The organism is Kamptonema sp. UHCC 0994, from assembly GCF_029167235.1.
In the GTDB taxonomy this organism is placed as follows: Bacteria; Cyanobacteriota; Cyanobacteriia; order Cyanobacteriales; family Microcoleaceae; genus Kamptonema.
This window is the reverse complement of record NZ_JARFTR010000016.1, coordinates 1-57,545: the sequence shown is the minus strand read 5'-3', so window position 1 is coordinate 57,545 and position 57,545 is coordinate 1. Positions and strand designations below refer to the sequence as shown.

The 57,545-nt window shown below is 43.5% G+C and carries 57 protein-coding genes (1 of these 57 running past the window's edge); 27 read left to right on the top strand and 30 right to left on the bottom strand.

Translation table 11 applies throughout. The features are described from left to right. The 6 genes from pth to PY364_RS01480 form a co-directional block, all read left to right on the top strand. Positions 1-603, top strand: the 3' portion of a protein-coding gene (pth, locus tag PY364_RS01505; protein WP_275519835.1) for an aminoacyl-tRNA hydrolase. Its footprint begins 33 nt before the window's first position; only the last 603 of its 636 coding nucleotides appear in the window; the start codon falls outside the window, past its left edge; the stop codon is at positions 601-603. Next, on the top strand, positions 600-863 hold the full coding sequence (locus PY364_RS01500) for a DUF3146 family protein (RefSeq protein WP_275519833.1): 264 nt from the start codon (positions 600-602) through the stop codon (positions 861-863). Before pth ends, PY364_RS01500 begins: the two co-directional genes overlap by 4 nt. A 120-nt stretch (positions 864-983) precedes the next feature. Beyond that, positions 984-2,351, top strand: coding sequence for an HNH endonuclease (locus PY364_RS01495; protein WP_275519831.1), 1,368 nt, complete (start codon positions 984-986; stop codon positions 2,349-2,351). Between the two features lie 49 nt (positions 2,352-2,400). Further along, positions 2,401-3,339 carry a rhodanese-related sulfurtransferase gene (locus PY364_RS01490; protein WP_275519829.1) on the top strand — a complete coding sequence of 313 codons (939 nt, stop codon included), beginning with the start codon at positions 2,401-2,403 and terminating at the stop codon, positions 3,337-3,339. 115 nt (positions 3,340-3,454) lie between these two features. After that, entirely contained in the window at positions 3,455-4,108 is a 654-nt protein-coding gene (locus PY364_RS01485) for a glutathione S-transferase (protein ID WP_275519827.1), read from the top strand. 54 nt (positions 4,109-4,162) lie between these two features. After that, complete coding sequence (locus PY364_RS01480; RefSeq protein ID WP_275519825.1) at positions 4,163-4,807, top strand: GIY-YIG nuclease family protein; 645 nt, start codon at positions 4,163-4,165, stop codon at positions 4,805-4,807. Between the two features lie 113 nt (positions 4,808-4,920). Here the strand turns inward: PY364_RS01480 and PY364_RS01475 are convergent, their stop codons facing one another. Both PY364_RS01475 and clpS read right to left on the bottom strand, forming a co-directional pair. After that, the gene (locus tag PY364_RS01475; protein WP_275519823.1) at positions 4,921-5,748 is read right to left on the bottom strand and encodes a type II CAAX endopeptidase family protein; all 828 of its coding nucleotides are present in this window, start codon (positions 5,746-5,748) and stop codon (positions 4,921-4,923) included. A gap of 110 nt (positions 5,749-5,858) precedes the next feature. Then, on the bottom strand, positions 5,859-6,140 hold the full coding sequence (gene clpS / locus PY364_RS01470; RefSeq protein ID WP_275519821.1) for an ATP-dependent Clp protease adapter ClpS: 282 nt from the start codon (positions 6,138-6,140) through the stop codon (positions 5,859-5,861). A gap of 285 nt (positions 6,141-6,425) precedes the next feature. On the opposite strand from clpS, the gene PY364_RS01465 reads away from it, so the two are divergent. Further along, entirely contained in the window at positions 6,426-7,025 is a 600-nt protein-coding gene (locus PY364_RS01465; protein WP_275519819.1) for a DUF3172 domain-containing protein, read from the top strand. A 149-nt stretch (positions 7,026-7,174) separates the two neighbouring features. On the opposite strand, the gene PY364_RS01460 is transcribed toward PY364_RS01465, so the two are convergent. Then, positions 7,175-8,080, bottom strand: a complete 906-nt coding sequence (locus PY364_RS01460) for a CoB--CoM heterodisulfide reductase iron-sulfur subunit B family protein (protein WP_275519871.1) — start codon at positions 8,078-8,080, stop codon at positions 7,175-7,177. A gap of 283 nt (positions 8,081-8,363) precedes the next feature. Between PY364_RS01460 and acpP the strand changes: the two genes are divergently transcribed. Together acpP and fabF are read left to right on the top strand one after the other, a co-directional pair. Then, positions 8,364-8,618 (top strand): acyl carrier protein, encoded by a 255-nt coding sequence (gene acpP, locus PY364_RS01455; protein WP_275519816.1) that lies wholly within the window; start codon positions 8,364-8,366, stop codon positions 8,616-8,618. A 100-nt stretch (positions 8,619-8,718) separates the two neighbouring features. Continuing rightward, on the top strand, positions 8,719-9,972 hold the full coding sequence (fabF, locus tag PY364_RS01450; protein WP_275519814.1) for a beta-ketoacyl-ACP synthase II: 1,254 nt from the start codon (positions 8,719-8,721) through the stop codon (positions 9,970-9,972). A 78-nt stretch (positions 9,973-10,050) separates the two neighbouring features. Here fabF and PY364_RS01445 read toward each other — a convergent pair whose 3' ends face one another. From PY364_RS01445 to PY364_RS01410, 8 genes are all read right to left on the bottom strand, one after another. Then, positions 10,051-13,635: a PatA/PatG family cyanobactin maturation protease gene (locus PY364_RS01445; RefSeq protein ID WP_275519813.1), complete on the bottom strand. Its 3,585-nt coding sequence runs from the start codon at positions 13,633-13,635 to the stop codon at positions 10,051-10,053. A 72-nt stretch (positions 13,636-13,707) separates the two neighbouring features. Continuing rightward, the gene (locus PY364_RS01440) at positions 13,708-16,074 is read right to left on the bottom strand and encodes a TOMM precursor leader peptide-binding protein (protein ID WP_275519811.1); all 2,367 of its coding nucleotides are present in this window, start codon (positions 16,072-16,074) and stop codon (positions 13,708-13,710) included. Between the two features lie 66 nt (positions 16,075-16,140). After that, positions 16,141-16,344: a hypothetical protein gene (locus PY364_RS01435; protein ID WP_275519809.1), complete on the bottom strand. Its 204-nt coding sequence runs from the start codon at positions 16,342-16,344 to the stop codon at positions 16,141-16,143. 37 nt (positions 16,345-16,381) lie between these two features. Continuing rightward, the gene (locus tag PY364_RS01430) at positions 16,382-16,600 is read right to left on the bottom strand and encodes a DUF5837 family cyanobactin class RiPP (protein ID WP_275519807.1); all 219 of its coding nucleotides are present in this window, start codon (positions 16,598-16,600) and stop codon (positions 16,382-16,384) included. Positions 16,601-16,699: 99 nt separating this feature from the next. Further along, positions 16,700-16,831 (bottom strand): hypothetical protein, encoded by a 132-nt coding sequence (locus tag PY364_RS01425; RefSeq protein WP_275519805.1) that lies wholly within the window; start codon positions 16,829-16,831, stop codon positions 16,700-16,702. A 38-nt stretch (positions 16,832-16,869) separates the two neighbouring features. Then, positions 16,870-17,100 carry a DUF5837 family cyanobactin class RiPP gene (locus tag PY364_RS01420; protein ID WP_275519803.1) on the bottom strand — a complete coding sequence of 77 codons (231 nt, stop codon included), beginning with the start codon at positions 17,098-17,100 and terminating at the stop codon, positions 16,870-16,872. Positions 17,101-17,251: 151 nt separating this feature from the next. Beyond that, the gene (locus PY364_RS01415; protein ID WP_275519801.1) at positions 17,252-18,181 is read right to left on the bottom strand and encodes a DUF5838 family protein; all 930 of its coding nucleotides are present in this window, start codon (positions 18,179-18,181) and stop codon (positions 17,252-17,254) included. A gap of 23 nt (positions 18,182-18,204) precedes the next feature. Beyond that, positions 18,205-18,300, bottom strand: coding sequence for a DUF5837 family cyanobactin class RiPP (locus tag PY364_RS01410; RefSeq protein WP_343277545.1), 96 nt, complete (start codon positions 18,298-18,300; stop codon positions 18,205-18,207). Between the two features lie 408 nt (positions 18,301-18,708). Between PY364_RS01410 and PY364_RS01405 the strand changes: the two genes are divergently transcribed. The 5 genes from PY364_RS01405 to PY364_RS01385 all read left to right on the top strand — a co-directional run bounded on the left by PY364_RS01405 (position 18,709) and on the right by PY364_RS01385 (position 24,652). After that, on the top strand, positions 18,709-20,685 hold the full coding sequence (locus PY364_RS01405; protein ID WP_275519799.1) for a PatA/PatG family cyanobactin maturation protease: 1,977 nt from the start codon (positions 18,709-18,711) through the stop codon (positions 20,683-20,685). A 178-nt stretch (positions 20,686-20,863) separates the two neighbouring features. Continuing rightward, the gene (locus tag PY364_RS01400) at positions 20,864-21,070 is read left to right on the top strand and encodes a cyanobactin biosynthesis system PatB/AcyB/McaB family protein (RefSeq protein ID WP_275519796.1); all 207 of its coding nucleotides are present in this window, start codon (positions 20,864-20,866) and stop codon (positions 21,068-21,070) included. Between the two features lie 49 nt (positions 21,071-21,119). Continuing rightward, the gene (locus tag PY364_RS01395) at positions 21,120-21,347 is read left to right on the top strand and encodes a cyanobactin biosynthesis PatC/TenC/TruC family protein (RefSeq protein WP_275519793.1); all 228 of its coding nucleotides are present in this window, start codon (positions 21,120-21,122) and stop codon (positions 21,345-21,347) included. Positions 21,348-21,405: 58 nt separating this feature from the next. After that, complete coding sequence (locus PY364_RS01390; protein WP_275519791.1) at positions 21,406-23,052, top strand: hypothetical protein; 1,647 nt, start codon at positions 21,406-21,408, stop codon at positions 23,050-23,052. Positions 23,053-23,449: 397 nt separating this feature from the next. Beyond that, positions 23,450-24,652, top strand: coding sequence for an FAD-dependent monooxygenase (locus PY364_RS01385; RefSeq protein WP_275519789.1), 1,203 nt, complete (start codon positions 23,450-23,452; stop codon positions 24,650-24,652). Positions 24,653-24,865: 213 nt separating this feature from the next. Here the strand turns inward: PY364_RS01385 and PY364_RS01380 are convergent, their stop codons facing one another. Beyond that, entirely contained in the window at positions 24,866-25,393 is a 528-nt protein-coding gene (locus tag PY364_RS01380; protein WP_275519787.1) for a hypothetical protein, read from the bottom strand. A 150-nt stretch (positions 25,394-25,543) separates the two neighbouring features. Here PY364_RS01380 and PY364_RS01375 point away from each other — a divergent pair, with 150 nt between their 5' ends. The 5 genes from PY364_RS01375 (at position 25,544) to PY364_RS01355 (ending at position 30,683) form a co-directional block, all read left to right on the top strand. Next, complete coding sequence (locus PY364_RS01375) at positions 25,544-25,891, top strand: hypothetical protein (protein WP_275519785.1); 348 nt, start codon at positions 25,544-25,546, stop codon at positions 25,889-25,891. A gap of 108 nt (positions 25,892-25,999) precedes the next feature. Next, the gene (locus tag PY364_RS01370) at positions 26,000-27,520 is read left to right on the top strand and encodes an AAA family ATPase (protein WP_275519783.1); all 1,521 of its coding nucleotides are present in this window, start codon (positions 26,000-26,002) and stop codon (positions 27,518-27,520) included. A gap of 136 nt (positions 27,521-27,656) precedes the next feature. Continuing rightward, positions 27,657-28,010, top strand: a complete 354-nt coding sequence (locus PY364_RS01365) for a DUF1257 domain-containing protein (protein WP_007356762.1) — start codon at positions 27,657-27,659, stop codon at positions 28,008-28,010. 139 nt (positions 28,011-28,149) lie between these two features. Further along, positions 28,150-29,448, top strand: a complete 1,299-nt coding sequence (locus tag PY364_RS01360) for a ribonuclease D (RefSeq protein WP_275519780.1) — start codon at positions 28,150-28,152, stop codon at positions 29,446-29,448. A gap of 71 nt (positions 29,449-29,519) precedes the next feature. Continuing rightward, the gene (locus PY364_RS01355; protein WP_275519778.1) at positions 29,520-30,683 is read left to right on the top strand and encodes a hypothetical protein; all 1,164 of its coding nucleotides are present in this window, start codon (positions 29,520-29,522) and stop codon (positions 30,681-30,683) included. 61 nt (positions 30,684-30,744) lie between these two features. On the opposite strand, the gene PY364_RS01350 is transcribed toward PY364_RS01355, so the two are convergent. From PY364_RS01350 to PY364_RS01315, 8 genes are all read right to left on the bottom strand, one after another. Then, positions 30,745-31,206, bottom strand: a complete 462-nt coding sequence (locus tag PY364_RS01350) for a hypothetical protein (protein ID WP_275519776.1) — start codon at positions 31,204-31,206, stop codon at positions 30,745-30,747. A 266-nt stretch (positions 31,207-31,472) separates the two neighbouring features. Beyond that, positions 31,473-34,010, bottom strand: a complete 2,538-nt coding sequence (locus tag PY364_RS01345; RefSeq protein ID WP_275519774.1) for a VWA domain-containing protein — start codon at positions 34,008-34,010, stop codon at positions 31,473-31,475. A 238-nt stretch (positions 34,011-34,248) separates the two neighbouring features. After that, on the bottom strand, positions 34,249-34,626 hold the full coding sequence (locus tag PY364_RS01340; protein ID WP_275519773.1) for a response regulator: 378 nt from the start codon (positions 34,624-34,626) through the stop codon (positions 34,249-34,251). 150 nt (positions 34,627-34,776) lie between these two features. Continuing rightward, on the bottom strand, positions 34,777-36,189 hold the full coding sequence (locus tag PY364_RS01335; RefSeq protein WP_275519771.1) for an adenylate/guanylate cyclase domain-containing protein: 1,413 nt from the start codon (positions 36,187-36,189) through the stop codon (positions 34,777-34,779). After that, positions 36,176-39,199 carry an ATP-binding protein gene (locus tag PY364_RS01330; protein WP_275519769.1) on the bottom strand — a complete coding sequence of 1,008 codons (3,024 nt, stop codon included), beginning with the start codon at positions 39,197-39,199 and terminating at the stop codon, positions 36,176-36,178. The genes PY364_RS01335 and PY364_RS01330 overlap by 14 nt, the downstream gene beginning before the upstream one ends. Positions 39,200-39,256: 57 nt before the next feature. Continuing rightward, positions 39,257-40,666, bottom strand: coding sequence for an ABC transporter substrate-binding protein (locus tag PY364_RS01325; RefSeq protein WP_275519767.1), 1,410 nt, complete (start codon positions 40,664-40,666; stop codon positions 39,257-39,259). Further along, positions 40,659-41,597: a glycosyltransferase gene (locus PY364_RS01320; RefSeq protein WP_275519765.1), complete on the bottom strand. Its 939-nt coding sequence runs from the start codon at positions 41,595-41,597 to the stop codon at positions 40,659-40,661. The genes PY364_RS01325 and PY364_RS01320 overlap by 8 nt, the downstream gene beginning before the upstream one ends. Before the next feature lie 48 nt (positions 41,598-41,645). After that, positions 41,646-42,848: a Gfo/Idh/MocA family oxidoreductase gene (locus PY364_RS01315; protein ID WP_275519763.1), complete on the bottom strand. Its 1,203-nt coding sequence runs from the start codon at positions 42,846-42,848 to the stop codon at positions 41,646-41,648. Between the two features lie 121 nt (positions 42,849-42,969). Here PY364_RS01315 and PY364_RS01310 point away from each other — a divergent pair, with 121 nt between their 5' ends. The 4 genes from PY364_RS01310 (at position 42,970) to PY364_RS01295 (ending at position 45,742) form a co-directional block, all read left to right on the top strand. After that, positions 42,970-43,992, top strand: a complete 1,023-nt coding sequence (locus tag PY364_RS01310) for an AEC family transporter (RefSeq protein WP_275519761.1) — start codon at positions 42,970-42,972, stop codon at positions 43,990-43,992. A gap of 238 nt (positions 43,993-44,230) precedes the next feature. After that, positions 44,231-44,536 (top strand): hypothetical protein, encoded by a 306-nt coding sequence (locus PY364_RS01305; RefSeq protein WP_275519759.1) that lies wholly within the window; start codon positions 44,231-44,233, stop codon positions 44,534-44,536. A gap of 177 nt (positions 44,537-44,713) precedes the next feature. Further along, entirely contained in the window at positions 44,714-45,076 is a 363-nt protein-coding gene (locus tag PY364_RS01300; RefSeq protein WP_275519757.1) for a YtxH domain-containing protein, read from the top strand. A gap of 72 nt (positions 45,077-45,148) precedes the next feature. Continuing rightward, complete coding sequence (locus PY364_RS01295; RefSeq protein ID WP_275519755.1) at positions 45,149-45,742, top strand: DUF948 domain-containing protein; 594 nt, start codon at positions 45,149-45,151, stop codon at positions 45,740-45,742. A 60-nt stretch (positions 45,743-45,802) separates the two neighbouring features. Here PY364_RS01295 and argB read toward each other — a convergent pair whose 3' ends face one another. Then, positions 45,803-46,699: an acetylglutamate kinase gene (gene argB / locus PY364_RS01290; protein ID WP_275519753.1), complete on the bottom strand. Its 897-nt coding sequence runs from the start codon at positions 46,697-46,699 to the stop codon at positions 45,803-45,805. A gap of 145 nt (positions 46,700-46,844) precedes the next feature. On the opposite strand from argB, the gene PY364_RS01285 reads away from it, so the two are divergent. Next, complete coding sequence (locus PY364_RS01285; RefSeq protein ID WP_275519751.1) at positions 46,845-47,624, top strand: HAD family hydrolase; 780 nt, start codon at positions 46,845-46,847, stop codon at positions 47,622-47,624. A 267-nt stretch (positions 47,625-47,891) separates the two neighbouring features. On the opposite strand, the gene mreD is transcribed toward PY364_RS01285, so the two are convergent. The 5 genes from mreD to PY364_RS01260 all read right to left on the bottom strand — a co-directional run bounded on the left by mreD (position 47,892) and on the right by PY364_RS01260 (position 51,017). Beyond that, entirely contained in the window at positions 47,892-48,458 is a 567-nt protein-coding gene (gene mreD / locus PY364_RS01280; RefSeq protein ID WP_275519749.1) for a rod shape-determining protein MreD, read from the bottom strand. Then, positions 48,458-49,300 (bottom strand): rod shape-determining protein MreC, encoded by an 843-nt coding sequence (mreC, locus tag PY364_RS01275; protein WP_275519747.1) that lies wholly within the window; start codon positions 49,298-49,300, stop codon positions 48,458-48,460. Before mreC ends, mreD begins: the two co-directional genes overlap by 1 nt. A gap of 97 nt (positions 49,301-49,397) precedes the next feature. Next, positions 49,398-50,405: a rod shape-determining protein gene (locus tag PY364_RS01270; protein WP_275519869.1), complete on the bottom strand. Its 1,008-nt coding sequence runs from the start codon at positions 50,403-50,405 to the stop codon at positions 49,398-49,400. Between the two features lie 56 nt (positions 50,406-50,461). Beyond that, positions 50,462-50,755: a hypothetical protein gene (locus tag PY364_RS01265; RefSeq protein WP_275519745.1), complete on the bottom strand. Its 294-nt coding sequence runs from the start codon at positions 50,753-50,755 to the stop codon at positions 50,462-50,464. A 127-nt stretch (positions 50,756-50,882) separates the two neighbouring features. Continuing rightward, on the bottom strand, positions 50,883-51,017 hold the full coding sequence (locus PY364_RS01260) for a hypothetical protein (protein WP_275519743.1): 135 nt from the start codon (positions 51,015-51,017) through the stop codon (positions 50,883-50,885). 119 nt (positions 51,018-51,136) lie between these two features. Here PY364_RS01260 and PY364_RS01255 point away from each other — a divergent pair, with 119 nt between their 5' ends. Together PY364_RS01255 and PY364_RS01250 are read left to right on the top strand one after the other, a co-directional pair. Beyond that, positions 51,137-51,496, top strand: coding sequence for a single-stranded DNA-binding protein (locus PY364_RS01255; protein WP_275519741.1), 360 nt, complete (start codon positions 51,137-51,139; stop codon positions 51,494-51,496). 49 nt (positions 51,497-51,545) lie between these two features. Then, entirely contained in the window at positions 51,546-52,067 is a 522-nt protein-coding gene (locus PY364_RS01250; protein ID WP_275519739.1) for a tetratricopeptide repeat protein, read from the top strand. 146 nt (positions 52,068-52,213) lie between these two features. Here the strand turns inward: PY364_RS01250 and PY364_RS01245 are convergent, their stop codons facing one another. Beyond that, positions 52,214-53,191, bottom strand: a complete 978-nt coding sequence (locus tag PY364_RS01245; RefSeq protein WP_275519737.1) for an SPFH domain-containing protein — start codon at positions 53,189-53,191, stop codon at positions 52,214-52,216. Positions 53,192-53,374: 183 nt separating this feature from the next. Beyond that, on the bottom strand, positions 53,375-53,806 hold the full coding sequence (locus tag PY364_RS01240) for an NfeD family protein (protein WP_275519867.1): 432 nt from the start codon (positions 53,804-53,806) through the stop codon (positions 53,375-53,377). Positions 53,807-54,051: 245 nt separating this feature from the next. Between PY364_RS01240 and PY364_RS01235 the strand changes: the two genes are divergently transcribed. Beyond that, positions 54,052-55,983, top strand: a complete 1,932-nt coding sequence (locus PY364_RS01235; RefSeq protein ID WP_275519735.1) for a protein phosphatase 2C domain-containing protein — start codon at positions 54,052-54,054, stop codon at positions 55,981-55,983. Here the strand turns inward: PY364_RS01235 and PY364_RS01230 are convergent. Together PY364_RS01230 and PY364_RS01225 are read right to left on the bottom strand one after the other, a co-directional pair. After that, positions 55,976-56,677, bottom strand: a complete 702-nt coding sequence (locus PY364_RS01230; RefSeq protein WP_275519733.1) for a cytochrome c biogenesis protein CcdA — start codon at positions 56,675-56,677, stop codon at positions 55,976-55,978. The genes PY364_RS01235 and PY364_RS01230 overlap by 8 nt on opposite strands. A 4-nt stretch (positions 56,678-56,681) precedes the next feature. Next, on the bottom strand, positions 56,682-57,314 hold the full coding sequence (locus PY364_RS01225; protein WP_275519731.1) for a thioredoxin family protein: 633 nt from the start codon (positions 57,312-57,314) through the stop codon (positions 56,682-56,684). Positions 57,315-57,545: the final 231 nt, after the last annotated feature.

The following is a 57,545-nucleotide window of genomic DNA, read 5'->3' as shown; positions in this document are numbered from 1 at the left end:
ATTCCCCAGTTAATCGTTGGTTTGGGGAATCCAGAACCTAAATATAACCACACCCGGCACAATATCGGTTTTGCCGCCGTTGATGCTTTAGCAAATTCTTGGCAAATATCCCTTTCAGCAAATCGCAAGTTTCAGGCTGAGTTTGGAGAGGGTATGGGGCCGCAAAGGGATAAAATTCGCTTGCTGAAGCCACTGACTTACATGAACTTGTCGGGTCAGGCAATTCGCGCTGCTATAGATTGGTACAAGCTACCGCCAGAGTCGGTGCTTGCGGTTTACGATGATATGGATTTGCCTGTGGGAAGGTTGCGGCTGCGGCTTTCGGGTTCTGCGGGGGGTCATAATGGTATGAAGTCTGCGATCGCACATCTCGGTACTGACAAATTCCCCCGCTTACGAATTGGCATTGGTAAACCCCAATCCTCCAGCCACGACAAAGAAACTATCTCTCATGTTTTAGGCAAATTTTCCGCAGAAGAAAGCCAGTTAATGGATAAGGTGCTTAAACTGGTAGTAGAAGCAGTAGAAGTGAGTCAAAAGCAGGGGGTAGAAAAAGCTATGAGTCTTTATAACAGTCGCACGGTTGCAGAAACAATAGGGTGAGTTCGAGATTACCTGAAACGACTGCTTATGTCCGAGTCACTCGCCAGTCTTGGCAACAAGGCACTATTGAAGGCGAGGTAAGTGCTGGTGCTTTTGAGTGGCAGTTTCAATGGCGTTTTCGGGAGGAGAAAACTTTGGTAATTGAGCCCTCTCAAGGTCGTGCTTTAATTCAGGAACCGTTGAATCGTTTTCTGGAAAAATGGGATTATCAGTTGGAACCTGGGGGGGATTATTCGTTTACTATTCGGGCTCAGTTTTAGGTTTATAATTTTGTTTGGGTTGGTAAGTCTTGAGCTTGTTAAAGATGATTATAGGGTGCGTCAGTTGCGAAGTGTTTTCTCTGTCTAGAAGGATAAATTTCAATAATTTGGAGTCAAAAAATGAATGATAATACTTTTGAATTACAGAAAATAGATGTACGAGCATCAGAAGTAATAGACAAGTGCTTCTACTGCGGCGAGTTTCTTCCTGCTAGAACAAAAGAGCATATATTTAATTCGTGTTGGGGTGGCTTATACAAAACACGCGAACTGATATGCGACAAATGCAACAACAAATTTTCCAGTATTGATGGTGTATTTGTTAAGTACATAAAATTTATTATGAATGCCTGGGCTTTCAAAGGAGAGCGTCAACAGAAAGTCCCAGAAATTGAGGCAAATGAAAACTATATCCTGGAGGCAGGAGCTAAGCCCAAGCTTAAAAATCCTGAACTTGAAATTACACCTCAAGCTGAGGGATCTTCCCTAATCCATTTGAGAGCTAGCTCTAAAACAGAAGCTCGTCGATACTTGTTAGATGGTCAGTTAGAAGCAAAATTAGGAAGACAATTTACAGATGAAGAGCGCGAAATTATCAAGCAGGAGGTAAAGGAGGCTCAGAAGAAACGCCTTGATGTAGGAATCTTGACCGTCAAATATAGCCTAAATTTTCAGGATGAGTATCGTTCAATCGCACATACGCTCTTAAAATGTCTGGCGCTGTATACGCCAGAGGTTGTTTGTGATAGTCGAACACAACCTATTCGGGATTTTGCACAGTATAACCAAGGCAATTGGGAAGATTTTGCTGTTGTGGTCGATCAATTTGCTGTTGTGGTCGATCAAGAAGATTCGCTTCTAGTAACAGACGTAGAAGAGAAATTATATGGTGTCCACTTTAATGCGGCTAATATTTATTGGTGCGGAGCGCTACAGAAAATAATCGGGGTGGTAAAAATTCTAGGTCGCATTCAACGAGCTGTTGTTATTGCTGAAGGCTACTATGGACCCGATGCTCTTCTTGTTGTTATTGAAGACACAGAAGTAGGGAGACAGTTTCATCCTTACTTTAAACAATTTGACGCTCTGGCTCCAGATGTACCTTTAGTACAGATTCAATATGCTCCACCTACAATTGATATGCTCGTACAAGAGTTTGAACAGATTGTACAGTCTTCTGTATCTCATGATGCCTTTCTTCATAAGCTGGAAGATATTGTCCAAAAAACAAGAGAGTTAAGTGAACAAGCTCTTCTGGAATGCAGAAATTGCTTTCTCGATTTTGTCATGTATGAGGCTAAGTCTATTGGAATTTCTGTAGAGCGATTAGAGGTAGAAGCAAAGCTGGAAGAGCATGGATTTGCAGATTTGGCGCAACACCACATAGGTAAAACCTATCAAGATATCACGGTTTGCTCTATTCTCAACACAGCTTTTACTAAAACTTTGGATTATTTTTTAAAGTTGGAATCAACAGGGAGGAGCTAGTTGTCTGCGATCGCTTTATAATCATAATTAGTCTAATCTACTCGATACTATGACTTATTTCTTAACCGCCGCCTTGTATAAATTCGTTGAACTCTCAGATTTTGCCGAACTGAGAGAGCCAATATTTGCCTGCTGCAACGAAAACCAGGTCAAAGGCACTATCTTACTAGCCAAAGAAGGCATTAATGGCACGATTGCTGGCCCACCAGAAGGCGTATATGCCGTGCTAGAATACCTGCGTCGCGATCCGCGCTTAGCTGATTTGACTCACAAGGAATCTTTCTCACAAAAACCACCATTTTACCGGATGAAAGTACGCTTAAAACGTGAAATCGTGACGATGGGTGTACCAGATATTAATCCAACTCAAATGGCTGGCAAATATGTCAAACCTGACGAATGGAATCAATTACTTGACGATCCCGATGTTGTTGTAGTTGATGTACGTAATGATTATGAAGTAGCCATCGGGACTTTTAAAGGTGCGATTAATCCTAACACCAAAAGTTTCTCGGAATTACCGGAATGGGTACAGCAGGAAGCGGCATTGCGCGATAAACCCAAAGTAGCAATGTTTTGCACAGGAGGTATTCGCTGTGAGAAATCTACGGCTTTTTTACGCAGTCAAGGTTTTAATGAAGTCTATCACTTAGAAGGTGGGATTTTAAAATATTTGGAAACAGTACCAGAATCAGAAAGTCGTTGGGAAGGCGAATGTTTTGTCTTTGATGAGCGAGTTTCTGTTGGTCATGGTTTAAAGCCTGGTGCTTATGAACTTTGTCGCGCTTGTCGTCAGCCAATTAGTCAGGAAGATAAGGCTTCAGAATTATTCGTTTTGGGTGTAAGTTGTCCCCATTGCTATGACTCAAAAACCCCAGAAAGAAAAAAAGCTTTTTCTGAACGTCAACGTCAAATTGAGCTTGCTAAGAGTCGTAAACAAGTACATATTGGTGTCAGCTATGATGTTAAGGAGAAATCAAATCAATAATTATGAATGATTGAACAAAATCAAGGTATGTAGTTGCGCTTCAGCGCTCTTTCATATCCGAAGAGCGCTGAAGCGCAACTACATACCTTAATCCTTCTTCGTTCTTCCTTCGCCTATGTCAATAACTTACCCAATTTTGTATTCTTTCCGTCGCTGTCCATTTGCTATGCGGGCACGTTTGGCATTGATTGTCAGCAATCAGTTGTGTGAGTTACGGGAAGTTGTCTTGCGTGATAAACCACAGGAAATGTTGAAGGTATCTCCTAAAGGTACGGTGCCGATATTGATTGATATTGATGGGCGGATACTGGATGAAAGTATTGATATCATGTTGTGGGCATTAGCACAATACGATCCTGAAAAATGGTTAATGCCAGAACAAGGTTCTGTTGCAGAAATGCTGGAACTTATCGCTCAATTTGATAACGGGTTTAAATATCATCTTGACCGTTATAAGTACCCCAATCGTTATGAAGGAATTGATGCAGAAGTTCAGCGCACTGAAGGGGGTTTATATTTAGAGAAATTGAATGTAAAGTTAAGGAAGAAAAAATATTTATTTGGTAATCGTGTGACCTTGGCAGATATGGCGATCGCGCCTTTTGTTCGTCAATTTGCCGATACCGATCGCGATTGGTTCAATACACAGCCTTGGTTGCAGCTACAAGCTTGGTTATCAGAGTTTATAGATTCAGAAATTTATACTCAGGTGATGAAAAAATACCCAAAATGGGAACCTGGCAATGTAGCTGTTATGTTTCCTCATTAAGAGGTAAGATATTTCTGAATAAAGCTCAAATTGTAGAACTGAGACTTAAATCCAATGGAATCCGAAAATAATATTGCTATTGAACATCAAAACGTTCCCGTTGCTCATCAAGGGTTGCACAGTTTTTTGTATAGTTCTGATGATGAGCATACTTCCGTTACCCCATCTATTGCGTTAGATAATGACGTGGCTGAGGTAATCCCGGTGGACGATTGGCGATCGCTCACTAATCAGGTTAAAGTGGCTGGAGTATATGCCGTTTTAGACTGCGATCGCCAAACTCAATACATTGGTTACTCGCGGGATGTACGCCAGTCTCTAGAGGGACACATTGCCCAAAACGGAACTGAAATCTGTACTTTTATTAGAGTTCAGACGTTTAAATTCCCTAAACGTCAGGAAATGGAAGCTTTGCGCGATGAGTGGATTGCTGAGCTGGATTACATTCCACCGGGAAATCAACAACCACAGGGAAATTGGGCGAGCACAGTGGGTGAGGCCGCTAGAAGTACGATGTCAGAAAGCGATCGCAATAACTACGAAGAGAAAAAGCTCAAATTACGCAAAGCAATGGCTGATAGCACTCTGATTGATGAATTAGAGAAGAGCGATCGACAGGATAGCGCAATGGCTGAGCGTCATCAAAAATTAGAAGCAGCAGTTAAAAATGATGATTGGAGTAGGGTGATTAATTCTTAAAAGGTCAGACCATATTGGCTTAAATACCGCCTTTATTCTTTAGTCCGCGTAGGCGGACTTCGTTTATGTAGTAGCGATTTCAATCGCCGAACGATCGAGGGATATAGCTTAGCTTACGGATAATTCTGGACTCTAGAAAGTTTGCACATCCAAAACGCGATCGCACCCAAAAATAACAACCCCATCAAACCAGCCAACGGATTGCGGTCAACACCCGTAATCCAACCAGGAACAGAGCCAGAATACTGCACTAATTGCCCCACATTAATAATATAATAGCTCCAGATCAAACCTGCATGAAAACCTATTGGCAAACCAAGGCGATTTTGGTGCGATCGCTTCGCCCAAACCAAAATTAAACCCAACAACAGCAAACCTGGAAACTGAGGCCAAGTCCGCAACATTTCCGACAGCGGCTTCAAAAAATGGGATAACCCAAATATCACAGCATCCAGCCAAAGCGACACCTTCAAACTGTAGTCACGCTGCAACTCATCCAATAACCAACCTCGGAATACCAACTCCTCAGCAAAACCTACTCCCAGAGCCGTCGCCAACCCCTCTAAAATCAATTTAATTCCACTCTCCGACTCCCCCCACGTCAGCCAACCCAACAGCCCTTCAAAGCCAAATAAACCGAAGGTAAGCAAAGCACCAATTCCAAAACCTCCGAGTACATCTAAGCCATTTTGCCGCGTTCCCACCAAACCATAACTTTTGACCAGGTAAGGCTGTCGATAAACCCGATTTCCCCACCATCCCACTAGCAATAGAAACTCTCCAAATAGCAACCCCATAGTCAGAATAGTTGCCAAATTACTATCCTTAACCAGCAGATAAATCGGTGCAGCTAGCGGTAGCCATATCAAAAGTAAACTAACAAGAAAAACCCCTAACCTTAAAGGGACAGGGTAACGAGAAATATTAGAATAAATTGCCATTAGTCAATAATTATAATAGGAATTACGCTCACATTACCGCTGTCATCTTGGCGGTAAAAATACCGCCAAGATGGCGGCGTTACGTCAACTGAATTGGTAGAAGACCAATCTTACTCATCTGGTTCAATTGTACTGATTAGTCCGTGATTGTTCAGCGTTTCACTATAGAATTCAGCGTGTTCCTGAGCACAGACAATCACTACTGCGAGTCCATTAGTGTGAGCTTCCATCATAATATTCACAGCCTGCGGCTGAGTCAGACTCGGCACCGTGTGCATCAAAGTTTGCACCACATACTCCATAGAATTGAAGTCATCATTGTGAAGCAAAACCCTATAGCGCGGTGCGATTTTGCGGACTGTTGAACTCTTTTCAATAGTCTCGACAGACACTACCCTATCTCCTTCCGTAAGTTATCTAGATTCGTCAAGTGCTCTAAACGGTGCGGGAGCATTTTACTTTAACATAGTTTAATCAACTATTAAAATCCCGACAAGGTGAAACCCTAGGGCCGCCGTCCCGGCGGTTTAGGATAGCGCTGGGACGGCGACGTTACGCCAGAAGTACCTAAATCCTGTAGGAGAGAGGTCATAACTTTACTGCACCTAACAACAAACCGCTATATTAGGATTGAGAGAGTCCCTGCCTAATCTCTAGAATTTGCGATCGTGCCGTTTATGAAACGTAAACCGAAATCTCCCACCAGTAGAACCGGCCCCGGCGAACCGTGGGACGATCTAGAATCTGAAGTCCCGACATCGCGCAGCGGCGCTTCCCGGCGTTCAGCCGCCTCTGGTAAATCTCTGATCAATTACACATCTTTAGGGATTTTAGCAGCAGTCTTTATTTTGGGCATTGGCATCGGTATTGCCTTTAGTTCCACCGCGACAATTAGCCCGGAAAACGTAGCTTCCCGCGAATTTATCGATCGCAGTGCCCCTAACCCCGAACTTTGCGTTCAGTTTGGAGCCAGTGCGATGGTAACAGATATGCGGGTTTACGTCACCCTCAACCCTTTTAATGTCTACATCTCTCAACCATCGATGACACCAGGATGCGTCCTGCGAACGAATAACTGGGCTATTTTGGAGCAAAGAAGGCTGATTACTCAAGACCAAGTACGTGATTGTAAAAACCGCATGAACACCTTTGGTTTCACAGGTACTTTGGAGAGTAAACCTGACATTAATTGTATCTATCAGAATAGCAGTGCCAAAAATCTATTCCTGAATCCACCTGGAGCAATTAATAGTGGCCCTGATACTCAAAATTTCTAGTTAATAGTTAACTGTTAACTGTTAGCAACCACCTTGGTAATTATCCGTAACGCCGCCTTCTAGGCGGTGAGGATACCGCCTAGAAGGCGGCGTTACGTGAAGTTATCAAAAAATATAACTTGCTCTGTTCATCTTAGCGGTGGCGATCGCTAAAAACCTAACTTTTCCAAGACAGGGCGAGTCGAAACAACGTGCCGATCGAGTCCCAGTTTTTCCGGCTGAACCCCTAAAGCTAGAGCAACTAATTGAGGTAAATGTAAGACTGGTAAACCCAATTTGCGATCGACTACCTTTTCAACTTCTGGCTGACGGGAATCTAGATTAAGATGACATAAAGGACAAGGAGTTACTATACAATCTGCACCTTTGTCAATAGCTTCTTGAATATGCGAGCCAGCCATCTTAAAAGATTGATCTGTAGCATAGCTGGAAAGCGGCCAACCACAGCACTGAGTCCGCCCTCTGTAATAGATAGGTGTCGCCCCAACCGCCCGGAACACATTTTCCATAGATTCTGGCTGAAACGGGTCATCATAAGGATTGTGGGTTTGAGCTCGCAGTAAGTAGCAGCCATAAAACGCCGCGCAGTTTAAACCAGAAAGCTTGCGGGTAACTCGATTTTGAATTTCCTCTAGGCCGTAATCTGCAACTAGGGCCCACAGCAGATGTTTAACTTCGGTACTACCTTGATAAGGAGAACAGCCTTCTTTTTTTAGCAAACCGTTAATCTGACCAAGGTAAGCCGGGTCTGTTTGCTGAGATTCCTTCAATCGTTCATCCACATGACCGATTACCCCTTGACAAGTGCTGCAATGTGTGAGTAAAGGCAAGTTAAGTTCTTCTGCCAAAGCAATATTGCGGGCATTAACAGTATCTTCCAGTAATTGCGAATCTTCTTTAAAAGTGCCGGAACCACAGCAAGAGGCTTTTTTGAGTTCCAATAGTTCAATCCCCAGAGCTTGAGTCAGCGCTTGGGTAGACTGGTAAAGCTCTCGGCACGCGCCTTGGGCTACGCAACCGGGGAAGTAAGCATATTTAAGATTTGGGGATGGCATGGTTATGGGGGAGATGGGGAGCAGAGGGGCGGGGGAGATGGGGGAGATGGGGAAGATGGGGGAGATGGGGAAGATGGGTAAGAGAGTCAATTTCCGTCTTCCCTCTCCCCCGCTCCCCCGCTCCCCTGCTCCCCATCTCCCCATCCTCTAGCCTACCACCTATGGCGGATGCCGAATGTCCCAAGGTTGCCTTAGTGTCAGTTAGAAAACTGGCAAGGGTTTTTTTTTAAGATCCCCGTTTCGGATAAGATTAAATACGCGGCATCCAACGAGGACACCATCTATGAGTCAAGACGACATTTTTGTTAAAGTTAAGAAAATTGTGGCAGAGCAACTTGAAGTCGATCCGAGCGAAGTCAAGCCCGAATCCAACTTTGCTAACGATTTAGGAGCGGATTCCTTAGATACAGTAGAGCTGGTTATGGCATTAGAGGAAGAGTTCGATATCGAAATTCCAGACGAAGCCGCAGAAGGTATTGCTACGGTTCAAGCCGCTGTAGATTTCATCAATAGTAAAGTTGCAGCACCAAAAGCTTAAGATCGGCACCTTTCCCCTCGCTTTTGGGAGGGGGGAAGGAGGATTGAAAACTCTTCTTTTGTTCTGCGTTCTCGGTGTTTAATTTCTTGAAATCGAAATCATGGCAAATTTTGAGCGTAAGCGCGTTGTTGTAACGGGTCTCGGCGCGATTACACCGATTGGCAATACCTTATCCGAGTATTGGGAAGGGCTGCTTGCCGGGAAGAATGGCATCGGCCCGATTACTTTTTTTGATGCGTCGCGGCATGACTGTCGCATTGCAGGGGAAGTGAAGGGTTATGACCCTCATGACTATTTGGAACGCAAGGAGGCAAAGCGGATGGATCGCTTTGCTCAGTTTGCGGTGTCGGCTAGCAAACAGGCGATCGCAGATGCAAGTTTTGAGATTAATGACCTGAACGCAGAACAAGTGGGTGCGATCATCGGGACGGGTATTGGTGGTCTGAAGGTTTTGGAAGACCAACAAGAAATCTATCTCAATCGCGGCCCTGACAGGTGTAGTCCGTTTATGATTCCGATGATGATTGCGAATATGGCAGCGGGCCTGACGGCGATTCATACGGGGGCTAAGGGGCCTAATTCTTGTACGGTGACGGCTTGTGCTGCGGGGTCGAATGCGATCGGTGATGCCTTTCGGATGGTGCAGCGGGGTTATGCCCAAGCGATGATCTGTGGGGGTACGGAGGCGGCGGTAACGCCTTTGTGTGTGGCGGGTTTTGCGGCGGCGAAGGCGCTTTCTAAGCGCAATGACGATCCTGCTCATGCTTGCCGACCGTTTGACCGCGATCGCGATGGTTTTATTGTTGGCGAAGGTGCTGGCATTCTAATTATAGAAGAGCTGGAATACGCCTTGAGTCGTGGAGCTAAGATTTACGCGGAAATCGTCGGTTATGGTTCCACCTGCGATGCCTATCACATGACTTCTCCCGTACCAGGCGGGGAGGGGGCTGCAAGGGCGATGTCTTTAGCGCTTAAGGATGCTGAGATTACGCCGGAAATGGTGAGCTATATTAATGCTCACGGTACGAGTACGCTGCCTAATGATTCTACGGAAACTAAGGCGATTAAGAAGGCTTTGGGGGAAAGTGCTTATCAGGTGGCGATTAGTTCTACTAAGTCGATGACTGGCCATCTTTTGGGTGGTTCTGGAGGCATTGAGGCGGTGGCGACGGTAATGGCAATTAATAATGACAAGGTTCCCCCGACTATTAATTTGGAAAATCCCGATGATGAGTGCGATCTGGATTATATTCCCAATCACAGCCGCGATCTGAAAGTAGATGTGGCGCTGTCTAATTCTTTTGGATTTGGGGGTCACAATGTGACTTTAGCTTTCAAGAAGTTTGTTCAGTGATGAATCAGGATTTTATTTAATCGGACTGTAAGGCAGGCATTTTGTCTGCCTTTCTTTTTATAGCAACTTTCTTGATGATTATCCCTCTTTTGGTACAGACCAAGAGCGAACTTCACCCAGAGTCACAGGAATTCTGTCGCTAACATCAACCGTAAACCGATAAACCTTCTTAGCTCTATGGTCATTTTCTTGATCGAAAAATTTTAATATCACATCCCAACAATCGCTATTAATCCGACAAAATGGGCTTTTTTCTAGTTCAATAGTATCGAGTTGCATCCCTCTAGAAATAGCTTCAGCGAAGCTCGAAGCCGCTTGAAAAGCGTTAGTAACGGAAAAGTTCAACGCTCGATCTTTAGAAGTTTGTCCTAAATTTTGGAACTCAAAATAAACTTTATTGACGAAGCTAGTGAGAGCTTGTCGCATTGTAATTTCATCGGCTTGCGGGGCTTGGGGAGCCACGCTTTGCAAAGCTGCTTCGACTAAATTGTTAACTTTCCAACCGTACATTCCTCTTGTATTGATTAAGGTAATTACCGGAACTTCTTGTCCCGAAAATAGCTGCACGGTTTTATCGGTGGTTTTGGCAGGAATGCTGACTCGCTCGACAAAATCATCGCTGTCTTCCGGTTCAATTTGTCCGGCTAACATCATAATTAATGTTTCGTAGACATCCGCAGCAAAACCCTGTCTTGGTTCTAAGGCATAAATGGGTTTAAGTTCTTGATTGAGCGTCCAAATTAAAGCTTTGGCTTCACTAGGGTTTTGTGACAGATAATCAACCATTTGACTGGCATCATAAGGATTAGGGGGAATTACTGTACCATCAATTTCGATTGCGGGCATTAGTTGTTTAAAGGTGTCGCGTCTGGCTTCACTACCAAAGTCGTAACCGATGGTTCCCAAGGCGTAGACGAGTTTTGAGGCGGCGCTGGGGGTAATGCCTTCGGCTGGTTCACTGGGGATGAGGGTGGCAACTGTTGTGTTGGATGGTTGGAGTGTGCCAGAGTCCGCCAGGGAATCAATTCCGTAGTTCATAGCAGAAGCCTGTTCAAACGGACTGTTAATTGAGGCTTCAACAGAGGGAATTTCTGGACGATTACTAGCATTAATACTGGAAGTCAGCGGACTTTTAATGGGGTTTTCAGTCCTCTTTAAAAGACTTTCGCTATTAGCCTGGATACCGATTTTTGGGTGCGCTTGAACTGAGGTTAACTCTTTTCCAGTTAGTAACTGATAAGCGCCGAGAATGTTTAATTTCCCTCTTAAACAGCGTTCCGGTTCTTCTATTTCTTCCGGGTCACAAGAAATGCTACTATTTAAAATAGCTTGACGCACAGCTTCAGCATTGGGTTTTTCCCCGCGTTGCAGTTGCAGACTTAGAAAAACTGCTGATAGACCTGTGATGATGGGAGCCGCACAACTCGTACCTTGACTAAGTTTGGTTTCTTCAGTTGTAGGTTGTGCGCCAAGAATGTTTTCTCCGGGAGCTAAAATTCCGTCATACTGATAATTACCGCCCCAGTTGCTGTAGTTGGCAGGTTTTCCATTGTCTTTCATCATCCCGACACCCAAAACACCGGGTAAAATGGCGGGAATGCACCAACATTCACCTTTATTGTTACCTGTAGGGGCAATAATAAGAATATTGTTATCCTGGCAGTTTTTCACTGCTCTAGCTAACAAGTCATGGGCAATACCTGTTTGCGTTGCACAGCAAGCTGCACAATGGATGACATTGGCTCCCAGTTTCATTGCTAATTCAAATGCGCGGGTAAGATTAATTGGAGAGATAAACTCACCATTGTCGCCAGTAGTGTTAATAGGAATATTGATAGCGCGACAGCGAGGGGCAATTCCGGGAACGGGTGAGCCGTGTTGACCGATAATGGTACTGATGATGTGAGTAGCGTGAAAGTTTCCTTTTAGGCGATTGAGAATTGCTTCGGGGACGGCAGCTTGTAGTTTTTTGGCTTTGGCTTCGCCTTTTTCACCACTCTTTTCAATCTCTAGAAAAGCCTCGTAATATTCTAGAGCAATAGGTTCTGGGGTTTCGTGCCAGTAAGGGAAAACTTTGCTGATGTTTGCCCCTTGGAAACAAGAGCGCTCTAGGTCAGCGTTACCATCAAGAATAACAATGGTAATTTCAGGGTCGCCTTTTGTATGCGCCCAAAGGTCATAAAGTCCAGGCAACTTATCTGCATTGTTCATCGGAGCAACTGATGGGGTTATAAAATTCGCTGGTACGTTGTTGCGCTTTAGCGCCTGCTCTGATGGATTTATAGAATTAGCAATTGGTGATTGGGAAACGGAAAAGTCTTGACTTGTAGGGGCGGGTTTAGCAGACAATTCTGTAATGGCAGCAGAAGAATTAACAACAAAACCCGCCTTTGCAGAGTTTTTTTGTTCCCCCGCTCCCTCACTTCCCTGCACTTCTACTTTCCGGGAAATTGAACCGAGCATAAATTCCCCGACGGCTGATTCTTCGTAGTAATCCAGTCCGGTAATTTGTGCAAACTTATCGCTATTTCCTGCACCTAACGCGCAAGGGGCGAGGTTCATGCTGGTGGCAACTAGGTACAGGTTTTCATACAACACCCCAACGTGCTTTAATACTAAGGCATAAGCTAAGGATTTATATTTACAGAAAAGTCTGCCAAACCGAGCGGTAATAATTAGTAAAACTTGGGGGGTGTCTTGTTCGCCGCTAGATAAACGAGCATCCGCAATTAAGGCGGCTACTTCTGGATTGTAGTCGGCAATTTGCTCTAATTGATGGTTGAGGGGGTCATAATGATACAATCCGGCATCTAATCCTTCACACTGTTGGACAACGGGATAAATTTCCAGTTCGTATCTCGCACCACCACATGGATAAGGACGGCGACTGACTTCGCCTACTTCTTCCATTTGATAAACTTCTGTTACTCTGGCGCAGCGATAGAGTAGTTCGCCTAATTGTTCGATGGTAATGGGATAATCGTCATATTCCCGAATGGATTGCCTGGTTTCTATTGCTTGGGTTAAGGAACTATCGGTTTGGGCTAATAATTCTAGGTTGGGACGGAAAAGAGGAATGATTTTCTCGCTCATGGGAGGTTTTACTGTTGGGAATAATTCCCGTTGTTCCCAATGTTCGATTGATGCTGTTTGATAATCGTGTCTGCCGTCACGACTGCGACTGTGAAACAGCAAGTTGTGAAATTCCCATAATTCTAATTTTAAGGGTTCGGGTTCTATTGATAAGAATTTAGTGGCTAATAATAGATAAATAAATTTTTGAATTGTTTCGGTTTCAATATGGGGAAAGGCTACACTAATAGTTGTTAAGTTTTGGGATTGGGATAATAAGCTGATGATGGCGCTGGCTTGGCTATCGAATAGGGTAATTCTAAATTTGGAGAGGGGTGATTCTAACACCATTTTGCCGCCGAGTTGATGCAGGTAGGCAAAACGGGAGAGGGTAAGGGTTGTGTGTTGCCAATCTATTTCCGGGTAATCAAGTGTTGCCACTTCTACTATTGGGATGGCTGTGGCTAAGGGTAAGACTGAATATTCAGGAAAACTTGATGGTGCGATTTGTGGCAGGGAAGGATTCAATTGTTCTTTCACCACTTTTCCCTTTGACTCGATTTCAAGTTGTTTCAGTTTTTTCTTGTCCATTTTAGTTTTCTCCTTTTTGAGAAGTTTTTCGGACTTGGGCTTTGAAAATAGAAGTATAAACCGAAAAAGCCGTTAAAATGGCATCGGCATCGGATTCATTTCCTCTTCCAAACGTGGCGCAGATAACCAACTGAGTTTTACAGGGACATCATACAATCTTCCCGCCCCAAAACGCGACCAAAAATGGCGCAACTCTGGCACAATAACCTTAACTACATTTAACCGAATATCCGGGCGAGTTTGGTCGAGTACCAACGTTTCCAATCCGCCATTTTTGGCAATTTCCACACAAGTCATTACATCTTTATAAATGTCATCGCTCCAAAGTTTGGGATAATCGCTGTAAACTTTAGGAGTAATATTGGGGTCAAAAGCCAGATAAGATTGATTTTCTAAAGTGGCATTTAATAGCCAATCTCGCCATTCCCCTTCTAACTTTTCGGCTTCTACTTTATCCAACTCCAAACCGATTTGATTTACTTCTGTAACGGCGCGTAAAATAGCAATTTTCGGGTCTAAATGTGCGCCATATCCAGCAATAATTCGTTCTGCACCGCCATCAATGCGCCGAGACACGCCAGCAAAAGCGGGAATACCTAAATCGGCAGTTAAATCGAGTACCCAAAGTTCTCGGCCATTATTTTGATAATAAGTTTGCAGTTCTAAAAAATAAGGCTCATCAAAACTGGCTAAATCAACTGCCGGACGTTGCAGGCGATTGTACCACCATATTCCGACGCTATCCCGTTCGATTAATTCCATAAACCCTTGCAAAATCGCTTCTTCCAAAGTATTCCCGGCAGCGTTGCCGTTGGAATTTGCACCACAAAAACGGCGGTCTTTGGGCAAGGGATAATCGTAATAGCAATAAGCTGTGGGTAAATATTTGTGGGTTTGTTCCGTTAGCGACCAAACGGGTGTCCAATCAATCGATTGGCTTTCATGGAAAGTTTGGGGAATCCAATCGTGGGCGACGGTGTTTCTTTCGTTCAATGCTTCCCGGTTTTCATATTGGCGGGGGCTGAAATGCAAACATTGGTATGGGTGAATTGCTTTTTCCCCTAACTCTGCTAAAGTTGCTTGTTTCCGGGGTTCATCGCCTTGGAAAATCCCCGAATAGCGTTCGACTGCTTCACAGAAACCACTGGCTTTTGATTGACGGTCAGTTTTCCCTTTACCGGAACTTTTATGGCGCAAGGCGTGGCGCAGTCCTTTCAGCGAGGTGGCGCTGCCGAAACTGTGAACGGCGCTGTATGTATGGACGAGGGGATTGTTGGGGTCTGAAACGCGGACTAAGGCGGTGACGACTCCGGTAATCGGACTAATTAAATGTTGGTGGTTTTGTAGGGTTTGGTCGGGGGTGACGGAACGATGACCGCCATCGCTGGTAAAGTGTTTGGCCAGGGGTTGCAGGGTAACGGGTTGAAAACCTCTTTCCGTTAACAGTTGCGGATTGCCACAGGCGGGACATTGGGGACGGTGAGGTAGGGTGTGGGTTTGCAGTTCTAGGGAGATTTGGTTGAAGGTGAGAATTTTCCCTTTCAGATTGGTGGCAGTTTGCTGTTGCACAACCCATTTAGCGATTTCAGTGGTGGTGAGTTGTAGGGCGGTTTGCAATGTAGAGGGGAGAGTAGTGCGGGCAGTGGGGAGGCAACCGGAGATCCCCACCTGTGCTTTAGTAAGGGGGAGAGAAGAGTTTGACCCCTCCTTACTCAGGGGGAGAGAAGTAGGAGTTTGCCCCTTCTGATTTAGGGAGAGTTTGGCTTTCTGGCGCAAAATGGAGGTTTCTACTTCCCGATTTCCCCGCAAGCGATGGGCGAGGCATTCGCAGCAACCTGTTTCTTGAGGGATGAAAATTGGCCCTAGCCAGAGAATGTTGCCGACAGGTTTGACCAGAAGCCAAGGTTGATTGGTTTGCAGGGCTATTTGGTTGATTTTGGCTAGGTCGGGTTGCAGGTAATCGTCGGTGAGGACTGCTAACAGGGTATAGGGGGATGTAGGCTGCTGGGTTTCCCAAGGTTGGGTGTGAATGCCAACTGCTGCTAGGGAGGCGGCTAGGGGTTCTGGGGAGATTTCACCAACTGCGGTGATGGCTATTTTTGCTTGCTGTAGGGATTGGGCGGCGGTGGGGGGGTCGATGCCCAAGGCACTCCAGAAGGCGGCGATTTCTGGCGATAAGTCGGGGGTGGCTTCGGTGAGGTAGCCTTTGGCTTGCAATCGTTGCAGTACGTAGTCTATGTGTTCGAGTGGAACTTGTCCGTCAAGTTTTTGGATGATGTCTTGTAGGCTGTTTTCACCGTTGAGGAGGGGGAGGATTTGGCAGTAGAGGCTTCCTGTGAGGGCGTGGGTGGAGTTTTCTTCAAGTAGGTAAACTTGTTTGGGTTCGATGATTTCGACGCGAAAATGGGGTTTGATTTGAGGGATTTTTGTCGAGTTCATGGAATTTTATCTAGCTCGAAGTTTAAAAGGATTTAAAAGGAAATATCGCGGATTTTGTAACTGCTATCAACCGAAAAGTAAGCCAGCCAGAAAGTACCATTGGGGAAATAAACTCCTAGCTGGCTTAAACCTCAAAGGAGGCAACGAAAAAGGAATTAGTAACTCTACTGCACCATCAGGTGGGTGCCAGGTATCCGAAACCCCGAAGTAAGGGCAGTTGCCGAGCGATTCATCGGGGCGAATCACACTCCTAGAAAGGAGAAAAGACATTTTTGAGGAAATTAAGAGATGCAGCTAGAGTGGAAATCTATTCTGCGTCTTCTCCGTCATAAGAACAGACGACACAATCACCCCACGTATTACCACACGCATATTTATCCCCCCACGACGGTAGTACAGATGAACTATCCAGCCAATCAAGGGAGAGAGCTTCTTCGGACAGTTCTGCCAATTCGCTGGGCAGTTGTCCAGTAGCGATCCGGTTAACGGGTTGTGCCTGCTGGGGCATCAAGTTTTTGTTGTCCATGATAGGATTCTCTAACATATTTGTTGATTGGTGTCCCGTTGTCGAGGCTTGCTCAGTCGGTGGGTCTGACCGCTTTGTTTTGTGAAAGAAGGCTGTTGGCTAGGCGATCGCAAAGGAGCAGGGAAGTAAGGAGCGAAACCCGCCCTCGGTGCCAGGTAAACCCCCCGAAGTAAGGGCAGTTGCCCAGCGATTCATCGGGGCGATCGCGCTCCTAGAAAGGAGAAAAGACATTTTTGAGGAAATTAAGAGATGCAGCTAGAGTAGTAAACCTATTCTGCGTCTTCTCCGTCATAAGAACAGACGGCCATCCCCCAGCTATCTCCGCATCCACCAGCACAAGCAGTACAATTCCCCCACGACGGTAGTACAGATGAACTATCATCCCAGCAAACAAGGGACAGAGCTTCTTCGGACAGTTCTGCCAGTTCGCTCGGCAGTTGTCCAGTGGTGCTCCGGTTAACGGGTTGTGCCTGCTGGGGCATCAAGTTTTTGTTGTCCATAATAGATAGGATTCTCCTAATATTTGGTTGATTGGTGTCCCGTTGTCGAGGCTTGCTCAGTAGAGCAATTGCCTCTCATATTACTATCTATAAACTTGATTTGCCGAGCAGTTTAGCATTTTTTAAATAAACGTTTGCTAAGATTTGATGATTAATAATTTTTTTTAGAGTAGTAAAGTCGGATATTCTCGATTCTAGTCTTTTGCAACTCCCCTTGAGCTACACCTAGCCACATGAAAGAGGAAACAGGTTGATTTTGATAAAAAGCATGGACTCTCTGTGCCGTATCATTTATTGAAAAATAGCTCAACAAATCTTTTTTATCTTTCAGACAATAATACAGCACTGGCTCGGCATTATCTTTTGACAAACCCATCAAGAATGTACTTGATACTTTGAGAGGTTCTAGGACGAATGGGGGAAAGGTTTGCTTAAGAAAAGATTGAATATCGGGCTGTTGAAATTGTTTTTCGGTGAGTTCACAATAAAGTTCAATCTCACTGCGACCATTTAAGTAGAAATCGAATCCAATCACATGAACTGTTTGCAAGGCAATCCAGCGTTGAGCAGTAGAACCATTGCCATCAAGAATTAAAGCCGCCTCTATTATTTTTTTCAAGTTTTCTGGATGGTCATCTAGCCGAATATGGATTTTCAAGCTAGAGTCAGAAATATTTTGTCGCAGATCCAATCCCGTTGTAATTCTGGTTACTTTGCTGAAGTCAAAAGATTTTCCGAGAAATTGCTGAAGTAAGTCATAGTTGAGTTGCACATCCACTCGATTTTCCACTTGACGAAAACAGGTGAGAAATTCTGTTAGTTTTCTCTCAATCTCTTGCGAAGAGAAAGCTACGAATCTTGCTGCCTGTAATTGATCCGCTTCAATTTTACAGGAGGCTTCTATTGTATCAATACTATCAATTTTAGTAATAAAGTCTTGAAAAATATCTAGAGGATATAAAGGTTCAACATCAAATGCTTGTCGATGGGCATTGATACAATGTAGTTTTTGCTCTTGAGTTAACGATTTCGGAAAGGTAAAGATAGGTCTGGTTGAGTCACTTGCTGGTAAGGTTATCATTGATTGTTAAGTTTTAATGGCTGCTATTCTATCAATTCTGCAAGTACATCCGGCAGTTGTCCTGTAGTAATGCGCTCAATGGGTTGAACTTGTTGGGGCATCAAGTTTTTCTTTTCCATTTTTGTTTTCTCCTTTGCTGCTTTTTGTGGTTTTCTTCTTCAGTTGTGGAAGAAGCTGGTTGTGTGTCGCTTGTAGAAAGGTCTATCGCTAAAGCTTTTTTGGGGGAGGGAGGCGATTAGGATGAAATAGGCGATCGCTGAACAGATTCAGTTGAGGGGCGATCGCACGCTGCGTGACTGCGCCTACCGAGCTCTGGAAGCTATTGCAAACTCTTGGGAATGAACTTTAAAGGAAATGTAACTACAAACAATACTTTTGTCAAGAATTTTCCTAATAAATAGGCCGCAATTTTTTAGGAAAAGTAGAGATTGTCAAGGATTTTCTTTAAGTTTTATGAAAAAGCAGGAGAGCGATCGCCTTTCATGGTAATATTTATAACTTGAATTGCCCAAGCATTTTTTAAATGAATGCCCAAGCTCAAACAAATCCCAGGAATAGAACAACTATGGGAAAGAACTAAGGGCGACTCCACCATTTGCATCGCCGTTCTCGATGGGGTAGTTGACCAAAATCACCCTTGTTTTACAGGGGCAAACCTAACGCGACTGCCTACCCTAGTTGCAGGGGAAGCTAGCGCCAATGGTTCCATGTCCGCTCACGGGACTCACGTTACCAGTATTATTTTTGGTCAACCTGGTTCTCCCGTGGAGGGAATTGCACCAAAATGTCGCGGTTTAATCGTTCCCGTCTTTGCAGATGAACGACTGAAGCTATCGCAACTCGACTTATCCCGCGCCATAGAACAAGCCATCAATGCTGGGGCGCACATCATTAATATAAGTGGCGGACAACTCACCGACTTTGGGGAAGCCGAAAGTTGGCTGGAAAAAGCCGTGCGTCTGTGCAATGAACGTAACGTTTTAATAGTTGCCGCTGCTGGAAACGATGGTTGCGAATGCTTGCACGTTCCCGCCGCTATGCCAACTGTGCTAGCAGTAGGCGCAATGAACGAGTCGGGAAAACCCATCGACTTTAGTAACTGGGGAGAAACTTACCAAAACCAAGGCATCCTCGCTTCAGGAGAAAACATTTTAGGAGCCAAACCCGGAGGCGGTACAATCCAACTCAGTGGCACCAGCTTTGCTACTCCCATAGTCAGCGGAGTTGCCGCCTTACTTCTGAGTCTGCAATTGCAACGGGGAGAAAAACCCAATCCCCAAAAAGTCAGGACAGCCTTACTAGAGACTGCCATACCCTGTTCGCCAACCGAAACTGATGATACCCATCGCTGTTTAGTTGGCAAATTAAATATTCCTGGTGCTTTGCAATATCTGATAGGAGAAACCGTGTCAGAAGAATTAGAAACAGTTCTCGCATCTGGTTGTGGCTGTGGTGACACCCAAGCCAGCGACGCTCTACCAAATAGCGAACCTCAAGCAGTAGTGGAAACTGAATCCACTGAAGTTATTCCTGCTACTCCCACGCCCATACCTACTTTAAATTCACCTTCCTTCCCTCTTTCATCTACCCCAAGACAGGTTGTTATGTCAAATCACGCCTCCAACTACATCACCGCCAGCCAAGCCCCAAGCGAACTAGCCGATGCTAACTTGGTTTACGCTTTGGGAACCCTCGGTTATGACTTCGGTACAGAAGCAAGGCGCGACTCCTTTAAGCAACTGATGCCAGGAGCTACAATAGACAACACAGCGATTCCCGCGAACCCCTATGATGCGCGGCAGATGGTGGATTATTTAGCAGATACCCTTTCGGAAGCTAAAGCTTTAATTTGGACGCTCAACCTAGAATTAACCCCAATTTATGCTATCGAACCAGTAGGCGGTTTTGCTAGAGATGCCTATGCAGTATTGCAACAACTGCTCACAGGACAAATCTACCCAGAGGATAACGCCGAATACGTCGAACGAGTCAGCATCCCTGGCGTTTTATCGGGGCGCAGCATCAAGCTATTTTCCGGGCAAGTAGTTCCCGTAATTGAACTTTACAACATTCGCGGACTCTACGGCTGGAAAGTTAACAACTTAGTTAATGCCGCGATAAATACTGTACGAGCTACAGCCACAGACGCGCAAGAAGATGCCATCCGTCGCACCCTCAGCAGCTTCCTCAACCGGATTTATTATGACTTACGTAACTTAGGCACCACGTCCCAAGATAGAGCACTAAATTTTGCCGCTACCAACGCTTTTCAAGCTGCTTCCACATTTGCCCAAGCTGTAGCAGAAGGCATGGAACTCGATAGTATTACAGTAGAAAAAAGTCCCTTCTGCCGCCCCGATAGCGATGGCTGGGATGTAAAACTAAAATTTTTCGATCCCGAAAATAGTCGCCGTGCTAAGAGAGTATACCGCTTTACTATAGATGTAAGCGATATTATTCCCGTTACCTTGGGCGATGTGCGTTCTTGGTCTACACCTTATTAATGCTTCTTTTTGAGTAGGTTGGGTTGTGCTGGGCTTCACCCAAAATTAAGTTTCAATAAGTATTTAGTTTTACTTGTTTGCACCCAACCTATCAAAATTAAGTTTCAATAAGTATTTAGTTTTACTTGTTTGCACCCAACCTACGGACTTGCATTCTGATTAGCTTAGAGAGGAAAAAATGAGATTACCAAAACTTTCTCCCCCTGTAAAAAGACCTGATATTATCTATCCTCATCAAGCAGTAGATGTCATTCACGGAACAGTAGAAGATTTAGTCGGCATTCGCATGGATTTATTGTACGGAGCAAACTTTAACGACCCAGCAGCATTTGCCTACAGAAATTATCAACAAGTTAAGTCTTCCAGTGGATGTAGGTGTCTGTAATGTTCTGCATGAGTAGTAATAGTTAACAGAAAGTGGAGAATTACTTACTATGGCTAAAAATTCTGAGAAAAACCAGCCAAAAGAAGCAGCTACAGAGGGTCAGGAATCTCAAGCAGAAAACGCCTCAGAAGCAGCCAATAAACTTGAAGATGCCAAACAACATTTGTTAGCCACCGGACTTAAAAATAATGGCTTTTGGTGGGAGGAAATGCTCAAAAATCAAAACGCTTCAGAAAAAGAACCGAAGCCATTCCGCCGGGGTCGGATTTGGTCTTAGCGAATAAGTGAGATTTTTCAGAAAGTTAAAAAAGACTTATTTTAGAGAACAAAAAATCATGGCTGCAATCACTCGCCCTGAGAAAGAGGCTACCCTCGTCGATTTAGTAATTGTCATCGACACCAGCCCCTCAATGAAAGACAAAATCGACATTCTTAACCATGCCACAGAATCTGCTATCAAAAAAGCTAGTTTAAGCTGTCCGTGCAATTTGCGAATTGAGTGGTTTGGCATTGAAGGAACTTGGGACAATACCAACTTTCAGCAAATTTTACGGGAATATCTAGTTACTACTTGCGGAGTCGATGAAACAGAAATACGAGGTCGCAAGCGCGGCGAGGTTCCCGCAAACGGCGCACAAGAGGACGGGGCTAGAGCTATCGAGGATATTTCCACTCACTTTAATTGGCGAGATGGTGCCACCCGTGCGATTTTTTATTTAGGTGACGAAGCTTTAGAAGGTGGTGGCGACAGTACCGAACAAGAGGATATTGAAGCAGCTAATCGCGCCATTGAAAAAGCCAGAAATGCTGGAGTTGTCGTCCATACTTATTTCGGAACATCTAAAAGCCAAGGACAAGACAAAACGGCGGCTGAGTACGTCCGCCTAGCACAAGAAACGGGTGGACACGGTTTTAGGAATCAAAATGCTATTGGTGGTTTTGCTGAGATTCTGAAAACGGTTATTTGCTCGACTAGAAATAGAGATACTACCCCTCAACTCGTTCCCGTTATCCCTGTTTACTTCGTGCAAGCGCAGCATTTAGTTGGTTTTTCAGCAACTAGCACCCAGTCAAGCACGAGTTCTACTCCTCAAAACAAGTCGGTTGACTTGGTGATAGTCATCGATACTAGCGTTTCAATGAAAGACGAAGCTGAAGGCCTGAGCAATGCCGCAGAAGCTGCTATAAAAAACGCTAGTTCAAGCTGTCCGAGCGATTTGCGAGTTGAGTGGTTTGGGCTGGAAGGAACTTGGAAAAATACCAATTTCCAGCAAACTTTGCGGGCATATCTAATTAATAGTTGCGGAGTTGCTGAAACAGAAATAAGAGGTCGCAAGCGCGGCGAGATTCCTGGTGGCGGAGCGCAAGAGGACGGAGCTAGAGCGATTGAGGATATCTCGGCACACTTTAATTGGCGAGATGGTGCATCCCGTGCGATTTTTTATTTAAGTGACGAAGCTCTTGAAGGTGGTGACGATACCGAACAAGAGGATATTGAGGCAGCTAATCGGGCGATTGAAAAAGCCAAAAGTGCTGGCGCGATCGTCCATACTTATTTTGGAACGTCTAAGAGCAAGGGGCGAGATAAAACGGCGGCTGAGTTCGCCCGTGTAGCACAAGAGACCGGTGGACGGGGTTTTACTGACAAAGATGCTTTGGGAGGATTCGCGGAAATCCTCACCCAAATTATTTGTGTTTCTAGCGAAGCGAAAGTAGAGGAAACGGGTCAGTTAATTCCTGTGGTGCCATTATATTTCGCTGCGGTCGTTGGCGGGGCGCTTGTATCTCAATCAACGCAAATGACAACGGTTCAACCCACAAATCCAACTGCTTCAGTAGCTAGTGCTGGGGGATTATTTTCTTTGAATCCAGCTAATTTAGTTGCTGCCCCCCAAAGTAGTATCTCAACAACAGCAATGAATATGCCAATCTACATGATGGCAGTCCAACCGACGAATAGCGAAAGTGATCGCGCTACTTAACTATCGCTACCTTTGAAAATTATCAGGGATGTTTGTAGTCGTGCGATCGCTGACTTCCAGAAAACCTGGTTCAGGCTGGGCACCCAGAAACAAGTGGCGTTTACGGCCACTGAATTCTCAGTCTTAAGCGGTACAGCCAGTAGCACCAAATCGCAGCCTGAACCCCGTAAGCAAGAATCCGTTTAGTCCGCTGTCTGAGCAGTTTGTAGAGTGTACTGATGATGTGTTGCTGGTATGGGCGAAGCTCGAAGGGCTCACTTGTCTGGTGGTTTGAAGGTGCGAGTTGGTTGGCAAACTGTGTCATCTGTGATTTAGTACATCAGCTAGCTTATGGGCTGATTATTTTACTTATAGTGACAGAAGAGCGCTAATTATCGATTACAGCTTACCCAATAATATGGCTTCAGTATCAAAGGTAATTATCATCGGGGGTGGAATTGGCGGTCTGACCCTAGCCCGTGCTTGTCTTGATGTCGGCATTGCAGTTGAACTATACGAGAAGCGCGGTTTGGATGCTATGCTATCTGGGCCCGGAGGGATATTTATTCAACGCAATGCTTTGCGCGTTTATAAGCTGTTGCAATCAGGGCAGATTTACCAGCGCTTCTACCATTCGGGAGGCAAGATTCTCAAAGGTGGGTTTTTTGATCGACAAGGGGAACCCCTCTACATTAACGCTCCTCAATTCATCGGCGAAGAAGATTTGGGTGTGTGCCTCCTGCGACCTGAACTTCAGCAGATTTTACTGGAAGCTTTGCCAGAGGGAACGGTGCGAACTGGCGTTGCCTTTGAGAAATTTGAGGAGACGGACAATGGCATTCGGGTCTTTTTCTCTGATGGTTGCACTGTTGAGGGTGATATCTTAGTCGGTGCTGATGGTCTTTACTCTAAGGTACGGGCTAGGCTGAATGGTAGGGAGCGGTTAGAGGAGCCTGTTTACAGTGGGACTTGCTGCTGGAGAGGTTACTTTGAGGGGTCTGGCTTACCACTAGATTCACAATACAGTTGGGCAGAATTTTGGGGTCAGGGCACTCGCTTTGGCTACTTCGATGTTGGTGGCGGTAGGTTTGCTTTCTATGCTTTCCACAACACGGAGGTGGGTGGTAATGACGATGCACTGGGTGGTTCTTTGAATGCGTTACGTTCCCTGTTTAAAGACTATGCTGACCCAGTACCAGCTATCATCGAGGCTCTAGAAGGGGAGAAGATTTACCGAGATGATATTGTAGATCGGCTACCGCTGGGAAGTCAATGGGGGCAAGGGCGAGTTACCTTAATCGGGGATGCCGCGCACCCTGTTCAACCGAGTATCGGTCAAGGGGGTTGTATGGCGGTAGAAGATGCTTTTGAACTAGCTTCACTGTTATTTACTAACTATTCTGGTGGGGATACTATTCCTTCGGTATTGCGGCAGTTTGAAGCTAGTCGCACTCAGCGAGTTACTCGTGTATTCAATAGTTCCAGACAAGTAGGCAAATTGGCACAGGCGGATACGGCGCTTGGATGTTTTTTGCGGAACTGGATTTACAAGCTTACTCCGACAAGGTTGGCTGATTTGCAGTTCAAATGGTTGTTTGATTACCAACCTCAATGGAATTAGACTGTTAAACTTCATTAAAAATTGGTATAACTAGCGTTATTCATTTACCAATAAAGCTAGTTAACAGTAGCCAAACAACGACGACCTAAACGCAACAAAAAAATCCAAGCCATTAAGAAACAACTCCAATGTATTAAAAGAAACCTAGCTTATAGAGAATACTGCCAAGGCGGTTAAAAAACGATCGATTGCCTCCTGCCTCCTCCTGCCATATTACTTCGGCTGCGGTGATACCCGATATTGACTAGCAACGTAGTAAAAAAACTTGTAATAATCGGCAAATTGCTTACTAGGAGCTTTACCCTGGAAGTTGTAACGCACGTCCCCTGTCACCAGCGTTAGCGTCATCGAACTGACTTGCGACCCCAAATCGACCTTAAGCTCCCCCGACAAGCCTTGCTCAGTAGTAAAATTTCGCTGTAAAGGTTTTGGTCTATCTATACTATTATTCTTGTCTCGTTGCTTACCAGTCGCCGCAGCTAAGTTATAGCCAGCCCAGCCGCGAATCTCCACTACTGGGTTTTTCGGATCGCTGAATACTTGACCATCACCATTGGCGGGGGCTTCCGCAGCTACCCAATTATCAGGATAAAGGAACTCGAAGTTGTAACGGGCATTGCGATAGGTCTGCCAATTCCCTGACTGAATGGTAGCTGGCGAACTACAGCCCAACAGCGCCGCCCCCAGAGCTACGCCGCAAAGCAATTTCTTTAAGTAATAAGGCATAGAACCGCCAACCATAAAGCACTTACAGCTACCTACGAACCACTAATAACCATCAAATGTAACGAAATATTACAATAATGCCGCTAAACCAGCATAGAGTCTTGACATCAAAAAAGAGAGCCGCTATTGTTAAATACATACCCGGGTAAGCCAATTCACTGTCATATGCAAGATAAGCAAAAAGTTACCTTATACCTACCACCCGAACTCCACCGCCAGCTCAAAATCAAAGCTGCGGTTGAATCCGAACCGATGTCAGCAATTGCCGAAAGAGCAATTGTATTCTACCTAAACAACTCAGAACTGGTTGATGAAGTAGAGACATCTTATGGACAAACCCATCGGGTATACGCTTGTCCCGAATGTACCGGTTCAGTTGTCATCCGAGAAGGAGAGCTGGTTTCATTAAAAGGTCAGCCGAGCCTAGTGGGTGAACAGGAGCTTCCAGTAAAGCAGGTGCAAACGGCAAGTAGCACTGCTCAACCGGGAGAGGAAGAATTAGTTCCCTGCTAATCTTTCCCTACTACCTGAAAGGGTAGCGAGCACTGGTTGCGTTCAGAATCAGATGCTGGGGGCATTGAGATTTAGCAATGATGCACCGACTCAAACGGATCGAGGAATATGCAAGAAGAAATTAACATTCTAATCCAAGCTCAATATCCTCTGATCTACCTCATAACTTCTGAGGAGGAGCGGTCTGAGCAGGCAATTGCCACAATTGCACAAACCAAGCCCCAGCGACGGGTATTCGTCTGGACAGTAACTCACGGGATCGTAGAGTATGGTCAACCCCGAGTCACCACTCAGCATAATACAGTCTCACCAGAGGCGGCGATTGAATGGGTGATCAGACAGAAGGAGCCGAACGGCGGTGCTGGCATCTATATATTCAAAGATTTACATCCTTTTAAAGATTCTCCCGCTGTTACCAGGTGGTTGCGGGATGCGATCGCCAGTTTCAAAGGCACGCAAAAAACTATCATTCTCATGTCCCCTGTGCTGCAAGTTCCCATCGAACTAGAAAAGGAAGTAATTGTTTTAGACTTCCCGCTGCCGGACATGAAGGAACTAAATCAAGTATTATCGAAGCAGTTGGAGCAAGCTAAGCCGCGCCGCATCAGCACCGAAGCGCGTGAAAAACTGCTCAAGGCCGCCTTGGGTTTAACTAAGGACGAAGCCGAAAAAGTTTACCGCAAAGCTCAGGTAACGACAGGTCGCCTGACAGAAGAAGAAGTAGATATCATCCTGTCTGAAAAGAAACAGCTCATCCGACGCAACGGTATTCTGGAGTTTATCGAAGAAGACGAAACCCTCGATGCTGTCGGTGGTTTGGAAGAACTAAAGCGATGGTTGCGGCAACGTTCTAACGCTTTTACAGAGCGGGCAAGAGAGTATGGTTTGCCTCAACCCAAGGGAATGCTAATTCTAGGCGTACCTGGATGCGGCAAATCCTTAATTGCTAAGACCACCTCTCGCCTCTGGTCGCTACCCTTGCTACGCTTAGATATGGGTAGAGTCTACGATGGGTCAATGGTTGGTCGTTCTGAAGCCAACCTCCGCAACGCCCTCAAAACCGCTGAATCGATCTCACCAGCCATCCTCTTCATAGACGAACTGGACAAATCCTTTGCGGGAGGTGGCGGTTCTGCTGATTCTGACGGCGGCACATCCAGCCGGATCTTTGGTTCCTTCCTCACCTGGATGCAGGAGAAAAAATCCCCCGTATTTGTAATGGCGACGGCCAACCGCGTAGAACGCTTACCTGGGGAGTTTCTGAGAAAAGGGCGCTTTGACGAACTGTTCTTCGTGGATTTACCCACTAAAGAAGAACGCCAAGATATTTTTAAGATTCACCTGTCCAAACGTCGTCGAGACATTGCTCGCTTCGATTTAGAACAACTTTCCAATGTCTCCGATGGCTTTTCAGGTGCCGAGATTGAGCAAGCGCTGGTTGCAGCAATGTACGAAGCCTTCGCTCAAGATAGAGAGTTCACGCAGTTAGATATCATTGCCGCGATTAAATCCACAATGCCGCTGTCAAAAACTATGAGCGAACAAGTCACGGCTCTGCGTGACTGGGCCAGACAGCGTGCGCGGCCGGCTGCATCTTCAGTCGCTGAATATCAGCGAATGGAGTTCTAAAAAGCTTTCTCCTGGTTCTTCCCAGGAGCAAAGGCTAGCACTTCCCTTGCTAGCAGTTTCAAAAAAAGCCGCCTAGCGGCACTGTTAAATCCAAACCGTTGTTTTAGTTTCTCAGTTCTTTTAGGAGGAAATCCCAATGTCACACTTTAGCACACTCCGTACCAAAATCACCGATGCCGAAATCCTGAAGGCTTCCCTGCGCGACCTGGGTATCAATGTGAAGTCTGAAGCTGATGTGCGGGGCTACAATGGCCAGCGCGTTCGCTCTGACATCGTTGCAGTTCTCGAAGGTGAGTATGACTTGGGTTGGTCTCGCAACAGCGACGGTTCTTTTGACCTGATTGCCGACCTGTGGGGTGTCGCCAAAAAGCACAACCAAACTGAGTTGATCAATTCTATCAACCAGAAGTACGCTGTGAACAAAACTTTGGCAGCAGTAAAACAACGCGGTTTGCAAAATGCCAACGTCAAACTGGTTGTGCAAAACTAATTTATCTGCGCGTTCCCAAGCTTGCGGGTTAACCATATACGGGTTAGCCCGTTTTTTCATTGGTAATTTGTTAACGGTTAACGGTTAACTGTTAACCGTTAAATGTATAATTATCAGATTAATAGCTAAAATCTCTAAAATGCCTTATTTAACAGCAGCTAATGATATTAAAGCACTGATTGCTAAATTTTCTCAAGCTAGAATTCTGTGGATTGATACAGAAATAGCTGACTATAAATTTAACCCTAAATTATCTCTAATTCAGGTGTTGGCTGATGCTAATGATTTAACAGGAAATGCTTCTTTTCTGCTAGATGTCTTAGATGAACCGGAATTAACGGCAGATTTTATAGACAAAATCATGGTCAATCCTGATATTGAAAAAGTGATGCACAATGCCAGTTATGATATTAGATTTCTGGGTAACGATCGCGCTCAAAATATTACTTGTACTTTAAAATTGGCGAGAAAGATTCCTTACTATGTTTTACCATTACCTAATCACAAACTTAAAACTTTAATCGAGGCTCTTTGTGGTATTCCCAATGTAGATAAAGCAGAACAGGGAGGCGATTGGGGCAAACGTCCGCTGACTGAGAAGCAGCTAGAATATGCCAAGATGGATGTGGTTTATTTAGCTGAAGTTCATAATCATTTAATAGAAATAGTTGATGAATATTGCCCAGATTCAGCAACGGAAAACTTGACATTATTGGGGGAGCAATATCAGGAAATAGAGGCGCAATGGAAACCTCTAGATTCAGAAATTGCTGAGATTAAAGAACGGATGAAAGCAGGAATGCAGGCACAAAATGTGACTGAGAATTCTTATTTTAAACTATCCAGTTCGACAACGATGAAGGTTGATTTTATGACTTTGGCAAATTTGGCAGAAAGTCAGGGAATTGAGCTAAATTTTCCAGTGACTCTAACTAAGGAAGTTCAAAAACAGTTAGGTAAATTAATCTCTCATCCCTCATTGCAAATTGAGGAAATTTCTAGTTTTCGGTTGACTTCTGCTGTACAGCAGCGACGGAAATCAAAGGAGAAAAGTACGCCTGCACCAGAGGATGAGAATTTAATCGCATTGGGGGAAAGGCATAGAGAACTTTTGCCGGAGTGGAGGTTATTAGATTCAGAAGTTGCTCATTTGAAAGAGCGAGTGAAAAATGCGATGATCGTGCAGGAAAAATCGAATACTCCTCATTTTAAATTAGGGAGTTCTTATATTTTAAAGGTGGATTTTGCGGTGTTAGCGAGATTGGTGCAGTCTGTGGGAATTGAGTTAGATTTTATGGTGAATTTGACTGAGTATATTAAAAGACGGTTGGGGGAGGCGATTAATCAAATTGATGTGCAAATTGAGTATATTAATAGTTGGCGGATGACGGCTAAGGCTGTGGAAGAGGATGAGGATGATGATGGCATACCTTTTTGAGTAATCAAAATCACCTCTTCCCTCATTTTCTTTTTTGATACTACTTATATCTAAATCTAAGAGTTTGTTAAATGACATTAATAGCTGCATTCTACATCAATAATCATCCTGTACTAATAGGAGATGTACTGATAACTTGTCCTGACCCCTCAAAACGTATTAATATTCCTACTGATGAAGACCTCAAAGAATCTCCTCCTGAAGATTTATATCGCGGGATTACAGAACTGAGCCAAAAAGTTAATATAATCACATCAAATCTAATGGTTGCATGGTCAGGAGACCAGTGTGCTGCATATACAATCTTAAAAGAATTAAAGACTATTTCCGATGTAGAAAAAATTACAAGATATTCTTTAAAAAACTTTTTTGAAAACGCTGAAATAAGTGAGTGGATTGGAAATTTATGTGTGGGATTCATAGGATATATTATTGATGACGACGGCATAAAAGAATTTGAGTATAGTTTTAATGAAGTAGAAATTCATCAAAAAACAATACATACGTATGGGAGTGTATTCATAGCTGGGTCGGGGAGTGACGACTTAATACGTCTATTAGAAGAGGGAGTTCAACCAAGAAAGCCCTCAATAAGTGAATTCGACGATGCTGTTATACACTCACTAACTATCTGTGGAGCATTATTAGCTAAAGATTGTCAGAATATATTATCTTCTTACGGAGGCTCGTTTGAAATTGCTACCCTAAACAAACAAGGAATTTTTGAGAAGGTTAATGATATAACTTATTTTCAGTGGTTGGTGTCAAATTGTGAAAGCAGTAACCCCAAACTAGATTTAGTAGGAAAAGCTTATAAGCTAACCTATATAAATGATTTGCTAGTTGTCGTTACGCTTTTGATGGGTCAAACCCCGATGTCATTAAATCGAGATTCAGTTCCTTTAAATTATTTCACAGAATTTCATATAGATAAGTCGCGACATTATGTAATACCACCCTGTTACAAATACTTTAAAAAAAATGAAATTGACTCTTTACTTTCTGGAGTTCCTATAGAGATTACTTCTAGCTTTAATTGCAATCACTTGTTTCCTGTACAGCAGAATCAGTCAGGAGATATTTCTTTTGTTCCGGGGAAAAATATAATTTGTAAGCCTCAGTTTTTTCCCGAAAAAGATATCAGCTATATAGTAAAATGTCCAAATTATTCTCCATCAACTTTAATTATCAGAAATGACGATTTGGATTACCTAAGAAATAGTTACAATTTTTAATCGATAATCTATGTAGCTTATGTGAATGGATCTTCTGATTTAAGGGATTTGGAGATCGCGACTAACCTTTTTCTTCCAAATACTCTGCAACTGCTTGCAAAGCTTCCAATCCTCGGTTCAAGCGGTTAAGCATAGCTTCCCCAATCTCAGTATCAAAATTGAGTTTAGGATTTTGCAAAGCTAACTCTTGAATTGCCTCCAGCCAGAGTGAAAGCGGTACGTGACTAACTGCTTCCCGTAACCCCATATTAGCTAATACTGCAAGATAAAAACCTGTGAAATCTTGCCCTCCATAGTTATAGAAACCCTGCCATAGTTCTAGTTTTTCGGGTGTATAAGCTTCGTATTGATCGAAGGTAATCGGTGTGCGATCGAGTTGGGGTTGTGGCAATGGTGGTGTATCCATAATATCTTGAGTGTTGTTATCTTCCTGAATCATGTCTAATACCAATAAGTCGGATAACCAATCTACTCCCACCACTTCACAGTCTGTCAGCCCTGAAAAAGCAAAAGGTTTAACCATGCCTCCAAACCGAACACCACCTGCCACAGCAGAAGAGGGAACAGTAGCCAGATTCGACGGTGGTCACGAAAACATTGTAACATTTAATCACCAACAGACAAAATCTGACTAAAACAAAATCTGACTAAAACAAGACTTACACGCGGGGCAAAAACCGGGTTTCTGCGTCAATATCTCTTGGAGAAATCGACAATTTTTCGGAGAAACCCGGTTTTTTTGCGTTAAGCGATATTTAACCAAGGTGGGCAAAATGCCCACCCTAATTTCTATTTCCCTACGGTGAAATACTCATTCTTAGCATACACGCTAATAATGCAATCTCCCACTTCAAAAAACATCCCCTCTTGCTCATCTTTAGAGAATTGTAAATTCCCATACTTAGCACCAATTTCATCAGCAGTCGCAGCCTTAGCCTCCATTTCATCGGGGATCAGTCCAGTAGAACCGATGTAGAAAACCAACGGCGAAACCTTCTCGCTATACAGCTTTTCAGCATAAGCTTCCAGTCGCTCATTCGCACTAGCTAAAGCTGCTACAAACTCCTCTCGCTTGACATCTTCTCCCTTCCATTTTGCTTGCAAAAGTCGCAGCAAACTATCAGCACCAACTTTTGATAAAATAGCGGCAAAAACTCCGTTATTTTCTAACCCCAGAAACTCATCAAAAATCAGCTTCATCAAGTCGTCAACCTTGGTGATTTTAGTACGTGATGAAAGTGTCTTATGTCCGAAAATCACAGGCAGATCCAAGATGGCATCAAAGGTGGGTTTATCCAACTTTTCCCCAGTATCCTTATGATAAACTTCATAGAGGCGATCGAGGAACTTATTCGCCGAGTGGAATTTGCCGAAGTTGAGGATATCTTTGCTACCGATGTCGATTTTGAAACTAACTCGCGAATCTACTGAACCGTTGGCGATCGCGTCCTTCAAATCCGTGTATTCTGTCGTCGTCGGAAAGTTGATATACAGGCTTTTCGACAGATAATGCTGTTTCAATTCCTCCAATTGTTCCGCCGTGTAACTCTCTGATTCCGCCTTCAAATGAGCAGATAAAATGCTGGAAATTACCTTGATTTCCGCCAGTTCTGCAAACACCCCATCCAAACTACTGTAACGTCCATCAAAAGGTACTAGCGGTAAACTATCTAACTTAATATCGTACTCGGAACGGAAATCAAATTCCTCAGCAGGCAAACCATCTTTTTCAATTACACCGCGTCCTTTCAGCAAATCAAATACAGCTTTGCTGCTAATTTTAATGCGGAGTAACGTAACATTAACTTCCCCATCGCTAGCAATCGTATAATTGTTGAAAGTATTGAGATCGTTAACCAAAATTCCCGCGACTTCCTCAATCTTAGTGCCATCTTCAACTTTTACCAGCTTAACTTTTCTGGTAATCAACATATTAATTGTCGCCGTATTTTGATTGATGGCAAATGAGCCCATCTGTACGTATTCGCCGCCATCTAAAGATTCAGTGGTCAGCCAAGGTTTAACCAGGTTGCCATTTTCATCTCGCTTCCCTTCAACTCGTTTTAAACCTTTGCGCTGATAGTTTTCTTGTAAGTGTTTGAGGTTGATAATGATGCTGTTTTTGTGTGCCTCCAATATTTTGATTAACTCCAAAACGGAAATTTTATCGCTGACTTTGACGCGATCGCCAATTGTATGAGTTTTTAACACATCCGGCTCAAAAATAGCTTGTTCTAAATCTTCCGTAAAATCAGCTATTTGTGAATTTGTCAAAGCCTTGGCGTGTCTTTCTGTCAAAGTAGCATCAAAGGTACTCGCTAGTGCATACTTGGCAGTATTCAAATTACCATCAGCAAGATTAGCCTTGGCAAAAGCAAACACAGAATCATCAGTTTGAGCAACAGGAATATCTAATTTTTCATACTCCTCTTTGCTGACTTTCTGATATTTGTAAAACATTCCAAGATCGTCTTCCTTGAGTCCGCAAATTTTCAGAGTAGTTAATGAACCGTTGACCTTTTTCGCATTTTTAGAAACGAAAACCTGGTAATCATACTCGTTAATTAACGGTTCTTCCAGCGGTGGCGCAACGGAACTGCCTAACAGTTTGGCTGTATCGTAAAGAGCATTATAAATCATTTTGACTTCGCCTGCTCGGATACAATTACCTGACAATGTGTTGGCAATTTTGGAGAGCAATTTAAAGTCAGCGCTGGAATAAGAGATGGTATTTGCAAACACATCCATACCTTTCAATTCTTCGCAGATTTTTTCTAAGGCTGCGATTTCAGAATTGGCACTGGGGTCATTTGCATAACCATCTGTATGTAAATTAATGGCAGTTAGTTCACCTGATTTAATCAAAGACTTAGCCAGTTTCATCGACTGAGACATTCCAGTATATGAGCCTGTCTTTATTTTCTGAATTTCCTGAATGTAAGGTGAGTTAAGCTTCATTACTTCTTGAATCGGAATGCGTTGAAAATGGCAAGTTACATCGCCATGAGACGCATAAGAAATCAAGCTAACAATTAGTTGGTAATTGTTATATTCATCTAATGTCAAAAGCTTGATTAAAGTATCTTTCAGGGGTTCTAAGTCATAGTACATAGAGCCAGAACGATCGATGATGATGATATTATGAGCCACTGATTTTTCAGGGATATCACCCGGCTTTCGTTCTAAATTAATGCTGTCTACTAAATAGAATGCCCTTTCGTTGCCGGCAAAATTGTAGAGGGTAAATTTGCTGCGAGTATTGGAGGCTGCTTGGCTGCTGGAACTTTGAGGCTTGACCTGGGAGGGTTGTTTTGTTTGGCGTGCCATGTGTGTAGCCCATAGTTGATGTATTCATCAACAAAATTATCACATAGGTTATCGCTGATGTCAAGGTGTTTATAGAAAAAATTTGCGGCGCTGAATGAGTATTAATACTTAGGTGCGGCTAGTTTGGGCGCGATCGCACTCCGCAAGTATAGTAGTGCTTACATTGCAAAACCTGTATTGAAAGTGATATTACATACCCATATTAATTCTTTACTTAATTTGTTGATTGAGAAGACAATCAAATACCTAAAACTTCTTGTGCTTTTTCCAACACTTCATCAGGATCAAAAGGCTTAGTTAAGTACAAATCTGCACCCATCTCCTCGGCTTTTTTCTTGTCAAATTCTTGACCCTTAGCTGTCAGCATAATAATATAAACATCTTTCAGCTCTAGGACATTTTTGACTTGATGACAAACCTCAAATCCGCTCATTTTTGGCATCATCACATCTAGAAAAACTAGGTTAGGTTTTTCTAGCTGTATTGTTGCTAATCCAATCTCTCCATCCTCCGCAGTTAGCAACTCTACTCCCTCATCTTCTAGTTCCTCTAAAGTTTGCTCCAACAGCATTCTGATATGAGGTTCATCGTCCACAATTAGGATTTTTTTAGTCATTTTTAGTGCTAAAAGGTAGTTATTAGTGGTTAATGGTTAGTGGTTATTAGCTGTTGTTGATTGGTTGTATTTTCTCCTAAAAATTAACTCAAACAACTAACTCGTAACAGCTAACCACTAACCACTAACCACTAACCACTAACCATTTCCCTAATATATTACCTCAAAAACGTCTACACTTTTGCGTTTTCCTTTAACGGTGACGTTGCCAACTTCCCGATAGGTAAAAAATTCCTTCGTCGCTTCATACACGCTGCTGCTGACGAGGATTTGCCCCCCTTGAGCGATACCTTGCAGCCGCGATGCCAAATTAACCTCATCGCCGATCGCAGTATAGTCAAGGTGCTGTGGCGAGCCAATGTTACCGATGACAACCTCTCCAGAACTAATACCAATACCTGTGAGAAAATTTTCTTTAATCCAGGTAACAGGAATAGTTCTCAGCCGCAATTGCATTCCAATTGCCGCCGCGATCGCCTGCTTTTCATTATCTATTAGTTTAGCCGGTGCCCCGAACATTGCTACAATCATATCCCCCACAAACTTATTCACAGTCCCTTCGTAACTGAAAATCACATCTACCATGTGGGTAAAATACTCGTTCAAGTATCCCACAATCGTTTCAGGAGGTAACTCCTCGCATTTAGTAGTAAAACTTCTAATATCTGAAAATAAAATAGCAATGTTTTTCTTAGTAGGAGCCAAAGAAATATCACCTTCTTTTGCTGTAATGATCGCATTTACCAGTTGTGGCGGAATGTAGCGTTCTAGTTGACTTTTAATCCGTTCTTCTTGTAGCTTATTTTTATGAAGCATAGCATTTTCAATCGCCGCTGCCGCTATCGAAGCCAGACTCGTAGCAAATTTCAAATCTTGGGCTTTGTAATTTACAGGTGCTTCGTTGCTAATATTAATCACGCCGATGCAACCATTCTGAGTTTTAAGCGGAGCGCATATCAAACAAGTAATAGAATTTTCCCCAGAGACAAACCGAGTATCGTTCAACACATTATTAACTATTTCAGCTTTATTATTTAAAAATACGTTGCCAGCGATCCCAATCCCAGGAGCAAGAGGGGTTTTAGCTTCGCACTCTTTGCCATCAGCGACAGCGATCTCCAGCTTTTGGCTCTGAGGATCTAGTAACATTACAGAAACGTTTGTTGCCTGAATGAGTTTTTTAGCTTCAACAATTACCAATTTAGCAATTTCTTGGACATCTAAACAAGCTGTCAACTTCTCAGAAAGAGAGTAAAAAAGATTAATTTCTCGATATTTATCCAAGACTTCTTTTGCTAAAGTCTTTTTTTCCAATTCTTGAGCTGCTAAATAGGTTAGTAAAGAAGCGATCGCAGCAGCTTTCGGATCTCCCATAACCCATCCAATTATCTCTCCATCCACTTCCACAGGATATTGAGATTGACTCTGACTAGAATCACCCATTAATAATTTACCATCAACAGTCTGAATGCTGATTCGCGTATCTATAACACTGAGCAGAGTATGAATGAGATACAATGCTTCTTTTTGAGAAACCAGGCGTTTAAGACTAATTTGGCTCATTTTTTTTAGAATCTATATGTATAGTATCTCGTTTATTTTCTCCTAACATCAGGAAGAAAGTATTTTCTAAATCTTTTTCAAATCGCAGAGCTTGCAAAATCTCGGATTTCTGCCAAACATCAGCATCTGCAATAATTAAATCTGGTTTCACAGACATCGCCTTTTTCCTGAATTCTTCACCTGTGAGAGCTTCTGTCACGCTGTATCCTCTGGCTTTCAGTACCTCTGCTAAAGTTCTAGCTTCTGACACATTCTCATCCACAATCAAAACTTTCTTTTTGGACGATCCTTGAGATAGTAACCAGCCGATTTCTTGAAGCATTGGTTCGGAGTCGCTTGACTTAATAAAATAGCGATCGACACCAATACGATAGCCTCTTTCTTTATCTTCTACTCCCGAATTAATCACAATTGGAATACCCATAGTCATAGGATCGTTTCTGAGAATTGCTGCCACATCAAAACCATTCATTTCTGGCATCATCACATCTAGAATAATCAAGTCTGGGAGTTCTTGTTTCGCTGTAACTAGGGCATTCTTACCATCTTGAGCTTCTTTGACAGCATAACCTTCAGCCTCCAATTGCTGTCTTAATAGTTTACGAATGTTCTCATCGTCGTCAACTACTAGAATAGTTTTCTGCTGTTTCTCACCAAGTGTAGCGTTAGAAACATGATCTCTTAACTGCTTGAGAAAGGTATTCATGTCCAATTTCTTAATCTCTATTTCTGTTGTTTCAGCTACTTTCAATGGCAGTGTAAATGAGAAGCTACTACCCTTACCTAATTCACTTTCTACCCAAATTTTACCGCCGTGATGTTCGACAATTTGTTTACAAATCGGCAGTCCTAAACCTGTACCTTTTGGTTTATCTGTCAAAGTATCTCCCACTTGCTTGAATTTTTCAAATACCTTTGGTTGGTCAGATTCCGCAATTCCCATACCTGTATCAATAACACTAATCTTAATTTCATCAGCTATCTTACTAGCTTTACAAGTGACAGAACCTTTGTCAGTAAACTTGATAGAATTAGAAATTAAATTAATCATAACTTGAATCAATTTATCCTTATCTCCCACAAACTCAGGTAGATTTTCCTCTATATCTTTAATAGATTCTAGCCCTTTATTTTCAAATAAAGCAGAAGTTGCAGCAATTGCCCTGTCAATCAAATCATCAACTCTCATGGGTTCCATCTTCCAATCTATCTTACCAGCCTCCATTTTGGCAACATCTAAAAGGTCATTGATCAAATCGGTCAGCCGTTTGCCTTCAGTAATAATAATCTGAAGATTATCTCCAACTTGTTTCACAGCTCGTTGTACTTTTTTATCCTCTGTCACTACGATAGGGAAGACATTTTCCTCTAATTTTTTCTGGATAAGTTTGGCAAAACCAAGGACAGAAGTGAGTGGGGTTCGCAGTTCGTGAGAAACAGTAGAAATAAAATCTGTCTTCATCTGATCGACTTCTTTTTCCGCAGTAATATCTCGAATCAAAATGACGGAACCTATATAAGTGGGAACTTCGCTATCTAATGCAGCTTTTTTAAGAATGGCAACTCCTGAACCCTTAGCAAATCTGCCACCTGGCATTGCTAATTCTACAGTAGAAATTTCGTGAGGAGGTCGCTTAGTATTATCTATCAATTCAGATACTTCACTTCCGAACACTTCCTCCGTAAATTTACCTATTAAATCGATGTTTTCCAGACAGAACATATTGCTAAGAGCTGGATTAAATCTAGTGATTCTGCCATTAACATTTGTTACTAATAAGCCGTCAGCAATTGTGTCGATAATTGAGGCGAGATACGAGAGAGTATCTTGAAGTTCTGCCGTAGCTGCTGTCACCCGCTGTTCAAGAGTTTGACTGTAATTTGAAAGTGCCTGATTCGAGCTTTTTACTTGTCCAATCATCTGATTAAAAGCTTGTGCCAAAATCCCAATTTCATCTTCGGTGAGCACGGGTGCAGCAGAGTTCAAATTACCATCTGCCACCTCTCTTGCAGTTTCAGCAATGGCTAGAATTGGCTGAGTAATTCGACGCGACATTAGATAAACTGCTACTAATAAAACACCAGCGGAACTTAACCCAATTAATAAAATATCCCTCGATAATCTATTCGCAGGTTCAAAGGCTTCTGCTTGGCTCATTTCTGCCAATAATGCGAGGTTTTGATTAGTCAGCCAACGATAGCTACCAATGACCGGAACTCCATTATAATTTACATAAATACCTTGACCGCTATTTTTCGCGATCGCGGCATCAATTCCTACACTTTGAATCCCTTGTGCAAATTGGGGCTTATTTCCATCTACTGAAATAAACACATTTTTATTACCACTTTTTCCTACCAAATATGTCTCACCACTTTTGCCCAAACCAGTCTTTTCTCGGATTAAATCATCTACACCTTTAAGATCCAAATTGACTGCGATCGCACCCATCTTGACACGGTTTTGATCTAAAACTGGCGTGGCAAAAGTAATCGCAGATTTTCCATTTGATGTGTAAAAATTTGGAACAACTGCATTAAAACCTTCACGAGTAAAATAAGTCGTCGGATCTCCTAAAGGTCTAAATTTACCTTTAATATTTGTACTTTCTCCATAAACAAATATTACAAATCCCCCATTGGTGGTAATGAGAACACTTTGTAAACTTGGTTTAACAGCAATTATATCTGAAAAATATTTTGTGAGGCGTTCAACAGCTATTTTATACTCTGGATTTGAGTTATCTACAGTTAGCAAAACTGCTATTTGTTGTTGTATTTCCGGCAACTGGCTCATTAAAAGCACATCCTTTCGTTGAGTTTCAACCCATTGGTTAAGTTGAAATTCCTTAAGGGAAGTCGCCACCGTTAGACGATCTTGAACGGATTGCTGTAAAGAATCTTTAGCGCGAGTATAAGCAGCCAAAGCCACAATACTCACCGTCACCACTGACAAGAGCGAAAAATAGCTAACAAGTTGATTTAATAGGCTGCTTTTCCAGAACTTCATTGCTTACCTCTTAATAAATAATGTTAATAGTTAACTGTTAACATTCTAACTCTAACTTCATTTCCATTGAGCAAAAATCTGTTCAATCTTCGCTATTGTTTCCTCCGCAGCTTTCTCAGGTGATAGTCCATCCTTAATTATATTCAGAATAGCCTTAGACCAAATATTCTGAGCAAGTACCTGACTATAAGCAGGATTAAATACTTCATAGCTAGGGCGAGTTAAGCCATTAAGTTGCTTAATTGCTACAGATATGTGCGGATCTGTGGGATTATTCCAATAGGAATCCTGTAAAAGTTTCGGCATTACTGGAATTATTCGCCCCTTTCCACCCTCTTTGAGAAACTGATTTAAGTTTTCCGGTTTCAGCAAAGAGGAAAGAAAACTCTTAGCTTCTTCTTTATGTTGAGAAGCTTCAAATATAACTATCTGCTTGACACCTAATATAGAAGTAATTTCCCCTCCACCCGGCTTTTCTGGCCAACCTCTCGTCACCATCTTATTAAGATAAAGATCCGTAGAAAGTTTATTATATTGATTCTGTTCTAACTTCTGAGTTAAAGGAATTGACAGCGTACCATTAGCAGTCATTAGCGATTGGCTTTCCAGAAAACTGACATTATTGCCAGAGTCTTTCCATTCTACAGAATCAGGAGGCACATAGCCATCTTTGTAAAAGTTAGTGTACTGTGTTAATGCTTTAATTATCCCCTCGCGATTTGCAGGATTTTTTAGCGACAAATTACCATCTTTATCTACAATTTTTACATTATAAGCTTCCAAAAATTGTTGAAAAATCAAAAAAGTATCAGTACCCAAAGCTGACATAGTTAAACCCAAGCCATAGATATCTGACTTACCATTTTGGCGCAAAATATCCTGAGCTTGTTTCCAAAATTTCCAGAAGTCATCCCAGTTAGTCGGAATTTCTTGCTCGTTTAAACCAGCTTCTTGCAGGATATTTCGCCAGTACAAAATATGCGTGGCTTGCTGTCCTATCGGCACTGAATAGTAAGCGCGCTTTTTAGCTATATTATTCTGAAAGTACACCGCTTCTAGAACTGTAGGATTGTACAAATCTTTAAAGGAATTAATCAAGTCAGAGACATCAGCTAATTGATTTTGCCACGCCAAACTAGGAATCAAATTTGTTTCCGCAGTCGCGCTGTAAAGCACATCAGGAGGATTGCCATCCTTGAGTGCTTTTTGTGTCTCAGCATCAATGCTATTGAGTGGTATTAATCTTAATTCAGCTTTTTTTCCGCTTTCTTTTTCCCATTGAGATATTAGCCTAGCTACCACCTCATTCTCTTCTGGTAAAAATCCTTGTGACCACCAAATTCGGAAATTTTGATTCTGTGGTGGTAGTGAATTTCCGGTGAGATTTGTCGGAGCATTATTGCTACAAGTAGCTAACCCAAAAAATAAGAAAAATAGTAATATTAATGTAACTGTACGCTTACGCATTGTCTTCTTCAACCTCATTAGAGAAAATATTTATTTTAAATTTAGACTTGCTAATAGCCATTTTAGTTTCTGCCAATAAAAGTTTAGTTGACATTAAAATGTACTGGCTTATCAATCGGCAATAGCACAAAAAATTAATATCTTGACTGTATTTTCTACTCATTGAGTAATATGCTTGAGCTATGGCTTTTTGATACTTAGCTTCAAGTTTTCCCGCCTGAGTTAGTTGAGTCTCTGCTTTTGCCAAAATCATACAAAAACTTTCTACTAACAGCGCTTTATTAGATGTAGAAACTGTCACATTGCCATATTTACGATATATTGAATAACTGCCTGGTTGATAGACAATTTTTGCTCCTTTTATAAGTAAAGAAATTAAAAAGTCTCGATCTTGTCCGCATTTTAAGGTTTCATCCCATCTAATGCTATTAATAACGGCACTTTTTTTGAAAAGGTAGGCAATCGGAGGTAAGCAGCCATAAGCCAACAAAGATTCTAACACATCTTTACAATTGCCAGAAATTCCGACAATATTGACAGCTTCCTGTAGAATTTCTCCATCAGGTAAATGATACTGATAATTCACATCACCGTAAACAATATCTGCACCCATTCCGTCTAAAAAATTAACTTGCCTTTCAATTTTATCGGGAAGTAAATAGTCATCAGCATCAAGATATTGAATGTATTCACCCTTCGCTAATTCAAACCCTCTATTTCTGGCATAGTTTCCGCCTCTATTTGGCCCCGTTTCCCAAATTAATCTTCCATCATAATTTTTTATTATCTCTAAGCTTCCATCCGTAGAACCATCATCAATTACAATCACATCAATCGGGGTATAAGACTGTTTAAAACAGCTTTCTATGGCTTCGCCAACCCATGTTTCAGCGTTAAAGCAAGGAATAATAATTGATACAAGCTTTGCCATAATTTGCTGTTGATGTCGAGGCTTAAAATCAGAAAAAAACACCCATACTTATTTCAAATATGGCTTTAGTTTTTCAGTAAAATACACCCATTGACTGTCATTATCCAGACTTAATCTAGCACCCTCGACTAATGCCGTTGACACCAAAGCATCTCGAAATGTCGGCCGCCGCCCTTCAAAATCAGCAGGCGAACTATTCCCTTCTACAATCGATGCGACATCCTTAATAAATTGAGTGATGCTTTCAATACCATACCCTCGATATTCAGTATACTTGTTATCGATACTCATGTAAGGCTGACAGAAGTATGGATTAATATCTTCTATGCCTCCTAAGTCAGTTATACTCTGAACACCCCGTTTTGTTTGGTCGCTCTCAAACCTCCCTGCGGTACCGATCGCCTCAATTTTTTGTTGAGACATCGCACCATTGCAGTTAGGATCGATCCAATTAGTCAAAATCGTAGATGTAAAACCCTTTGACCATTCAATTAACACCTGAATAGCATCATACCCGGAAATACCGCGTTGCGACAGCCATTTTTTTTGACCAGTCGCAATAATTCGGCATGGCAAAGCTTGAGTCACAAAATAAATCAAATCGGCGTAATGCACGCCTAAATACTGAAAAATGTTAGTATCAGCTACCCAAGCGGAAAAAGTTTCGCTAGGAATAATTTTACGCTGACTAAATTCTACATGAAAGTACAGCGGATCGCCAATAGAACCATCCGCGATCGCTTGGCGAAGTTTCAAATTAGCTAAATCCCAGCGCTTATGAAATTCGACAGCGCCGTAAACTCCCGCATTTTCCGCAGCATGGATCATTTGCTCTGCATCGGCTACAGTTGGTGATAGAGGCTTAACCACCAGTACGTGCTTACCACTCGCGATCGCAGCCAAAGCCATCTCAGTATGCAAAGGATCGGGTGTAGTAATTATTACCGCACCGGGATCTGGCAAATTCGCGATCGCCTCTTGATAAGCATTACCATCCGTACAATTCCCCATTGGGTAACGTACACAAGGCATCTCTATCCCCATTAACTCCTGAAGAGCATCAAGCTTAGCATTAAAAATAGCAAAAGACTCAGCCGACTTACTAGCAATCAATACCCGATCGATCGTCCCCGCCTGATATTGCTGCATCACCGCTGGTAATACAGTTCCATAACCCTTGGTACTGCGGCCACAAACATACATACCAGTACCAATTATCAACAGATTTATCTTTTTCGGCTCAGTGTTCATAGGAGTAGCACCTACCTTACTGCTTTACTATACAATACCATTAATATTACATCAATATTCAGGAAATTGATAGTTTTATTAGTATATAGTCTTATCCCAATTCCTCAATATCTAATCAGCAATGATCGGTTTAGACAATCCCCTAGTAAAACTATATGCCACTTTAATTGGATGGGTATTGACAGGATTTATCCTCGGTCGATACCTACCCAAAGGAGCCTCCACCGGCTTAGGAAAATTTCTATTTTTCTGCGGCGCACCATTTAGTATTATTGCTTTCATGCGCCGTGCCAACCTCTCTGGATACCTAATAATTTCTCCCTTGACAGCATGGACTGCTTTGTTTGTAGGTGCAGGATTAGCTTGGATCTGGATTGATTTAGGAGTTAGTGACGAACGCCTTAAAGCTATTTCTCGCGGTCTAACAAATCCCAAAAATATTGATAGCATCTCCACACTTGAGGAAGATCGTCCAGCCAGAAAAAGTGCTTGGAGCAAACCAACTCAAGGCAGCTTTTTATTCGCAATGATGGTAGGAAATACTGGTTTTTTGGGATTTCCTATTATTTTATCATTAGTTGGATCGGACTACTTTGCTTGGGCATTATTTTACGACTTAAGTATCACTTTGGGTATCCACGTATTTGGAGTAGCCCTAGCAGCTTATTACGGCACTGCACCCAAAATTAAAGGTTGGAAAGGCCCTGTTTTGACCGTGTTAAAAAATCCGGCATTATGGGCTTTTGCAATTGGTTTAATAGTAAGAATTTTGCCATTACCTCCACAAGCAGACAAGATATTACAGACAGGAGCTTGGACAGTAATCACCTTATTCTTAATTATGATTGGCATACAATTAAGCAAACTTTCTTCCTTTCATAATCTCAAACAGGGATTGACTTGTCTGGCGATTAAGATGTTATTAACTCCCTTAGTTGTTGGTACTGGTTTAATGTTTTTTGGCATCACCGGCCCCCCAAGACTATTGTTAGTTTTGCTGATGGGTATGCCTCCAGCTTTTATCACTACTTTGTTTGCCGAAAAATATGGTTTAGACCGAGATTTGGCAGTAACTACTGTGGCAATTGGTTGTGGCGCTGTGCTATTTACAATCCCTCTATGGTTATGGCTATTTGGCTTTTAAATACCCCGAAGGAAAAGGGAAAAAGTCAATAAAATTGAGTGAGGCAAGTGCTAAACTATAGCAACCGCTTTCGTCGGTTAGGACGTTCTGAGTTCCTGAAACTCCCTGATTCTATTTCCTTCTTCCCCTTCTTTCCCTAGTCCTGAGCATCGTAGTCCCTAGCCCCTAACCTACGAAAGCGGTTGCTTTAGAAGTATTGGTATAAACTAAAAAAAAGGTTAATTACCACAGGAACGCAATGCTAACGGCTGTTTTAATTATCAACCTACTAATATCCCTCCTTTGCTTTTACATCGCTTGGAAAGCGTGGCAAGTAAAACAACTGCTCGATCGCGTCGAAAGGATACTCACCGCAATGGAGAACAACGCCCACAACTTCCTCAGCCAAGCACCCAACTTCCTAGCCAAAAGAGAGAACAGAACTCATAAACTGCGACAGCAGTACCGGCAACTAGAATCGCAAGTCCAACAACTCCAGCAAGTTTTAGGATTACTCACTTTAGGAATCACACTTTGGCGGCGACGATCTGTGCGTTTCAGGTAAGTTGTATCACAAAGCAAGTAAATCGCGCTAAGATATTCACCCAAGCCCCACCAACAGAGCCAGTGGCAAAGTTTACCACATCTTAAGAAATAGCACCTAGGACATATTTTTTCTCCCATAAGTAGTTGTGAATTGGCTTTGCCCCCTAAAATTGATATATGAGTAAGAATTATAGAAATGTCAAATAAACGTTCTGGATTATTTGTAGGTGGGCTGCTAGCTGGCTCAGCCATCGGTACCGCCATCGGTTTACTCATCGCTCCGCGATCGGGCAAAGAAACACGCCAACTATTGAAAAAATCTGCCGATGCACTCCCGGAGTTAGCAGAAGATTTATCTACCAGCGTCCAACTCCAAGCCGATCGTCTCTCAGAATCCGCACTGCGAAACTGGGAAGAAACCTTAGCAAGACTCAAAGAAGCGATCGCCGCCGGTATTGAAGCCTCTCGTGGCGATCGCCAAACCCTCTCCCAATTAGAAGCAGACAACAACCGCGAATCTCGCCTTCCCCCCCGCGATCCCACAAAACGCTTCCTCTAACAGCCCCATCCTTCACTCTCAACCATCCCCACCTGAACATTCCCCCTATTCTTTTCCTGTAGGCGAGCTCCCGTGACTGACCCCGTGTTTTGGCTAGCACTGTCCATTTTCTTAGTTGCAGTCAGCCTTACTGCTGTCTTAATAGCTCTATTGCCCGCCGTACAAGCACTAGCGCGGGCAGCCCGCAGCGTGGAAAAATTAGCCGATACCCTCTCTCGCGAATTTCCCCCCACCTTAGAAGCCATCCGCTTGACTGGTATGGAAATCAGCGAACTCACAGAGGACGTTAGCGAAGGCGTTCAAAGTGCAGGGGAAGTAGTCAAGCAAGTCGATCAAACTATTGGCAGCGCCAAAAAGCAAGCCCAAAAAGTACAAATTACAACTCGCAATGTCTTTACTGGGTTCAAAGTTGCTTGGAAAACTTTAACTCGCAAGCCAGCAACTAGCGATCGCCGATTAGAACGCCTCTCCCCCAGCCAAAGAAATCCCATCTCCCTAGGCAATTCAACTCTAGATGACACCTACTCAGAAGAATATACCTCCGGCCGGGAAACCTCAAACACTTACAGCAGCCGTGAAACCAAGGGCGAACTGCCTCGACCACGCCCTAGAGAAGCTTCTCACCTACAACCTAATCCCGAAGAATTAGAGCAATTAGACAATTAGCCAATTACCAATTACCAATTACCAATTACCAATTACCAATTACCTATTGCCAATTACCTATTACCTATTCCTAAATTCCGAAGCAACGATCATAGAACCAATCCCTGCATCTGTGAATATCTCTTGCAGCAGGGCATGAGGAATCCGACCATCAATAATATGCGCGGCGCGGACACCTTGCGCCAAACTACGAACGCAACAATTGACTTTAGGAATCATCCCACCAGAGACAATACCAGACTGCATCAGCCCCCTAGCTTCTTGAATATCAAGCTTAGCAATCAAAGTATCTGGATTGTGATAATCCTCCAAAATCCCAGCCGTATCAGTTAGCAAAATCAACTTTTCTGCTCCCAACGCTGCTGCAATTTCACCCGCAACCGTGTCAGCATTGATATTGTAAGCTTGTCCCGTTTCATCCGCCGCCACGCTCGACACAACCGGAATGTAGCCCCCATTAACTAAAGACTCCAAAAGATTGATTTTTACACTGCTAACTTCCCCAACAAAGCCAATACCTTCTTCACCTTGGGGACGAGCTCGGATCAAATTAGCATCTTGGCCGCATAGTCCTACTGCGCGGCCTCCCGCTTGGTTAATCAGGGAAACAATCTCTTTATTTACCCTTCCTACCAATACCATCTCCACAACATCCATCGTCGCGGCATCTGTCACCCTCAGACCATTCTTAAATTGTGGTTCGATCCCCAACTTAGCCAGCCAAGTGTTAATTTCTGGGCCGCCGCCGTGAACAACAACGGGACGTGCTCCCACACAGGAAAGCAGCACAATGTCCCGCATCACCTTATCTTTAAGGTTGCTGTCTTTCATTGCTGCACCACCGTATTTAACAACAATGGTGCGTCCTGCAAACTCTTGAATGTAGGGTAATGCTTCTGAGAGTACCTCAGCCCTATTGGTTTCAGACTTCCTGGGAAAATCGCTTTGTTTGAGCATGGGTAGTAGAATTACGCTTTAACAATTATTTAAAGATAATATAGTTTTTTCTAATCAAATTCTTAGCAAAAATCTAGCTACAACTTATGGATTCCTTGGTAAAGTAAAGAACTGTATTGTATTTGTAGATTTTAGTTAACGTTTTATGACAATCAGTGCGGTCTCAGACTCACCCCCAGCCAAGTTTTACTCCGATCCAGACAGTGACTCATTTTCCCCCAAGATGACCGTATTTTGCGATTTGGACGGCCCCATCGTTGACGTATCCGATCGCTACTACACTACCTATAAACTTGCCTTAGCAGATACTCAGGCAGCTTATCAAGCTCAAGGAGTCGGTTTAAACATCACACTACTTAGCAAACAAGAGTTTTGGGAAATGAAGCGAGAGCGAGTACCCGACGCTGAAATTGCCAAGAGTTCAGGATTGCAAGATTCGCAAATTGATGAGTTTCGGCAGCGAGTAATGGAGCTCGTCAATCAACCTGAGCTTTTACACTTAGATCGGCTTCAGCCAGGAGTACAATGGGCGATCGCACTTCTCCACTCTCGCGGCGTGCGCCTAGTCTTAGTCACATTACGTTCCCAAAGTCAAGCCACTCAACTCTTACAAAATTACGGCTTAGCTAGACTCTTTACCTGCATTCGTGGCACTCAGGTGACGGATGCTGCTTATAACAATTATGCTAACTTGAAAACCCAACTTTTAGATGAAGTTGTAGAAGAACTAGATTCATCAATAGACTCTGCTTGGATGATTGGAGATACGGAAGCAGACATCATCGCCGGTCAAGCTTTAGGTATTCCCACAATTGCTGTTACCTGCGGTATTCGTAGCACTACCCAACTAGACGCATTTCAACCAACCCGTATCCTCAGCGATCTAGTTTGCACTGCTCATCACTTGTTAACAGTTAACTGTTAACGGTTAACTGTTAACTGTTAATTGTTAATTGTTAATTGTAATATCGAATCGCGTTCTACACGAATTATATATTTTGTCATTGCGAACGCAGTGAAGCAATCGCAAAGGCTTTTTGAGGTTGCTTCACTACGTTCGCAATGACTATACAGAAGCAATCGATCGTAATAATAACTATGTAGCAATTACCAATTACCAATTACCAATTACCAATTACCAATTACCAATTACCAGTTAACCGTTAACCGTTAACCGTTAACCATCAACAGTTTAAGATTCCAAACTACTTGTCATATCCCATAATCGATTCAGAGGAAAATAGAGCACCGGAGCCCAAAGACTACTAAGAATAGCAGAACATAAAGCTACTCGCTGATGGTAACTCCAAATGTCTCCCAAACTGCTTTTTTCCCCAATCCAACTAAACTGAAGAGCCATCACCGTCTCCGCCACCATCGCCATTCCAAAGACAATTAAAGCTATAGGAATGGGGTCTTTCTCAATAATTTCTGGTGGAATAGAGCGCATTTTCTGCAACACAATAGTTAGAACTCCTACCACAACTAAACTCACCGCATGAGTTGGGTGAGGAGCAGTCATTGCATCTTGAAGGAACCCCAAAGCCATACTGCCAATAATAGCTTCCATCAACGTCCGCTTACGCCTAATACTCCAAGCCACTACCCAAATTAACGGCCAGTTAGGGCCTATTCCCAAAAGTTCCATCCCGGGGAGCCGAGTAGGCAAAATCAAAATGCAGAGGATTACAGAAGCAATAGTTACACCCCAGTTAAGAAAATGGCGAGAACCCAGAGATATCCGAGATAAATAACTCATCACTTCTCTTCGCCTCCTTCCTCTTTAGAAAAGTGATCTTGAAGAGAATTTGTCTTTGAGGGCAAATTTTGAGGAAGAGTGAGCTCCGATGGCTCCTGGTGGGCATAGACTACCACCCACTCCAGAGAATTTATCGATGCCGAGAATTCGATTATAGCTTCAGGGGCAGGACTTTTATTCATATCCAGAGACTCCACCCTGCCTACTGGCAACCCAGGGGGATACAACTGGCTAAAAGATGAAGTAGAGACTATATCTCCTGGCTTAACATTCGGAACATTATCAAAAAACTCCATCACCGCGCGATTTTTCGCTTTTTCTCCTTTTCCCCGCAGGAAACCCATGTGGCGACTGCGGCTAATGGCGACACCAACTCGGCTAGTGGGATCGCTAATCAGAACCACAACACTTGTGTTAGGAGTGACATTAATAATTCTTCCTACCACACCGCCGGGGCCCATCACAATAAAGCCCTTGCGAATGCCATCTTTACTACCTCGGCCCAAAGTTACTTGCTGCCACCAATGGTCTGCACTTCGACCGATAATCGGAGCTACAATTCCTTTATTTTTCTGGGTAGAAACATAACCTAAAAGCTGTTTTAGCTTTTGATTTTGGGTTTGTAATTCTGTTAAACGGTCTTGGAGTTCTTTAGTGCGGGCATTGAGCATTTGCTCTTGTTCGGAGGCATTTACTTGGAAGGGGCGAGAAACCCAACCATAGACCTCAAATAGTGCTTGACCTTGAGTTTCTCGAATTAACCACGCTCCACTTAGAGCTATGCCCAGGATTGCAATTTGTAATCGCAGATCCCACCATCGACGCAGTGTGTTTTTTAGCATAATTTCAGACTTTAGATTTTAGATTTTAGATTGAGGTAGCGATTTTAGATTTTAGATTGAATCCAAAATCCAAAATCCAAAATCCAAGATAGACTTCTTAGAGGTTTCGCGATCGCCCACTGAACACCCGTTCTAATTGTTTGAAGTTCTCCAACACTCGACCAGTTCCCAAAACCACGCAGGATAGAGGGTCAGCGGCGACGTGAGTAACGATGCCGGTTTCATGGCTAATGAGAGTATCTAAACCCTTCATTAAGGCTCCACCTCCAGCTAGCATGATTCCCCTGTCAATAATATCTGCTGCGAGTTCTGGAGGAGTGCGCTCTAGAGTTCTCTTGACAGCTTCGACAATTACTGAAAGCGGTTCCGACATACTTTCTCGGACTTCTGGCCCTTTAATCGTAATCGTTCGCGGCAGGCCTGAGAGCAGGTGCAAACCGCGTACTTCCATTGTGATATCGTCGTTTTCTAAAGTTGGATAGGCGGAACCAATTTGAATCTTGATGTCTTCAGCGGTACGTTCTCCAATTACTAAGTTATGAACTTTTTTCATGTACTGGATAATGGCATCATTGAGTTCGTCACCGGCCACCCGTACTGACTCGCTCAACACCGTACCCTGTAAGCTGAGTACAGCGACTTCCGTTGTACCCCCACCGATGTCTATAATCATGTTGCCAGTCGGCTCAGAAACTGGCAATCCAGCTCCGATCGCAGCGGCAATTGGCTCATCAATTAACCGGACATCTCTGGCTCCCGCTTGAGAGGCGGCTTCCATGACTGCCCGGCGTTCAACTCCGGTAACGCCAGAAGGAATGCCGATTACTATCCGGGGTGCAACTAGGGTTCTGCCTTCGTGAACCCGCCGGATGAAGTGTTTGAGCATCAGCTCTGCTGTGTCGAAGTCGGCAATTACGCCATCCCGAAGTGGCCGTACAGCGATGACGTTGCCAGGGGTACGCCCTAGCATTTTTTTTGCCTCTTCTCCGACTGCGAGCGGGATTTTCAAATCTTGGTCGATGGCAACTACAGATGGTTCTTGAAGAACGATACCTTTGCCGGATACGTACACGAGTGTGTTTGCAGTACCGAGGTCGATACCCATATCACGGGATAAGGAAAAGCGACTGAGAAAACCCACTGGTTTGTACGCCCCTAAACTTAAATGCTAGTGTGTGCATTGACACTCCCCGGTCTGAAGACGCGGGGATTCTTAAGACTTTCCAGCCTTAATATCCCTATTGCTAGGGTTTCCGGGCGCAATCCTTTTGCCGAAAATGGCGGTCTGCTATCCTTGCCTTGCAGCAAGCTCCTCGGTCGTGACTTTCCTCCAGTCTGGGGGTAGGTTTTAGCGTCTTTTACTGACGATTTAATCGTTTCAGAACTTGAGCATTGGTTGCGATCGATTATTTTGAGCATCCGTACTAATGTTAAGTTAGATACTTGATTTCTCAAAATCCGCAACCTATAATGTAACTAAAGTGTAACCAAGGTGGATTCTATTACGTTTTTGATCCTGAGTCTATTGAAACTCTCAACCCTAAAAGGGGGCAGGTTTTAATGTCTTGTACTGACAAAGGGATTATAGCAGATCGATGTTAATTTCACTGCGATTCTCCTTCACAGTGCCGATCTCAACCCCAGTTGGGGCGATCGCGGCGCGGTAAAATCTTTCAGAATGGCTCATTAGTTGAGCCGACGTTCCCCTAGAATCCATAATCTATATTGTCGAAAGAGGGGACGAAATCAGGATAAAGCCCAGACCTTGGCTGTCTGGTTAAAGAACTATTTATCTATTGTGGATGCTGTTTCATTATCAAAGTCGGAATTGAATTTATGAGTCTCAATGTTGTCACTCTTGTGGGCCGCGTGGGCGGCGACCCTGATGTAAAGTATTTTGAGTCGGGTAGTGTTAAGTGCAGCTTAACTCTGGCGGTTGATCGGATGACGAAGAACGCTGAGCAGCCAGATTGGTTTAACTTAGAACTTTGGGGAAAAACTGCTGAAATTGCTGCTACTTATGTTCGCAAGGGTAGCTTGATTGGGGTTAAGGGTTCCTTGAAGTTTGATCGCTGGCAAGATCGCAATACGCGTGTAAATCGTTCTAAGCCAGTGATTATAGTGGATCGACTGGATTTATTGGGATCGAAACGGGATAATGAATCCGGTATGTCGCAAAATTACGATGAGTTATAGGCTCGTGGAATTTTGGGTCGGTGAATTTTGAATTTTGAGATTAGCGATTGTGAGTTCCGATCGGTTAGAAGTAGTTAAGTCTGAGTACGCAACTGGTAAGGCGGTTTTTGAGCGGGGCCAGTACGGGGATGCGGTGCGCCATTTTGAGGCGGCTAGTGCTTTGGTAGATCGTGGTTCCCGTTTGGGGGGTGAGGTGCAGATGTGGCTGGTGACGGCCTTAGATGCGGCGGGACAAACTCAGGAGGCGATCGCGCTTTGTAAGAAACTTGTCCGCCATCCTAGTATAGATACTCGCGAACAAGCTCGTGGTTTGCTCTATATTTTGGAAGCGCCTAAGTTGAGCAAGCGCCCTGAATGGTTGGTGGAAATTCCAGATTTGGGGGCTTTGGGTGATAATCCTTCTAGTGCTTTGAAGGGTGGCGCTGGAGGGGCGGTGAATCAGTCTAAGCCTAAGCTGGCGATCGCGGAGCCAGTAGATTTGAGTAAGGTAAATACGAGGGATAATCGGTTTATTTGGGTGGGTTTGATTGGGGTGGGTGTGGCGATCGCGAGTTTGATTTTTTTTAGTTAGGATTTTAAGACAATTGGGAAGAAAGGGACTAGGGAGTGTTTTCAAACTATCAAATTGATGTAGGGGCGAAGCATTTGGGCGATAAACTTCTGCTAAAAACCAGCATTTTGTACCCGAATGCTTAGCCCTTCCAGGGTTTGAGAACACTAAGACAACTTCTTCAAATCAGAATTTTTCACTTCATTACCAACAATCGATCGCATCCCCTCCAAAGTAGCCGGTATACTACGCGGGTCCATAAACATCACCTTACTGCTATCACTACTACCAATTTTCAAGCCCATATCCAAATAGTTTTGAGCCAGTAAAAACTGAAGTGCTTCGCGAGCATTCGGGTCATTTTCCAAAGTTTTGCCAATAATTTGTAACGCTTCAGCAGTAGCCTGAGCCTTAAGAACCTGACTTTGACGTTCCGCCTGAGCTTTAAGAACGATCGCCTTTTGCTGGGCCTCCGCCTCCAAAATAGTTGATTTCTGACGCGCTTGTGCGTCCAAAACTTGAGCTTCTGCTTTACCTTGAGCGCTATTAACAGCCGAATCGCGTTCGCCTTCAGAGGTGAGAATTGCTGCGCGTTTGCGCCTGTCGGCGGCCATTTGCAACTCCATTGATTCTTGGACTGTTTGAGAAGGAATAATATCGCGCAATTCTACCCGCGTCACCTTCACTCCCCAAGGATCGGTAGCAATGTCTAAATCTCGGAGTAAAATTTCATTAATTTGAGAACGGGCAGTAAAAGTTTGTTCTAGATCCAGTTGACCCATTTCCGAGCGAAGTTGCGTCAGCACCATATTTACCATTGCTGACTGAAGATTTTCTACTTTATAGTAGGCTTTTTCCATGTCCATAATCCGCCAGTAGACCACCGCATCTACAGTAAAAGAAACGTTATCGCGGGTAATACAAGCTTGAGGAGGAATGTCTAAGACCTTTTCGCGAATAGTTTGTTCGTAGACAACGCGATCTAGAAAAGGCATGACAAAATTAAGACCAGGTTCCAATTTTTTGCCGCTATATTTGCCCAAGGTTTCGACTAAAGCTTCGTTCCCTTGATTGACAATTTTCACAGAACCCGCGATCGCAGAACCGCCTAACGCTAGAAATACCAGTAAAAAAAATCCTTCCATTTCAATTTCTCCTAAATATATAGTAACCACCAAGTGGTTAGGACATTCTGGTTTCCATCAAACCCGCTGATTCTATTCCCTTCTTCCCTTCTTCCCCCTCTTCCCCTTCTTCCCTAGCCCTGAGCATCGTAGCCCCTAGCCCCCTCTTCCCTAGCCCCTAGCCCCTAGCCCCTAGCCCCTTCTTCAAGAATGCAGCAGGTATTCTGGCATCACAATCAAGGTAGTACCTTCTCGCCCTACTACAATTACATTCTGAGACGGCGCGATCGCCACAGCATGATCTGCACAGCGAGCTCGCCAAGAGTTACCCTCATAAATGACTCGTCCCGTACCTCCCGCCGGAATTTCCGTCAAAGTTTGGGCCTCCTTACCATCTTCGAGCACTTTAGAGTTCTGCTTCGGGATTAAGCGGCGAGACCCCAGCACAAAAAATGCTGAGAAAACCATCCACAGTAACACCTGCAAATTAACATTAGGTAAAACTAAAGACACAACAGCCACTGCAAAAGCACTCAGTCCCATCATAAATGCTACAAAAGCAGTAGGTAGAAATAGCTCCGCCAAGCAAAGCACTGTTCCCGCCAGCAACCAGAGCTCAGTGGGAGATGAGAATATAGATAAAATCGGTTGCGGGGTGGAGATATTGGCAACCCCAGCCAATAAGCTGATGGTGTTCATTGTCGCGATCGCAGTTATAAAAAGTATTGGAGATTAATTAACTTAAATTACAGTCAGCTCAATGCCGCACGGCTAAAACTGAAATTTTAAGGTAGACGAGACAGTTGAGAAATTATATAGGGGCTAAAATCAGTTTATTCTCAGATCCAGTAATTTAGCTCTCTCAAGCAGATAACTTTATAATGTTTTTAGACAAAATTTTTGACATGATTAGCCTTTCCTCCCCAAAAATTTACTGCCCCAACTTAGCCTGTCCCAACCCTAGCAATTCCTTGGGTCGCCGGGAATGCGAAGCTTGCCAAACCCATCTGATCTATAGGTATCTGTGGGCGCTTGGCCCAGAAGCAGAACAGATACCACAGGGTAGCGAAATCGGCGATCGCTACTTTGCGATCGAGCCTCAAGTTTGGCTCGATACTAGACCCGGAGAACCCCCTAGCGCCCCCGAACAATTGCCTGATGCGCTCCTTCCTTACCTCCATTTATACCCCCACAGGCTTCACGTTCCAGAGGTCTATGGTTTTTGTCAATTAGGAGAATCTGAGGAAGCACCAGAGGTGTTGTTGTTAGAAAATGCACCAGTAGATGCGATCGGTCGCCTCTATCCTTCTATTGTAGAAGCTTGGCTAGGAGCACCACCAGTCCGCCAAGTTTATTGGCTGTGGCAAATCCTGCAACTATGGACTCCACTATCCGCAGAGGGAGTAGCTTCTAGCTTATTGGCCGCCGAGAATATCCGAGTTGAAGGTTGGCGAGTGCGGTTGTTGGAACTACTGCCAGGGGGTAAAGTTAAACCAACATTGCGCGATTTAGCAGAAATTTGGACTCCTTGGGTAGAAGCAGCACAACCATCGATACAACAAGGACTGGAAGGAATTTGTATGCTTTTGCGTCGTAGTGGGACAACTGTAGATGCGATCGCGCCAGAGCTCAACTTGCTATTACTCGAAGTTGCCGCTCAATTACCCCTACACTTAGAAATAGCTGGAGCTACCGATACAGGCCCTCAGCGCGACCACAACGAAGACAGTTATTACCCTAAAAATTCAGATTTATCCCAGATCCCAACCCCAGATCGTAACCCCCAGATTCCTTACCTAGCCATAGTTTGCGACGGAGTTGGCGGCCACGAAGGCGGAGAAGTAGCAAGTCAACTGGCTGTAGAGTCCCTCAAACCATTAATCCAAACTCTCCTAGTAGAAATAGCTCAACAACCCGATTTGACTCCCCCAGAAGTCGTCAGCAGGCAACTCGAAGAGAGCGTTAGAGTAGTAAATAATGTAATTGCTGCCCAAAATAACGAGCAAGGCCGAGAATTGAGGGAACGCATGGGGACAACCCTAGTGATGGCTCTCCAGTTACCTCAACAGGTTAAAATTTCAGATGTTGAGCAATTAAATAATTCTCACGAACTCTATTTAGTCAATGTTGGGGACAGTCGCGCCTATTGGCTGACGGAATATGGTTGCTGTCAGTTGACTGTAGATGATGACGTAGCTAGCAGGGAAGTTCGCTTAGGTCATTGTCTCTATTGGGAGGCGCAACTGCGATCGGATGCAGGAGCTCTTACCCAAGCGATCGGTACGCGAGAAGGGGAATATCTACATCCCTCAATTCAGCGGTTTATAGTTGAAGAAGACGGTTTGTTGCTGCTATGTTCTGACGGTCTTAGCGATAATGATTGGGTAGAAAAATCTTGGGCAGATTACGCACCAGCGGTGTTGAAGGGCGAGATTTCTTTACAGTCTGCTATTCAGTCTTGGATTCGTCTAGCTAATGAGAAAAACGGCCATGATAATACATCGGTGGTAATCGTTCATTGCCGGATTTCTCCAGAGAAGTTGGTATTCTTCAATCCAGTTCAATTACCCAATACAACAGGAACTCTGGAATCTGAGCTTTCAGAAGCTTCTAAGGCACTTCTGTACGCTGAAACAGTAGGAGCTAAATCCCCCCGCCAACGGCAGAATTTTAAGGCTTTAGTGCCTGTCCTAGGGCTGTTAGCGTTGCTTTTAGTAGGAGGTGTTGGGGCTGTGTGGTATAACAATCGCCAACAACAGCAAAAAAATGAGCAAATCCCCTTGTTCCCGAATACTTCCTCACCAGCTAAGTAGTGAAGAGAGAGATATTGGGAAAAAACGGAGCTAGCCAAAGCTGTATCTTGACATCCCAACCCAAAATAATTGCGATCGCACTGATTACGATAATTATCCCACCGATTTTTTGTAAGACTACACTATGGGGTCGCAAACGTAATAAGTGCTTGGTGAAATAGCGCCCTCCATAAGCAATTCCTAGCAGCGGCAATCCGGCTCCCAAACCGTACCAAACTAATAACAAGAAAGTAGTTGTAGGCTGAGGATTAACAACAGCTATAACTAGAATACTGGCTAGAACTGGCCCCGCGCAAGGTGTCCAAAGCAAGCCGAGTTGAGTTCCCAGCCAAAATTCACCAATTAACCCCACCCGTATAGGCTCTTTCAGCCAACGTTGAAAGTGTAAGTATTTAAACAAAAATTGGTAAATCTGGGGAAAAATGGTACTTATTCCGGCAATCAAAAGAAATGCGATTGCTCCATTTCTGAGGATGCTAGCAAGGCTGACAAACCAGCTTGATGTCACTCCCAATAAGCTCCCAATTACCGCAAAACCAGAGATTAATCCTAATACCAAAGCAACGGGGCCATAGCGATGAGATTGAAGGCTTCGCCCTAATAATATAGGTAAAATTGGCAAAACACAAGGCGAGAGAATAGTTACAAATCCTGCTAGCAAAGCTACACCAGTCGAAGGGAGTGAAGTTGCCATTTAACTATCCTAATAGCCTACGAATTGTCTGTTCTGTTTCGTCATAAGCTCCTTCCCCAATATGATTATAGCGCCGAATGCCTTGTCGATCTGCTAAAAATAAATGAGGCCAGTATTCATTCTTGTAGGCAAGCCAAGTTTTAAACTCGTTATCCAGAGGTACCGGATAAGTAATTTGATATTCTTTCAAAGCTTTTTTGACATTATTTACATCGCGCTCAAAGGGAAATTCGGGAGTGTGTATGCCGATAATTTTTAATCCTCGCTCGGCATATTGGCGATGCCAACGAGTGATGTAGGGTAAAGTACGCTGGCAGTTAATGCAGGCGAATGTCCAAAATTGTACCAACACCACGCTACCTTTGAGATCGGATATTTTCAGCGGCGGAGAATTTAGCCATTGGCTAATACCCTGAAACTCTGGTAATATCTGTCCTACCTGTGAAGTAATAGCTCGATCTGTGGTGAGGGAAATATCACTTTTAGCAGGAGTAGGCATGGGAATATCTTCAGAGCTAGATGTTGGGGTAGCAGTTGACATCATCTCTTTTTTGAGGGTAAAACTGAGAGCGGCTCCACCAACTCCTAGCCCTAAATACCATAGTAATTTACGTCGCCCTGGCCCGCGATTGTTCATAAAGTAATTTCCCTTCCTTAATTTACTTTAGATACGGATATGACCGGAAATTGGATGTTTTCTGCAAATAGGAAAATTTTTAAATCCAAAATAGAGTCAGGCTCGTATTAAGTAAAAGCCTACCAATGAGTTGCCTGTTTGTATCGTAAGTTACAAATAGCAGTCTGCATAGTATAGCAACAGACCAGAATGTTAGGACAAATATCCGTAACGCCGCCCTCTGGGCGGTAT

Excerpts from the sequence above, each read along its gene's own strand:
- PY364_RS01495 (WP_275519831.1), top strand. The coding sequence starts at position 984 with ATGAATGATAATACTTTTGAATTACAGAAAATAGATGTACGAGCATCA.
- PY364_RS01490 (WP_275519829.1), top strand. The coding sequence starts at position 2,401 with ATGACTTATTTCTTAACCGCCGCCTTGTATAAATTCGTTGAACTCTCA.
- PY364_RS01485 (WP_275519827.1), top strand. The coding sequence starts at position 3,455 with ATGTCAATAACTTACCCAATTTTGTATTCTTTCCGTCGCTGTCCATTT.
- PY364_RS01480 (WP_275519825.1), top strand. The coding sequence starts at position 4,163 with ATGGAATCCGAAAATAATATTGCTATTGAACATCAAAACGTTCCCGTT.
- PY364_RS01475 (WP_275519823.1), bottom strand. The coding sequence starts at position 5,748 with ATGGCAATTTATTCTAATATTTCTCGTTACCCTGTCCCTTTAAGGTTA.
- PY364_RS01465 (WP_275519819.1), top strand. The coding sequence starts at position 6,426 with ATGAAACGTAAACCGAAATCTCCCACCAGTAGAACCGGCCCCGGCGAA.
- PY364_RS01460 (WP_275519871.1), bottom strand. The coding sequence starts at position 8,080 with ATGCCATCCCCAAATCTTAAATATGCTTACTTCCCCGGTTGCGTAGCC.
- acpP (WP_275519816.1), top strand. The coding sequence starts at position 8,364 with ATGAGTCAAGACGACATTTTTGTTAAAGTTAAGAAAATTGTGGCAGAG.
- fabF (WP_275519814.1), top strand. The coding sequence starts at position 8,719 with ATGGCAAATTTTGAGCGTAAGCGCGTTGTTGTAACGGGTCTCGGCGCG.
- PY364_RS01445 (WP_275519813.1), bottom strand. The coding sequence starts at position 13,635 with ATGGACAAGAAAAAACTGAAACAACTTGAAATCGAGTCAAAGGGAAAA.
- PY364_RS01440 (WP_275519811.1), bottom strand. The coding sequence starts at position 16,074 with ATGAACTCGACAAAAATCCCTCAAATCAAACCCCATTTTCGCGTCGAA.
- PY364_RS01435 (WP_275519809.1), bottom strand. The coding sequence starts at position 16,344 with ATGTCTTTTCTCCTTTCTAGGAGTGTGATTCGCCCCGATGAATCGCTC.
- PY364_RS01430 (WP_275519807.1), bottom strand. The coding sequence starts at position 16,600 with ATGGACAACAAAAACTTGATGCCCCAGCAGGCACAACCCGTTAACCGG.
- PY364_RS01425 (WP_275519805.1), bottom strand. The coding sequence starts at position 16,831 with ATGTCTTTTCTCCTTTCTAGGAGCGCGATCGCCCCGATGAATCGCTGG.
- PY364_RS01420 (WP_275519803.1), bottom strand. The coding sequence starts at position 17,100 with ATGGACAACAAAAACTTGATGCCCCAGCAGGCACAACCCGTTAACCGG.
- PY364_RS01415 (WP_275519801.1), bottom strand. The coding sequence starts at position 18,181 with ATGATAACCTTACCAGCAAGTGACTCAACCAGACCTATCTTTACCTTT.
- PY364_RS01410 (WP_343277545.1), bottom strand. The coding sequence starts at position 18,300 with ATGGAAAAGAAAAACTTGATGCCCCAACAAGTTCAACCCATTGAGCGC.
- PY364_RS01405 (WP_275519799.1), top strand. The coding sequence starts at position 18,709 with ATGCCCAAGCTCAAACAAATCCCAGGAATAGAACAACTATGGGAAAGA.
- PY364_RS01400 (WP_275519796.1), top strand. The coding sequence starts at position 20,864 with ATGAGATTACCAAAACTTTCTCCCCCTGTAAAAAGACCTGATATTATC.
- PY364_RS01395 (WP_275519793.1), top strand. The coding sequence starts at position 21,120 with ATGGCTAAAAATTCTGAGAAAAACCAGCCAAAAGAAGCAGCTACAGAG.
- PY364_RS01390 (WP_275519791.1), top strand. The coding sequence starts at position 21,406 with ATGGCTGCAATCACTCGCCCTGAGAAAGAGGCTACCCTCGTCGATTTA.
- PY364_RS01385 (WP_275519789.1), top strand. The coding sequence starts at position 23,450 with ATGGCTTCAGTATCAAAGGTAATTATCATCGGGGGTGGAATTGGCGGT.
- PY364_RS01380 (WP_275519787.1), bottom strand. The coding sequence starts at position 25,393 with ATGGTTGGCGGTTCTATGCCTTATTACTTAAAGAAATTGCTTTGCGGC.
- PY364_RS01375 (WP_275519785.1), top strand. The coding sequence starts at position 25,544 with ATGCAAGATAAGCAAAAAGTTACCTTATACCTACCACCCGAACTCCAC.
- PY364_RS01370 (WP_275519783.1), top strand. The coding sequence starts at position 26,000 with ATGCAAGAAGAAATTAACATTCTAATCCAAGCTCAATATCCTCTGATC.
- PY364_RS01365 (WP_007356762.1), top strand. The coding sequence starts at position 27,657 with ATGTCACACTTTAGCACACTCCGTACCAAAATCACCGATGCCGAAATC.
- PY364_RS01360 (WP_275519780.1), top strand. The coding sequence starts at position 28,150 with ATGCCTTATTTAACAGCAGCTAATGATATTAAAGCACTGATTGCTAAA.
- PY364_RS01355 (WP_275519778.1), top strand. The coding sequence starts at position 29,520 with ATGACATTAATAGCTGCATTCTACATCAATAATCATCCTGTACTAATA.
- PY364_RS01350 (WP_275519776.1), bottom strand. The coding sequence starts at position 31,206 with ATGGTTAAACCTTTTGCTTTTTCAGGGCTGACAGACTGTGAAGTGGTG.
- PY364_RS01345 (WP_275519774.1), bottom strand. The coding sequence starts at position 34,010 with ATGGCACGCCAAACAAAACAACCCTCCCAGGTCAAGCCTCAAAGTTCC.
- PY364_RS01340 (WP_275519773.1), bottom strand. The coding sequence starts at position 34,626 with ATGACTAAAAAAATCCTAATTGTGGACGATGAACCTCATATCAGAATG.
- PY364_RS01335 (WP_275519771.1), bottom strand. The coding sequence starts at position 36,189 with ATGAGCCAAATTAGTCTTAAACGCCTGGTTTCTCAAAAAGAAGCATTG.
- PY364_RS01330 (WP_275519769.1), bottom strand. The coding sequence starts at position 39,199 with ATGAAGTTCTGGAAAAGCAGCCTATTAAATCAACTTGTTAGCTATTTT.
- PY364_RS01325 (WP_275519767.1), bottom strand. The coding sequence starts at position 40,666 with ATGCGTAAGCGTACAGTTACATTAATATTACTATTTTTCTTATTTTTT.
- PY364_RS01320 (WP_275519765.1), bottom strand. The coding sequence starts at position 41,597 with ATGGCAAAGCTTGTATCAATTATTATTCCTTGCTTTAACGCTGAAACA.
- PY364_RS01315 (WP_275519763.1), bottom strand. The coding sequence starts at position 42,848 with ATGAACACTGAGCCGAAAAAGATAAATCTGTTGATAATTGGTACTGGT.
- PY364_RS01310 (WP_275519761.1), top strand. The coding sequence starts at position 42,970 with ATGATCGGTTTAGACAATCCCCTAGTAAAACTATATGCCACTTTAATT.
- PY364_RS01305 (WP_275519759.1), top strand. The coding sequence starts at position 44,231 with ATGCTAACGGCTGTTTTAATTATCAACCTACTAATATCCCTCCTTTGC.
- PY364_RS01300 (WP_275519757.1), top strand. The coding sequence starts at position 44,714 with ATGTCAAATAAACGTTCTGGATTATTTGTAGGTGGGCTGCTAGCTGGC.
- argB (WP_275519753.1), bottom strand. The coding sequence starts at position 46,699 with ATGCTCAAACAAAGCGATTTTCCCAGGAAGTCTGAAACCAATAGGGCT.
- PY364_RS01285 (WP_275519751.1), top strand. The coding sequence starts at position 46,845 with ATGACAATCAGTGCGGTCTCAGACTCACCCCCAGCCAAGTTTTACTCC.
- mreD (WP_275519749.1), bottom strand. The coding sequence starts at position 48,458 with ATGAGTTATTTATCTCGGATATCTCTGGGTTCTCGCCATTTTCTTAAC.
- mreC (WP_275519747.1), bottom strand. The coding sequence starts at position 49,300 with ATGCTAAAAAACACACTGCGTCGATGGTGGGATCTGCGATTACAAATT.
- PY364_RS01270 (WP_275519869.1), bottom strand. The coding sequence starts at position 50,405 with ATGGGTATCGACCTCGGTACTGCAAACACACTCGTGTACGTATCCGGC.
- PY364_RS01260 (WP_275519743.1), bottom strand. The coding sequence starts at position 51,017 with ATGGATTCTAGGGGAACGTCGGCTCAACTAATGAGCCATTCTGAAAGA.
- PY364_RS01255 (WP_275519741.1), top strand. The coding sequence starts at position 51,137 with ATGAGTCTCAATGTTGTCACTCTTGTGGGCCGCGTGGGCGGCGACCCT.
- PY364_RS01245 (WP_275519737.1), bottom strand. The coding sequence starts at position 53,191 with ATGGAAGGATTTTTTTTACTGGTATTTCTAGCGTTAGGCGGTTCTGCG.
- PY364_RS01235 (WP_275519735.1), top strand. The coding sequence starts at position 54,052 with ATGTTTTTAGACAAAATTTTTGACATGATTAGCCTTTCCTCCCCAAAA.
- PY364_RS01230 (WP_275519733.1), bottom strand. The coding sequence starts at position 56,677 with ATGGCAACTTCACTCCCTTCGACTGGTGTAGCTTTGCTAGCAGGATTT.
- PY364_RS01225 (WP_275519731.1), bottom strand. The coding sequence starts at position 57,314 with ATGAACAATCGCGGGCCAGGGCGACGTAAATTACTATGGTATTTAGGG.